The organism is Micromonospora sp. NPDC051925, from assembly GCF_044548625.1.
Taxonomy (GTDB): domain Bacteria; phylum Actinomycetota; class Actinomycetes; order Mycobacteriales; family Micromonosporaceae; genus Micromonospora.
The window spans coordinates 342,828-387,041 of sequence record NZ_JBIUCH010000003.1 but is presented as its reverse complement, the minus strand read 5'-3'; the positions used below and the strand labels follow the sequence as shown (position 1 = coordinate 387,041).

Below are 44,214 nucleotides of genomic sequence, written 5' to 3'. Positions count from 1 at the left end.
CAGGATCACCGCAGCGGCCCTCGTACTCCTGCACGTCGAGCACAACCGCACAACCTGATCACCCAACGCCACGACCCGTTACGCGGAAAGGCTCAGTCTCCCAGGGCCTGGGGTGTGCCGGCTGCGTGCCTGACAGTCGGGTCAACAGGGGTCAGCAACGGGGAGTCGCCTGCCCGGACTCTCACTCGCTTTCTCAACGACGAGCCTTATCACCAGCAGGTTCACGATGGTCTGCCTAGCGATCAAGACACTTCCCAAACTGAGAGTCCAGTGAGGCCCCAGGAGGCGGGAGGTCCGGTTGCTGTCGACAGCAGTGGTGACAGCAACCGGGCTGGGCGTCGGAGACCGGCAGCGGAGACGGGACCAGGCCAGGCCGTCACCAGGCCGTCGGAGGCCGATCATGAGCGACCAACGACGACCACTGGTGACGACGTTTGCCCAGTTGCAGGGCGTGTCTGGCCCGGCTACCAGGCTGGCCAGGGCTTGGCTACCTGTAGTTGGTGAACTGGAGGGCCACCCCGAAGTCCTCGCCCTTGAGCAGCGAGATGACGGCCTGGAGGTCGTCCTTCTTCTTGCCGGTCACCCGGAGCTGGTCGCCCTGGATCTGCGCCTGCACGCCCTTCGGGCCCTCCTCGCGGATCTTCTTGCTGATCGCCTTGGCCTTCTCCGACTCGATGCCCTGGATCACCTTGGCGTCGATCTTGAAGATCTTGCCCGAGGAGCGCGGGTCACCGGCGTCCAGCGACTTCAACGAGATGTTCCGCTTGACCAACTTCTCCTTGAACACGTCGAGCGCGGCGGCGACCCGCTCCTCGGTCTCCGCCTGGAGGCTGATCGCCTCCTCTCCCGACCAGGAGATCTCGGCGCCGGTGCCACGGAAGTCGAACCGCTGGGCAAGCTCCTTCTCCGTCTGGCGGAGGGCGTTGTCGACCTCCTGCCGGTCGACCTTGCTCACGATGTCGAACGACGGGTTCGCTGCCATGCTGATGCTCCTGCTGTCCGGCGGTCTGTCAGGGTCGTCGTGGTGCTGACCAGCCCCACGACCCTCTGACGGTACCCGGTTGCCACGCCCCGGGGGGTGACCGCTATCCTTGCTTCCGCCGCCGCGTTACGACGCGGTGGTACGCCCTGGCGGGTTGCCCGAGCGGCCAATGGGAGCGGACTGTAAATCCGTCGCGAAAGCTACAGAGGTTCGAATCCTCTACCCGCCACCAGGTGCACGTAGGAAGCCCCTGACCAGCGCGAACGCTGGTCAGGGGCTTCCTACGTGAGTCTCACTTTCGTCCCACTCCGACCGGTCGACCCGGCCACCTGCGTGGCATACGTGTCACCGTTCGATCATGTTCGCTGCGGGAGTGAAGCCCGATCCAGCGGGTGCCTGTCGGGCGGGAAACCGGGTGCACTCGGCCAGAGTGGCGTCGTCGTATGCCTTGGCGCGCGGCCACCTTTTGCCCTGCGGATCATTGGCCTCTGCCGCGCGGACCTGTCGGATGACCTCGGCTGGCCCTTCCCCAGCGATGAGGGCGAGAACTGCCGGCCAGTCCGCCAGGGCGAACTGGTCCACGATGCGGCTGGCCCCGTCACTGAGTAGAACGGCACCCCTGAGTCCCGAGACAGGCCAGCTCCCGGTCAGCGCTTCCGCCGCCGCCCCCGGGTCGTCGGCGGCGACCCAGAAACCGCCGGGCTGGTTGCGGTGGGTGCGGAGGGCTTCGACGTATTCGAGGAGCGCCTGGTCGTGTTCGACAGTTCCGTTCGGGGCGGCATCGATCGCGGCGCGGTAGCGGCTGCCGACGGCGTCCACCCGGCCATCGGTGATTACTTCGGGGGCGTCCCCGGCGTGGTCGAGGACCAGTACGGAGTCGGCGAGCGCGAGGTAATCGGCGCGGTCGCCGTCGACCCGGAAGATGGTGACGGTCGCTGACGGACTGCTCGGGTCACTGATGTCGCAGGTGTCCCGGTGCGCGTTGGCAACCTGTGCGATGGCCTGGCCGAGGATGGCGGTGAGGTCCCGCCCGTCGCCGGCCGCCAGTTGGGCGAGCAGCGCCCCGCCGAGCCTGCGGGTGTACCAGGCGACGCCGTGGAGACAGGTCGATGTGGTGCCGGACAGACCGGCACCGTCGAGCAGGACGACGGCATTCGGTACGGCACCGGTGAAGTCTTCGTTGGGCTGGTCGGGCTTGGCCGGGCTGGTTGCCATGACGACCTGCATCAGCGTCCTCTACACGGTTCAGGGGCGATGATCCGATCCGGCGGATGGTGTCGGTGGCCGGCTTCGACTCGGTGACCATCCGGGTGGCCCGGCTAATCCGAACCACCCGAGTACGAGGATTGCTGATCGATGTGACGTGTGGGTTATCCGATTTCGGCGGAACGTTTCCGGGTCAGGGTGACCCCGGCGAGGACCAGGGCGATGCCGGCCACGATCGCGGTCGTTACGGCCTCGCGGAGGATCACCCAGCCGAGGAGTGCGGCGACGACGGGCAGCAGATAGGTGACCACTGAAGCGGCGGTCGGTCCCTCGTCGTCGATGATGCGGTAGTTCAGGACATAGGCGGCCCCGGTGCCGAGCACCCCGAGCACGAGCAGGCTCACCACCGCATCAAGCCGCCACACCGGCGACTCCAGGCCGGCGAACGGCAGCGCCGGAACAAGCAGCACGGTAGCCGCGCCGAGTTGGGCCGCCGACAGCATGAGTGGCGGTATTCCGCGCCCGGTCAGGTACCGGCCCATGTAGACGTAGCCGAGCCCGTAACTGGCCGCAGCGGCGAGGCAGGCGAGTCCGCCCCAACTGGCGATCTCACTCGCGGACTCCCACGGCGAGAAGATGACCACGACACCGAGGAAACCGAGGGCGAACCCGGCGGCCTTCTTCATGGTGACGGCCCGATCGACGCCGACGAGGAATGCCAGGAGCAACGTCCAGAGCGGCGTGGTCGCGTTGAGCACCCCGGCCACGTTCGACCCGATCGTCTCCTCAGCGATGCCGAACAGCAGGTACGGCACGGCGTTGGCGACCAGGGCCGCCAGGAACAGGTGACCCCAGAGCCGTCCCTGTCTCGGAAAGCGGAGTCCCCGGGACAGGGCGATCGGGGTCAGGATCAGGAAGCCGAGCAGGAGCCGGGCGAACACGATCTGCACCGGGTTGAAGCCGCGCAACGCGAGCTTGATCCAGAGGAAGCCGGAGCCCCACAGCAGTGCGAGAGCTGCCACCCGGGCGACACCGGCCCGGCTGATGCGCGGGCGGTCAGTCTTCAACGGGCATCTCGTAGTCCAGGCCGTTCACGTCAGCGCGGATGGCGGTTTGCGTCATCTGGGTTTCCTCGGTCGGGATCGCGGACGTGTTGCTGTGTGCAGGGCCCAGGAGCGGTAGCCGTGCGATCGGAGACCACTCGTACATCTGGCGGTCTCGGTGCATGTCGATGACGTCGACGTGGGTGATCCGAACGGCGGCGGCCATCGGCTCGGTCACCGCGACGGCGCGGACGTAGGGCTCGGCTGGCCCTTCGGTCGTCAGGTAGGCGACGCTGACGTGTGGCCGGAACCGGTGGGAATCCTCGGGTACGTTCGCGTCCCCGAGAATCTGGCCGACAGCAGCCCGGGTGGTGGTGCGAAGCCGGTTCACGGCTTCTGCGGGCGTCGCCGGCATGACGATGGCCTCGTCCGCGACGACGACCTCACCGAACTGGACGTCGACCGGACTCAGGCGGGCGAGCCGGCCCCGGGCCTCGTCGATGATCGCGGCCAATGTGTCGTCGGCAACCTCGTCGGTGAAGCCGATGCCCTGCATGGTGAGGTGCAGCCACCTATCAGGGATGAGAGTCAGGGCAGGGGCCGTGCCCAGCGCCGACCGGTAGGAGTCAGCCAGCCGGTACAGCTCGGGCTGGTTCTCGAAGGTGACGTGGAAGGCGTAGAAGCGCCGGCCGACGCGCCACCCGGGTCGCCACCACCAGTGGTTACGGACCCGGTCGGCGTGCTGCCCGGGTGGAAGGTCGGCGAGCGACACGGCGTACTCCTGTCAGACGTCGGACGGCGCGTCCGGCGCAGTGGCCGTCGGCTCCACGGCGTACTCGTCGATAATCATGATTCGGTCGGCGGGCCAGATCGATTCGGATACTTCGAGGATGGTGTCGTCCTCGGCTCGGGCCGTGTGGATCACGTGCATGACCGGGGTGCCTGTGAAAAGCCCGAGGAGTGCCGATTCCTCGGCCGTGGGAAGGCGGGCGATCCACTGGTCCCGCGCCGTCGCGTAGCGCTTGCCGCTCAGGTCTTCGACGCAGAGGAACAGGCCCTTGGGTGTCACCGTGGGCTCCTCCAGGAAGGTGCCGGTGGCGATCTCGGCGGGGAGGTAGCTGGCACCGATCTCCTCGGGCTTGCCGGTCTCCCGATCGAAGAGGTGGCGGCGACGGACCACCACCTCCGTGTCGGGCTCGACGCCCATGACCTCGGCGATGTGCGCCGGGACCGGTACTCGCCCGGCGAAGACGATCTCGTGCCGGAGGTGCGAGGTCAGGAGTTGTCGGTCCTGACGGGCACGTCCGTAGCGGTCGCGGGATCGGCGGTGCAGTCGCCGGCTCTCGCGGACGAACGTGCCGACGCCGTGGCGGGACTCGATCAACCCTTCGGCGCGAAGGACGCCGATGGCGTTCCGGAGGGTTACCGGGCTGACCCGGAACCGTTCCGCGAGGGCTGTCTCGGCGGGAAGGCGGTTGTCCGGCTTGAACATGCCCTCGCGGACCTCCCGCCGCAGCTGAGCTGCGATCTGTAGGTACTTGGGTGCCCGAGCACCAAGATCCTCGGTCATGTCCGCCCTATCCGCGCGGGTCCTGTGGAGGTCTATCCCTGTGGAACACAGTAGCGTCCGGCTTTCCTGAATTGGTCCTATAGAGGTCTTGCTTGCCCGCTCGCAGTCTACCTATAGTCCTCTATATGACTTGCCGACTATGCGTAGTGCGCAGGAGTCGGTGACGAGTGGGACGAGGAAGGATGGGCGATGTCGATCCCCAACGTGATCAGGTTCCCGGTGTCGGCCAGGGCTGTCGGTGTCAGACGTGAGCCCCTTGCGCTGTGGCATGCGCCGCTGCTGACCCTGGCCCAGGCGTACCGGTGTGGCGGCGGGCGGTGGCCGCGATGACCCGTACCGGAAGATCGGTCGCCGGCACCACCCACCCGCGGTGGTGTACCCCCGAGCGCTGCGGCCACCTGGTTCCGCCGGTGCTGCCGCACATGGCCCGCCGCCACCGTGGCCCGATGCACCGGGTCGGCGAGACTCGGGCGAGTGGCCTCGTCATGACGTACCTGATCAGCGCGGCGACCCCGATGGCGCCGCTCGTCACCGTGCACGTGGCGGGCCGGGCCGGCAACGCCTGGGCCGAGTTGTCCCTGCCCCAGGCCGCCGCACTGGCCGAGCAGCTGCGCGAGCTCCTGACCCACGCGGCCGAGCAGAACGACGCGGACGAGGACCGCGCCGGGCAGGACGATGCGGGCCGGCTGGGGGATGGCGATGAGTGAGGGGGGTCGGCCGGTGGTCTGTCCGGTGTGGTGTCGGGGGTGTGGGCCGAACGATCCGATGCACAGGGGGTTCCTCGCCACCGTGGGGCGGGAGCAGACCGGCTGGGTGAACCTGCAACTGCTCGTCGACCGGTTCATCAGGCGCGAACCGTCGATCAAGCTGGACGCCACCCGGTACGGCGGCACCCAGGCGGTGCTGCTGTCGAGCGGGCAGGTCGACCGGCTCATCGAGGAGTTGACCCAGGCGCGTCGGCTCATGCGGGCACCGGTCGGCCCGTCGGGGCAGGCGGGGGAGCGGCGGTGAACGGCGGTGGCCCGCAGCGCCCCCGGGTCCGCCGCATCGGCGAGGATCGCGGGATGTCCGACGACCGTTTCCTGCGTATCCACAGCCCCGAGTTCCAGGCGATGGCGGCGAGGGTGCTGCGGGCCACCGAGCTGACCTCCCGGCTGAACGTTCTGCCGTTCGCCGAGGATGCCGGCCGGGCGGAGTTGTTCACACAGCTTCTCGGGCGACCGTTGCCGGCGCGGGTCACCATCTATCCGCCGTTCTACACCGACCACGGGCTCAATCTGGACATCGCAGAGCGGGTGTTCGTCAACCAGAACTGCACGTTCCTCGACTACGCCGGCATCCGGCTCGGCGAGGGCGTCATGGTCGGCCCGAAGGCCACCTTCATCACCCTCGGCCACCCGGTCGACCCCGTGCAACGGCGGGAGTGGCTGACCGGTGCGCCCATCGACGTGGCGGAGAACGTCTGGATCGGGGCCGGCGCGACCGTCCTCCCCGGCGTCCGCATCGGCCGCGACGCCGTGGTGGCGGCCGGCGCGGTGGTCGCCGACGACGTCCCGCCCGCCACCCTGGTCACCGGCCCCAAAGCCACCGTGCGCCGCCAGTGGTGACCCCCATCCGTCTCGCCGGTGGGGCGATGTAGCGGTATCGGGCTGGCCCCGATACCGCTACATCGCCCCACTCGAGTCGATCATCCGCCCCATCCCGGCACGTCGGGCCGGTCACGCGCCCAGCCGACGTCGGGCCGATCACCGGCCTCGGCCACGTCGGGTCGGTCAGCGCCCGTTCCGGCCCGGCCGCGTCGACTCCGGCGTGGCCTCGTGCCCAGGCATCCCGTGGGTACGCCGCCGCTGCTTCATCTCCGCCTCGTAGATGTGCCGCCGACCGCCGGCCAGCTTCTCCCGCGCGTCCCGCTCGATCTCCTGGAACGTGGCGTAGTAGCCGTCGTCGAACTCCTCCACGATCTGGAACGTCCACCGACCGGGGAGCAGGTTGCGCCCCAACAGCTCGTGCTCGACCCGGTCGGCCACCTCGTCGTGCCCGGCCTCGCGGAGCAGCGCCACCACCCGGTCGAGGGTGAGGTCCGCGCCGCCGACGAGCTGGTGCGCGGAGTACAGGTGTCCGCGTACCCGGTGGATCGTCTCCAATGCCTCGCTCAGCTTGCCCAGCGCCTCGACGGTCGCGTCGTCGACCCCCGCCGGGCGCGCGTGCTCCGCGTCCACCGACCCGTTCTGACCTGCCATAGCGGCCGACATACCCCCGAACCGGGTTGGCTATCCCACCCGCCCCTGGGCGGGTGGGGCGGTGGTTCAGCCGTCCTCCGTCGCGGTGTCGCCGATCAGGCGTCGAGCTTCGGCAATCACGTCCGCATCGACCTTCGCAGCCGCTTCCCTGGGATATGGGTGCCCGTCATGGACGACGGCCTCGACGCACTCGTACGCGTCGTCCAGGGCGATGAGTTCGGCCGCGAGGGGAGTGCCGTCCCGGGTGATGAACCCGTACGCCCAGGAGGTGAGGTCGCGGGAGGTGATCTGCCCGTCGAGTAGCCGGCGGGCCATGATGCGGACGGCTTCGTCCGCACCTTCCCGGCTTCCCTCCCGATAGAAGGTCAGGGAGAGTTCGGTAAGAGCATCGCGGAGCCAACGACGCAGCTCGTCACTCTCGCTGCCGGGAACAGGCGAGATGCCCGCCACGATCCGCAGGGTCGGACTGTCCACCCCTGCCACGAGGCAGTCGCAGGCGGCCCTGATCACCTTGGCCGCCGGAGCCGATCCGACGCTCCACAGGGCGGCGGTGTTCTGGAGACGGGCGAGCGGGCTCTCGCTGGGCATCGGAACATGGTCCACCGTCACATTGGGCGTTGTCTCCCAGATATCGGGTTCGTCGTCCGGAGCACACCGTTCCATCGAATGATGCAACCGTCGGATACGGCCGACCGGTTGACCGCCGCTGGACAGGAGGTTCGCCTGTCGGTCGGCTCGCCACCGTACGCGCGTTTTGTCGTTGATCTGGCGCGGAGTCCGTCGACTCCCGACAGGCCGCTTCCGTACCCGGCGAAATGAGCTATGGTGATCGATGTGACGGTTCCGGGAGCGGTCGTCGCGGCCTTTGACGTCGAAGGCTGTCCTGTTGTCCGGAGAGCCGCTCCGCGCCGTTAAGATCGGGTTTGCGTCGATAGTGACATTGAGCGATTCGTGGAGGCTGCTACCCCGTCCTGGTGCCGGTGATCTGGCACGGGGAGGTGACGGTGGTGGGCCGAACGGCGGAACCTACCCGCTGCTCGGACCAGCACCGCTCTCCCCGCTTTTCTGGGTACCCGAGGTGTGGCACGATCGTGGAACCTCCACCATCCCCCCGTGAACACTCTCTCGACAGGAGCAATCATGTCTGGTCGAAGGCTGGGCCGGCTGTTTGGCTCGCTCCTCGTGCTCGCCACCATCCTGGGTGGACTCGCCGTCACCGGCGTCCGCTCCGTCGACGGCGGAGCGCAGATGGCGGACGTCGTCTGGACCATGGGCAGCGCGCGCTAAGCCCCGGCGTCGTTCCCGCTCCCGGTGCCCTGGGGGCGACGTCTCTCAGGGAGAGGGTGGCGCATGGCCAGCCGAGATCAGCGGCGTAAGTCCACCGAACGCGCCTGGTTCATCACCGCACCCCTGGCCCTGTTGGCCATCGTCTTCAGCACCGCGATCGGCGTCCTCTCCCGCCCCTCCTTCGGGGAATGGGGCCTGGCGTTCCTGATTTTCGTGGCGATGACGGGGATCAGCATCCCGGTCCTGAACGTCATCGTCCGGCGGCAGTCGGTCGGGGTGACGTTGACCGAGGTGCCCCTCGTCGTCGCGCTCTTCTTTCTGCCACCGCTGACGGTGGTGCTGATCTACACGCTCTCCGTGCTGATCTGGAGCGCGTCGCACCGCTTCGCGCCGGCCAAGTTGTGGTTCAACGTGGCGAAGGCGGCGGCGGCCACCTCGCTGGCGGGGCTGCTCCTGCTGGCCCTGCCGCCGTTGGCGGGGGTCGGGCCGGGCACCTGGGGCAGCCTCTTCCTGGCGGTCAACACGATCACCCTGGTCAGTCTGCTCTCGGTGGCCGGGGTGCACGTGCTGTTGCAGGGTTGGCAGGCCGGCCGGGAGGCGCTGCGTACCGCGCCCTCGGTCTTCCTCACCACCTCCATCAACGCCTCGGTGGGCCTGCTCGTCCTGATCGCGTTGGAGACGACCTGGTGGTCGGTGTTGCTGCTGGCTGCGTTGTTCGCGGCGCTGTTCCAGGTCTACCGCTCGTACTCCCAGTTCTTCCGGCAGCACCGCACCCTGACCGGCATGTACGACCTGACCCGGCTGCTCACCACCAGCGCCGAGGGGGCGCTCGCCGACATCCTCCTCGACCGGGTGCGGGGCCTGATGCAGGCCGAGTACGCCACCCTCTGGCTGCCCGCCCAGCGGCGGCACCCGGAGGTGTTGCTGACCGCCCGGGTCGACACCCCCGGCCTGCTCGACTTCGCACCCACCCCGGCGGTCTTCCGGGAGCAGGCCCGCGAGCTGGGGAAGACGCTCTCGATCGGCCGGCTGCTCGGCGACGACACCGCGCTGCGCCGCGAGGTGGGCGCCAAGCAGGTCAAGGACGCCATCGTGGTGCCGTTGCGGTCCGGCCAGGCGGTGATCGGCACGCTGGAGGTCACCAACCGGCTCAGCGACATCGGCCACTTCACCACGAGTGACATCCCCGTCTTCGAGACCGTGGCCGCGCACGCCGCCGTCGCCCTGGAGAACTCCCGGCTGGTCGACCGGCTGCGGCACGACGCCTACCACGACGCGCTGACCAAGCTGCCCAACCGGCGTCGGATCACCGCCGCGCTGGCCGAGGCGGTGAAGATCCGGGCGCCCGGCGAGGTGGTCGCCGTGCTGCTCTTCGACGTGGACGGGTTGCGCCAGGTCAACGAGTCGTTGGGGCATGCGGCGGGGGACAAGGTCCTCGCCGAGGTGGCCGAGCGGCTGCGCGCCTGCGCCCCCTCGTCCGCCCTGGTGGGTCGGGCCGGTGGGGACGAGTTCCTGGTCACGCTGCGGCTGGAGAACGCGGAGGCGGCCCTGGAACTGGCCGCCCAACTGCGGGAGCAGATCCGCGACGAGATGGTCTTCGACGCGCTCACCCTCGACGTGGACACCGCGGTCGGGGTGACGGTGCATCCCGATCACGGCAGCGACGCCGCCGTACTGCTGCAGCGGGTCGACCTGGCGGCCACCGCGGCCAAGGCGGTGCCGGGCAGCGTCCAGCTGTTCAACCCGGCGTTGGAGTCGCGGTCGCTGCGCCGGCTCGGCCTCGCCGGCGACCTGCGCCGCGCCCTCGACGAGGGGGAGCTGGAGGTCTACTTCCAGCCGAAGGTGACCCTGCGGGACCGCCGGCTGCTCGGGGTGGAGTGCCTGGCCCGCTGGGAGCATCCCGCGCACGGCACGGTCTCCCCGGAGGACTTCGTCGCGGTGGCCGAGCACACCGGGCAGCTGGGCCGGCTCACCGAGTTCGTCCTCCGGGAGGGGCTGCGGCGCAGCCGGGACTGGAGCCACACCGGGCAGCCGCTGGCGGTGGCGGTCAACATCGCCGCCCGCTCGCTCACCGACCGGGACTTCCCGGACCGGGTGGGGGAGCTGCTGACCGAGTACGGCGTCCCGCCGCAGCTGCTGACCGTCGAGATCCCGGAGGCCGCGGTGCTGGACGGCACCGAGCGGCCGATCCCCACCCTGCGCCGGCTGCGGGACCTCGGTGTCCGGCTCGCGGTGGACGACTTCGGCACCGGCAACTCCTCGCTGGCCCAGCTGCGCCGGCTCCCGGTGCACGAGGTGAAGGTGGACCGGTCGTTCGTGCAGGGGATGGCCACCGACCCGGGCGACCTGGCGATCGTGAACGCGGTGGTGACGCTCTCCCAGCAGTTCGGCCTGGCGGTGGTGGCCGAGGGGGTGGAGAGCGAGCTGACCCTCGAGCTGCTCCAGGACATTGGCTGTGAGATCGGGCAGGGCTTCCTGTTCAGCCGGCCGCTGCCGTACGAGCGGCTGGAGGCCTGGTTCGGCGCCCAGGTGGACCAGGAAGTGACCGACCCGGGTGGGCTTCCCAGGCTCCGCGCCGTGCCCTGAGCTGGGCGTACGCGGCACACGGGGATCCCATTTCACCCCCGGCGTGGTGCCGTGTAATGTATCCCCTGCGCGACGCCCTCCGGGGTGATCGGGTAGGCCCCCTTAGCTCAGTCGGCAGAGCGTCTCCATGGTAAGGAGAAGGTCTACGGTTCGATTCCGTAAGGGGGCTCAGAGGGTCCGGCTGGACCCGCCTGCGGCGGTGTAGCTCAGATGGCAGAGCAAGCGGCTCATAATCGCTGTGTCGCCGGTTCAAGTCCGGCCACCGCTACTCTCGTCCTCCGGGCTCATCCCCGGCGGTCGGTGGGACGGGCGCCATTGGCGCCCACTTTGCATGTCCAGGCATTGTCCGCGTAGGCTGATGCGCTGTAGTTGATATCCGTAGCGAGGAAGGCACTCCGCCGTGGCGAAGGCGACCGATGTCCGGCCGAAGATCACTTTGGCGTGTGTGGAGTGCAAAGAGCGCAACTACATCACGCGTAAGAACCGTCGTAACGACCCGGACCGTATCGAGCTGAAGAAGTTCTGCCCCCGGGACGGCAAGCACACCGCCCACCGCGAGACCCGCTGACCCTCGGCCGGCAGCACGCCGGCCCGGTCCCGTAGCGACAACCCGAACGCCGATCCGCACGGATGGCGCGGCCTGAGAGCCGCCTGCCCGTACGGGTCGGCGTTCGGACGTTCCGTGTAGGTTCGGCGGCATGTCCCTGGACCCGTCCTTCGTCGGCCGGACGTATCCGCCGACGGCCCCCTATCAGGTGGGCCGAGAAAAGATCCGCGAGTTCGCCACCGCCATCGGCGCCACCGACCCGGCCCACCACGACCCGGCGGCCGGCCGTGCCCTCGGCCACCCGGACGTGGTGGCCCCGCCCACCTTTCCGGTCCTGATCACCATGGCCGCCACCCAGCAGATCGTCGACGATCCCGCGCTCGGGGTCGACTACAGCCGGGTGGTCCACGGCGACCAGCGCTTCGCGTACACCCGGCCGGTGGTGGCCGGGGACGAGTTGGTCTGTGTGAACACCATCGAGGAGATCAGCAACCGGGGTGGGCACGGTTTCCTCACCACCCGCACCGATGTGACCACCGTGGCCGGTGAGCCGGTGGTCGCCGTCTGGTCCAAGCTCGTCGTACGTGGGGAGTCCTGACGTGGAACTGCCGACCCGGACGTTCCGGGTGACCCGGGCGGACCTGGTCCGCTACGCGGGCGCCTCGGGCGACTTCAACCCGATCCACTGGAGCGACCGGACCGCCACGAAGGTGGGCCTGCCCGGGGTGATCGCCCACGGCATGTTCACCATGGCGCTGGTCGGTCGGGCGGTCGCCGAGTGGGCCGGCGCACCCGATGCGGTGGTCGACTTCGGGGTGCGGTTCACCCGGCCGGTGGTCGTCCCGGACGACGACGAGGGCACCGAGATCACCGTCGACGCGGTGGCCAAGGAGGTGACCGAGGCGGGGCTGACCAGGCTCGATGTGACTGCCCGGTGCGGTGGCGAGAAGGTTCTCTCGCAGGCTCGGGCGACCGTCCGGACGACCGGCTGACCGGTCGTCGGAACGTGCCGGGCAGGACCGGTTGGGAAAGTCGGGGCGCTACCCGTACACTGGTCCGCCGTGGGGCAAGTGACTCCTGCACGGCCGGTTGGGCCGGGTGGGGCGAGCGTTGCCGCACAGGGGTGTAGCTCAATTGGCAGAGCAGCGGTCTCCAAAACCGCAGGCTGCAGGTTCAAGTCCTGTCACCCCTGCGCCTCAGGCCTGACCGTTCCCGTGGGTCGCGCCGCCGAAGGGCGGCGTCCGGCCCGTGGTGGTGGCATCGGCGGGGTGGTTTCGAGGCAACTCGGAGCCCTTCGTCCGGTCCGCCGGCCGCGGCCCGTCGCGGGACGGTTGGTCCGGCCGGCGTGACCAGCGCGCCGCGTACGCCTCCCGGCGTACGAACCGACATCCCGCGACGGAGGGCGAAGTGGCCGAGAGCAAGCGGCGCGGCGAGGACGCCGGCGACGACGGTCTGCGCGACGAGCGTGACGAGGTCGTCGACGAGGTGACCGCCGACGGCGACGCCACCGACGACGACGCCACCGACGCGGACGAGCCGGTATCCCGGGGCGGTACCGCGACCCGTTCGCGGACCCGCGCAGGTGCGGCCGACAGCAAGCCGAAGACCCGGTCCGAGACCGACCGGGTGGGGCCGTTCGCCCGCATCGCGCGTTTCTTCCGCGAGGTGGTCGCCGAACTGCGTAAGGTCATCTGGCCGACCCGCAAGGAACTGCTGACCTACACGGCCGTGGTGGTCACCTTCGTCGCGGTGATGCTGACGATCGTGGGCCTTCTCGACTTCGCCTTCGCGAAGGGCGTGCTGTGGGTCTTCGGCAGCCCCAGCTGACCGGCCCGACTGAGCCGATAGTGACGGAAGTGAGCAAGCGTGCCTGAGTACGACGAGACCGCCGAGACCACGGACGACCAGTCCACGGTCGCGACGGCGGCGAGTGACGAGTCGGTCGAGGCCGCCAGCGAGCCGGAATTCCCGACCACGGAGCCTGAGCCGGACGAGGACTACGACCCGGTCGCCGAGCTGCGCCAGAAGCTGCGCTACGCGCCCGGCGACTGGTACGTGGTGCACTCGTACGCCGGCTACGAGAACAAGGTCAAGACCAACCTCGAGACCCGGATCATCTCCCTCGACATGGAGGAGTACATCTACCAGGTCGAGGTGCCGACCCGGGAAGAGGTCGAGGTCAAGAACGGCAAGCGTTCCCAGATCCAGGCCAAGGTCTTCCCCGGCTACATCCTGGTCCGGATGGAGCTGACCGCCGAGTCGTACTCCTGCGTGCGCAACACGCCGGGGGTCACCGGCTTCGTGGGGGCCACCGACCGGGCCGACCGGCCGGCGCCGCTGAGCCTCGACGAGGTGCTGAAGTGGCTGGCCCCGGCGGTGGAGACCGAGCAGAAGAAGGCCAAGCCCGAGATCAGGGTCCTCGACTTCGAGGTGGGCGACTCGGTCACCGTCACCGACGGCGCGTTCGCCTCGCTGCCGGCGACGATCAGCGAGATCAACGCCGATCAGCAGAAGCTCAAGGTGCTGGTGTCGATCTTCGGCCGGGAGACCCCGGTCGAGCTGAACTTCAACCAGGTCGCCAAGATCTGACGACGTTCCTCGTCGCCGGCGGTGGGCAGCGGCCCGCCGCCGGCGACGTCGTTCCACCCCGGCGCGGACCTCGGCGCAGAGGGTCGCCGGGCGCTGCGCTACTCTTGAACGTCGCCGCTGTCGCACCGCGCTGACCGTGCGCGCCCGTGGCCGGCACCTTTCCCAGTTCCAAGCCCCAGGAAGTGACATGCCTCCGAAGAAGAAGCTCGTCAAGACGTTCACGCTTCAGCTGAAGGCGGGCCAGGCGACTCCGGCTCCGCCGGTCGGCCCCGCGCTCGGCCAGCACGGCGTGAACATCATGGAGTTCTGCAAGTCCTACAACGCGCAGACCGAGTCCCAGCGGGGCGACATCGTCCCCGCCGAGATCAGCGTGTACGAGGACCGGTCCTTCACCTTCGTCCTGAAGACCCCGCCCGCCGCCCGGCTGCTGCTCAAGGCCGCCGGTGTGGAGAAGGGCTCCGGCGTGCCGCAGAGCCAGAAGGTCGGCTCGGTGAGCCAGGCCCAGGTGCGCGAGATCGCCGAGAAGAAGATGGCCGACCTCAACGCCAACGACGTCGACCAGGCTGCGAAGATCATCGCCGGCACCGCCCGGTCGATGGGCATCGTCGTCAACGACTGACCCCGGTCAGCCCTCAAGATCAGTTCGTGGGAGGGCACGCGTCGACCGCGGCCCGCCAGAGACCACAGGAGTAACCCGAGATGCAGCGCAGCAAGACCTACCGCAAGGCCGCCGAGGCCATCGACAAGTCGAAGCTCTACACCCCGGCCGAGGCGGTCAAACTCGCCAAGGAAACCACCAACGCCAAGTTCGACGCCACGGTCGAGGTCGCCATGCGCCTCGGCGTCGACCCCCGCAAGGCGGACCAGATGGTCCGCGGCGTGGTCAACCTGCCGCACGGCACCGGTAAGACCGCCCGCGTGATCGTCTTCGCCGCCGGCGCGAAGGCCGAGGAGGCCGTCGCCGCCGGTGCCGACGAGGTGGGCACGGACGAGCTGGTCGCCCGGATTCAGGGCGGCTGGCTGGACTTCGACGCGGCGATCGCCACGCCGGACCAGATGGCCAAGATCGGCCGGATCGCGCGGATCCTGGGCCCGCGCGGCCTGATGCCGAACCCGAAGACCGGCACGGTGACCATGGACGTCACCAAGGCCGTCTCGGACATCAAGGGCGGAAAGATCACCTTCCGGGTGGACAAGCACTCCAACCTGCACCTGATCATCGGCAAGGCCTCGTTCTCCGAGACCCAGCTGATCGACAACTACGCCGCGGTGCTGGACGAGGTGCTCCGCGTCAAGCCGTCCGCGGCCAAGGGCAAGTACCTCAAGAAGGTCACCCTGGCCACCACCATGGGTCCGGGCGTCCCGATCGACCCGAACGTGGTGAAGAACGTCCAGGAGACCGGCGCCGAGGGCTGAGCCCGGCTTCTCCCGCGAAGGGCCCCGCCACCGTGGCGGGGCCCTTCCGTGTGTCGAGGTGTGACAGGCTCGCCGCATGCGACTGGAGGACGTCCGGCTCCGGTACCACCGGGGCGGCCCCTGGGTGCTGCGCGGGGTCACGGCCCAGCTCGATCCGGGCGAGGTGGCCGTGGTGCTCGGCCGAAACGGGGCGGGCAAGTCGACCCTGCTGCAACTCTGCGCCGGGGCGCTGCGTCCGGTGCGGGGCCGGGTGGTCGACCGCCCCCGACACGTCGGCTGGGTGCCCGAACGATTCCCCGCCGACCAGCCGTTCACGGTGGCCCGTTACCTGACCGCCATGGGCCGGATCGCCGGCCTGGGCCGGGCCGAGGCCGACCGGGCCGTCATCCGCTGGACCGACCGCCTGGGCCTGACCCCGTTCCGTGCGGTCCGCCTGCCCGAGCTGTCCAAGGGCACCGCGCAGAAGGTCGGCCTGGCCCAGGCGATGCTGCGTATCCCGGGCCTGCTGGTCCTGGACGAGCCCTGGGAGGGGCTGGACGCCGCCGCCCGGGGCCTGGTCCCGGAGCTGATCGACGAGGTGCTGGCCGGTGGGGGAGCGGTCCTGGTCAGCGACCACCGGGGCGAGACGGTCCGGCTCCCGGGGGCCCGGCACTGGACGGTGACCGACGGCCTGGTCACCGAGGAGCAGACCACCGGACCATCGGCCGTCGCGGTGGTCGAGGTCGCGGTGCCGGCCGCGCGGCTGGCCGGCACCGTCGCCCGGTTGCGCGCCGACGGCCACCACATTCTGCGGGTACGCGAACCCACCGCCCCGCCCCCGGAGGCGGCTGCGCCGCCGGTCGCCGTCCCGCCCTCGCAGGCGACGGCACCACCGCTCGCCGACCCGCCTCCGGGCGGTGGGTCGGCGGGTGGCCCGGCGCTGGGCGGTCGGGCGGGGGAGGTGGCCCGGTGAGCGCGTTGGTCCGCATGCGGCTGGCGGGGTTCCTGCGTACCGGACGGGCGCTGGCGCCGCTCCTGGCCGGCCTGCTCGTCCTCGGCGTCCTCTACGGCGGCGGACGCGCCCAGCCGGCGGAGGCGTACGGCGTCAGCGCCGTGGTGCTCTTTCCGGTGCTGGCCTGGCAGGCCAAGATCATGCTGGACGTCGAGCCGGACGTGCAGCGCCGGCTGGCGCAGGTGCTCGTCGGTCCGGCCCGGGACCGGCTCGCCGGGCTGCTCGCGGCGCTGGTCGCCGGGGTGGGCACGGCGCTGGTGGCGCTGCTCTTCCCGTGGCTGGTCGGCGGGGTGGCCGAGCCGGGCCCGGGTGACCTGCCGTTGCTGGCGGGGCTCGCCCTCGGGCTCTGGGCGCACCTGCTCGCCCTGCTGCCCGCGACGGCGTTGGGCGCCCTGGCCAGCCGGGCCCTGACCCGCAGTGCCGGGTACGGCGTCTCGGTGCTGGCGGTGGGCGTGGTCGGCACCCTCGTGCTGGGCCTGCGTGGCTCGGTGTCGCCCTGGTTGGTGCCGCCGGTGCTGGCGACCGCGCGGGCGCTCACCGGCCCCCTCCCGGCCGGTACCGCCCTGCTCCTCTCCGGCTGGGCCTGCGCCTGGGCCGGGCTGGCGCTGGCCGGCTACGCCTGGCGGCGGCGGGTCCGCCCCTGACGATGCGGACGCAGCAGCAGGCCCCCGGCCAGGTGACCTGCTTCTGTCGGTCGGGCCCCGGGGTCGGTCGCGCCTCGGGGTCGGTCGGGGGCGATTTGGTGATGGCCGGACACGTCGCGTAACCTGGGCGGGTAGTTCCACCCAGAGACCGCTGGTCACCGTGCCCCGGCACGGTCGAAGGCTCCGCGACGACGGGCGACCCGCGCAGGGCGGTAAGCGTAATTCGGTTCCTCTCCGTGGTCCGTCGACCGCGGTGATCGGTCCGGCCCTCGCCCCGCGCGCCCTGCGCCGGGGCTTTTCGTTTGTCGTGACGCCTCCGGTGCCGTCGCAGAGCCTCGTGCTCCTCGACGGCGACCAGCTCCGAGTAACGAGAGAGGAGGGACATGGCGGACAAGCCGATCCGGGCCGACAAGGCCACGGCCGTCGCTGAGCTGACCGAGAGCTTCCGTACCTCGGGCGCTGCGGTGCTCACCGAGTACCGTGGTCTGACGGTTTCCCAGCTCACCCAGCTGCGGCGCTCGCTCGGCAAGGAGACCACCTACACGGTCGCGAAGAACACGCTGGCCAAGCGTGCCGCGACCGAGGCGGGCATCTCCGGCCTCGACGAGCTGTTCACCGGTCCTACCGCGCTGACTTTCGTTTCGGGCGACGTCGTCGAGGCGGCGAAGGGTCTTCGCGACTTCGCGAAGGCCAACCCGAAGCTCGTCATCAAGGGCGGTGTCTTCGAGGGCAAGGCCATTTCCGCGGCCGAGGTCACGAAGCTTGCCGACCTGGAGTCCCGTGAGGTGCTGCTGGCCAAGCTGGCCGGCGCGATGAAGGGCAACCTGAGCAAGGCCGCGGCCCTGTTCCAGGCTCCGCTCTCCAAGGCCGCCCGTGCGGCGGCTGCCCTGGCGGACAAGAAGCGCGAGCAGGAGGGCGCCGAGGCGGCCTGAGAGGCCTCCCGGCGCACCACGTTCTTAATTTTCATTGCGAGAAAGGACGCCAGACATGGCGAAGCTCAGCACCGACGAGCTGCTCGACGCGTTCAAGGAGATGACGCTGATCGAGCTCTCTGAGTTCGTGAAGCAGTTCGAGGAGACCTTCGAGGTCACCGCCGCCGCTCCGGTCGCGATTGCCGCCGCTGGTGGCGCCGGTGGTGCCGCCGCCGCTCCGGTCGAGGAGGAGAAGGACGAGTTCGACGTCATCCTCGAGGCCGACGGTGGCAAGAAGATCCAGGTCATCAAGGTCGTGCGTGAGCTGACCGGCCTGGGCCTCAAGGAGGCCAAGGACGCGGTCGAGGCCGCGCCGAAGGCGATCCTGGAGAAGGTCAACAAGGAGACCGCCGAGAAGGCCAAGGCCAAGCTCGAGGGCGAAGGCGCCAAGGTCACCCTCAAGTGACCTGAGGTCGGCCTCGGGTCGACTTCGCGTGGGTCCGGCTCGAGTGAGCCGTGGCACATCGCACCCATGGCGGGCGGTGATCCGGGAACGGATCACCGCCCGCTGTGCGTGGTCACTCCGGGTGTCAGTGGCGTGAGCAGGGAGTTCGCACCGGGTGTGCGGCGCGGTGGAGGCGTCCCGGGATAGTTCGTCGGTGGGAAACCGGGTGGGCAGCCGGGATGAGGCTCTTGACGTGGCCCCGGCCTGCCAGGCACGCTGACACCAGCAAGACCTTCCGCGCTTGCGACGGCCACCTCTTGGGTAGAGGCTGCGGCAGCATCAGCAGCTGCTCTACCCGAGCGGCCCGCCAGGAACGTCGCGTTCCGAGCGGCCCGGTCCGACCCCGATTCTCGGGGTTCCGAGGCACGTTCCGCGACGGCCTGCGGGATGGGCTGGACAGCGGTTAGCCTCTCGGCTACACTGCTAGTTTGCGCTGCCTTCCGACGTAACCCCTGCTCGGAAATGTCCGGTTACGGATATTTCTGGTGGGGTCATTGGAGTGCACGCATACCAGCCGTTCTGCAGCACCGGTCCTCGGAAGGACGCATCTTGGCAGCTTCCCGCCCTGCGAAGACCAGTCGTACGTCGAGCGCTTTCGCTCCCCGCCGAGTTTCTTTCGGCAGGATCACCGAACACCTCGAGGTCCCCAACCTCCTTGCCATTCAGAACGAGTCCTTCGACTGGCTCGTCGGCAACGAGGCTTGGCAGGGCCGGTCGGCGGACGACCCGCACGCACGCTCGGGTCTCGCGGAGATCCTCGACGAGATCAGTCCCATTGAGGACTTCTCCGGCACCATGTCGCTCTCCTTCTCGGCGCCGCGCTTCGACGAGGTCAAGGCCTCGATCGAGGAGTGCAAGGAGAAGGACCTGACCTACTGCGCGCCGCTGTTCGTGACCGCGGAGTTCACCAACAACACCACTGGCGAGATCAAGAGCCAGACGGTGTTCATGGGTGACTTCCCGATGATGACGCCGAAGGGCACCTTCATCATCAACGGCACCGAGCGCGTCGTGACCAGCCAGCTCGTCCGCTCGTCCGGCGTGTACTTCGACAAGCAGCCGGACAAGACCTCCGACCGCGACCTGTCCAGCGTCAAGGTGATCCCGAGCCGGGGTGCCTGGCTGGAGTTCGACATCGACAAGCGCGACACCGTCGGTGTCCGGATCGACCGCAAGCGCCGTCAGGCCGTCACGGTCGTACTCAAGGCCATCGGTTGGTCGGCTGAGCGGATCCGCGAGCGGTTCGGCTGGTCCGAACTGATGATGACCACGCTCGAGAAGGACCACATCGCCGGCCAGGACGAGGCCCTGCTCGACATCTACCGCAAGCTCCGCCCTGGCGAGCCGCCGACCCGCGAGAACGCCCAGACCCTGCTCGACAACCTCTTCTTCAACCCGAAGCGGTACGACGTCGCCAAGGTCGGTCGGTACAAGTTCAACAAGAAGCTCGGGCTGAACGTGCCGATCACCACCGGCACGCTCACCGAGGACGACATCGTCTCCACCGTCGAGTACCTCTGCCGGCTGCACGCCGGCGAGGACGGTTACGAGGCGGACGACATCGACCACTTCGGCAACCGTCGGATCCGTACCGTGGGTGAACTCATCCAGAACCAGGTCCGGGTCGGCCTGTCGCGGATGGAGCGGGTCGTCCGGGAGCGGATGACGACGCAGGACGTCGAGGCGATCACGCCGCAGACCCTGATCAACATCCGCCCGGTGGTGGCGGCGATCAAGGAGTTCTTCGGTACGTCGCAGCTGTCCCAGTTCATGGACCAGACCAACCCGCTGGCGGGGCTCACCCACCGGCGGCGGTTGAACGCGCTCGGTCCGGGTGGTCTGTCCCGGGAGCGGGCCGGCTTCGAGGTCCGGGACGTGCACCCGTCCCACTACGGCCGGATGTGCCCGATCGAGACGCCCGAAGGCCCGAACATCGGTCTGATCGGCAACCTCTCGACGTTCGCCCGGGTCAACCCGTTCGGCTTCATCGAGACGCCGTACCGCAAGGTCGTCGACGGTCGGGTCACCGACCAGGTCGACTACCTGACCGCGGATGACGAGGACCGGTTCGTCAAGGCCCAGGCCAACGCGCCGCTGAAGGCCGACGGCACCTTCGCCGAGGACCGGGTCCTGTGCCGCCGTAAGGGTGGTGAGACCGAGGACGTGATCCCGGCCGCCGTCGACTACATGGACATCTCGCCGCGGCAGATGGTCTCCGTCGGCACCGCGATGATCCCGTTCCTCGAGCACGACGACGCCAACCGCGCGCTCATGGGCGCCAACATGCAGCGTCAGGCGGTGCCCCTGGTCAAGGCCGAGGCCCCGCTGGTCGGCACGGGCATGGAGTACCGCGCGGCCGTGGACGCCGGCGACGTGGTCGTCGCCGAGGTCGGCGGTGTGATCGAGGACCTCTGCGCCGACTACATCACCATCCACCAGGACGACGGCCACCGCCGGACGTACCTGCTGCACAAGTTCCGCCGCTCCAACTCCGGCTCCTGCGTCAACCAGAAGCCGGTGGTCTTCGAGGGCGACCGCGTCGAGGCCGGCCAGGTCATCGCCGACGGTCCGTGCACCGACGAGGGCGAGATGGCGCTCGGGCGCAACCTGCTGGTGGCGTTCATGTGCTGGGAGGGTCACAACTACGAGGACGCGATCATCCTGTCGCAGCGCCTCGTGCAGCAGGACGTGCTCACCTCGATCCACATCGAGGAGCACGAGGTCGACGCCCGGGACACCAAGCTCGGCCCGGAGGAGATCACCCGCGACATCCCGAACGTCAGCGAGGAGATGCTCGCTGACCTCGACGAGCGCGGCATCATCCGGATCGGCGCCGAGGTCGTCCCCGGCGACATCCTGGTCGGCAAGGTCACGCCCAAGGGCGAGACCGAGCTGACCCCCGAGGAGCGGCTGCTTCGTGCGATCTTCGGTGAGAAGGCGCGCGAGGTCCGGGACACCTCGCTGAAGGTGCCGCACGGCGAGACCGGCACGGTCATCGGTGTGCGTACCTTCTCCCGCGAGGACGGCGACGAGCTGCCGCCGGGCGTCAACGAGCTGGTCCGGGTCTACGTCGCCCAGAAGCGGAAGATCCAGGACGGTGACAAGCTCGCCGGCCGGCACGGCAACAAGGGCGTCATCTCGAAGATCCTGCCGATCGAGGACATGCCGTTCCTGGAGGACGGCACCCCGGTCGACATCGTGCTGAACCCGCTGGGCGTGCCGTCCCGGATGAACATCGGGCAGGTGCTGGAGACCCACCTCGGTTGGGTGGCCAAGACCGGCTGGAAGGTCGAGGGCGAGGACGCCGACTGGAAGCGTCAGCTCCGGTCGATCGAGGCGCACGAGTCCGAGCCGGACACCAACGTGGCCACTCCGGTCTTCGACGGTGCCCGTGAGGAGGAGATCTCCGGTCTGCTCTCGTCGACCCTGCCCAACCGGGACGGCAACCAGCTGATCGGGTCCTCCGGCAAGGCGCGGCTGTTCGACGGTCGGTCCGGCGAGCCGCTGCCCGACCCGATCGCGGTCGGCTACATCTACATCCTCAAGCTCAACCACCTGGTCGACGACAAGATCCACGCCCGGTCGACCGGCCCGTACTCGATGATCACGCAGCAGCCGCTGGGTGGTAAGGCGCAGTTCGGTGGTCAGCGCTTCGGTGAGATGGAGTGCTGGGCGATGCAGGCGTACGGCGCTGCCTACGCCCTGCAGGAGCTGTTGACGATCAAGTCCGACGACGTCCTCGGCCGGGTCAAGGTCTACGAGGCGATCGTCAAGGGCGAGAACATTCCCGAGCCGGGCATCCCGGAGTCGTTCAAGGTGCTGCTCAAGGAGCTGCAGTCGCTGTGCCTCAACGTCGAGGTGCTCTCCAGCGACGGCGTGGCCCTGGAGATGCGCGAGACCGACGACGAGGTGTTCCGGGCCGCGGAGGAGCTGGGCATCGACCTGTCCCGGCGCGAGCCGAGCTCGGTCGAAGAGGTCTGAGGTGGTGTTCGGGGCAGGGTGGTGACCCGCTCCGGCGCGGGTACCAGGGCGCGATGCGAAGCAGGCGCGCTGGAACCCGCGAGGTCGGGCCTGATCCCGCTGCGGGTCACCCTGCCCCGAACCCCACCGGTTAGCTAGCAGTACAGACGACGACATAGGGGACATAGTGCTCGACGTCAACTTCTTCGACGAGCTGCGCATCGGCCTCGCGACCGCGGACGACATCCGTCAGTGGTCGCACGGTGAGGTCAAGAAGCCTGAGACGATCAACTACCGCACCCTCAAGCCGGAGAAGGACGGACTCTTCTGCGAGAAGATCTTCGGCCCTCAGCGGGACTGGGAGTGCTACTGCGGTAAGTACAAGCGGGTCCGGTTCAAGGGCATCATCTGTGAGCGCTGCGGCGTCGAGGTGACCCGGTCCAAGGTCCGTCGTGAGCGGATGGGGCACATCGAGCTGGCCGCTCCGGTGACCCACATCTGGTACTTCAAGGGCGTGCCGAGCCGGCTGGGCTACCTGCTGGACCTCGCCCCCAAGGACCTCGAAAAGATCATCTACTTCGCCTCGTACGTCGTGACGAGCGTGGACGCCGAGGCGCGTCACCGTGACCTCTCGACCATCGAGAACGAGATCCTCGCCGAGAAGCGGCAGTCCGAGAACAGCCGTGACTCGGAGATCGAGAAGCGGGCCGCCAAGCTCGAGGCCGACCTGGCCGAGCTGGAGGCCGAGGGTGCCAAGGCGGACGTCCGGCGCAAGGTCAAGGAGGGCGGAGAGCGCGAGATGCGCCAGATCCGCGACCGGGCCCAGCGCGAGATCGACCGCCTCGACGAGGTCCTCGACACCTTCCGCAAGCTCGACTCGAAGCAGTTGGTCACCGACGAGCTGCTCTACCGTGAGCTGCGCGACCGGTTCGGCGAGTACTTCACCGGCGGCATGGGCGCCGAGGCCATCAAGGCGCTGGTCCAGAACATGGACCTCGACGCCGAGGCCGAGAGCCTGCGCGAGACCATCCGCTCCGGCAAGGGTCAGCGGAAGATCCGGGCGCTCAAGCGGCTGAAGGTCGTCGCGGCGTTCCTGAACACCCGCAACTCGCCGCTCGGCATGGTGCTGGACTGCGTCCCGGTCATCCCGCCGGACCTGCGCCCGATGGTGCAGCTCGACGGTGGCCGTTTCGCGACCTCCGACCTGAACGACCTGTACCGCCGCGTGATCAACCGGAACAACCGCCTCAAGCGGCTGATCGACCTCGGTGCGCCCGAGATCATCGTCAACAACGAGAAGCGGATGCTCCAGGAGGCCGTCGACGCGCTGTTCGACAACGGCCGTCGTGGCCGGCCGGTCACCGGCCCGGGTAACCGCCCGCTCAAGTCGCTGTCCGACATGCTCAAGGGCAAGCAGGGCCGGTTCCGGCAGAACCTGCTCGGCAAGCGCGTCGACTACTCCGGCCGTTCGGTCATCGTGGTCGGCCCGAAGCTGAAGCTGCACCAGTGCGGCCTGCCCAAGCAGATGGCGCTGGAGCTGTTCAAGCCGTTCGTGATGAAGCGGCTGGTCGACCTCAACCACGCGCAGAACATCAAGTCCGCCAAGCGGATGGTCGAGCGGCAGCGGCCGGTCGTGTGGGACGTGCTGGAAGAGGTCATCGGCGAGCACCCGGTGCTGCTCAACCGGGCACCGACCCTGCACCGCCTGGGCATCCAGGCCTTCGAGCCGCAGCTGGTCGAGGGCAAGGCGATCCAGATCCACCCGCTGGTCTGCACCGCGTTCAACGCCGACTTCGACGGTGACCAGATGGCGGTGCACGTGCCGCTGTCCGCCGAGGCCCAGGCCGAGGCGCGGATCCTGATGCTGTCGTCGAACAACATCCTCAAGCCGGCCGACGGCAAGCCGGTCACCATGCCCACCCAGGACATGGTCATCGGTCTCTACCACCTGACCCACCTCATCCCTGGGGGCCAGGGCGAGGGCCGGGCGTTCAGCTCGGACGCCGAGGCGCGGATGGCCTTCGACGGGGGCGCGCTGCACCTGCAGACCCCGGTGAAGATCCGGCTGCGCAACGTGGTGGGCGTGGACAACGGCGCGGGCGCCGAGCCGTGGGTCGCGCCGGAGGGCTGGACCGAGGGCGACCCGGTGACCGTGGAGACCACGCTGGGCCGGGTCCTGTTCAACGAGACGCTGCCGCAGGGCTACCGCTTCGTGAACTACGAGATCCGCAAGGGTCAGCTCTCCGCGATCGTCAACGACCTCGCCGAGCGCTTCCCGAAGGTGGCCCTGGCGGCCACCCTGGACGGCCTCAAGGAGGCCGGCTTCCACTGGGCCACCTGGTCCGGCGTCACCATCGGTATGGAGGACGTCATCCCGCCGCCGCGCAAGCGGGAGATCCTGGAGCGGTACGAGAAGGAAGCCGACCGGATCGACAAGCAGTACCAGCGTGGTCTGATGACCGCCGAGGAGCGACGCGGCGAGCTGATCGAGATCTGGACCAAGGCGACCAACGAGGTCGCCAAGGAGATGGACACCGCGCTGCCGCAGGAGAACCCGCTGTGGAAGATGATCAACTCGGGTGCCCGCGGTAACCTGCTCCAGCTCCGGCAGATCGCGGCGATCCGTGGTCTGGTGGCCAACCCGAAGGGCGAGATCATCCCGCGGCCGATCAAGGCCTCGTACCGGGAGGGTCTGTCCGTGCTGGAGTACTTCATCTCCACGCACGGTGCCCGTAAGGGTCTGGCTGACACCGCGCTGCGGACCGCCGACTCGGGTTACCTGACCCGTCGTCTGGTGGACGTCTCGCAGGACGTCATCATCCGCGAAGAGGACTGCGGCACCGACCGGGCGATCCCGATGCAGATCGGCGAGCGCCTGGAGGGTGGCAAGCTGGTGGTGCACGAGCACGCCGAGACCAGCGTGCACGCCCGGACCCTGGCCGACGACATCAAGGGGCCGGACGGCACCGTGGTGGCACACCGGGGCCAGGACATCAACTCCATCGGGGTCGACAAGATCGTCGCCGCCGGGGTGGAGACGGTCCGGGTGCGCAGCGTGCTCACCTGCGAGTCGAAGCTGGGTGTCTGCGGTGCGTGCTACGGCCGCTCGCTGCCGACCGGCAAGACCGTGGACGTCGGCGAGGCGGTCGGCATCATCGCCGCCCAGTCGATCGGTGAGCCGGGCACCCAGCTGACGATGCGTACCTTCCACACCGGTGGTGTCGCGGGTGAGGACATCACCCAGGGTCTGCCCCGTGTCCAGGAGATCTTCGAGGCCCGGATCCCGAAGGGCAAGGCGCCCATCGCCGACACCCCGGGCCGGATCCGGATCGAGGACGGCGAGCGGTCCCGGAAGATCATCGTGGTGCCGGACGACGGCAGCGACGAGATCGTCTACGACAAGATCTCCAAGCGGGTCGGACTGCGGACCCACGACGGGGACCACGTCGAGGTCGGCGAGAAGCTCACCGAGGGCACCATCGACCCGCACGAGCTGCTGCGCATCCTCGGCCCGCGTGCGGTCCAGGTCCACCTGACCCAGGAGGTCCAGGAGGTCTACCGCTCGCAGGGTGTGCTCATCCACGACAAGCACATCGAGATCATCATCCGCCAGATGCTCAAGCGGGTGACGGTCATCGACTCCGGCTCGACCGAGTTCCTGCCGGGCGTGCTGGTCGACCGGGCGCTGTTCGAGTCGGAGAACCGCCGGCTCGTCGGCGAGGGTGGCGAGCCCGCCGCCGGTCGTCCGGTGCTGATGGGTATCACCAAGGCCTCGCTGGCCACCGACTCCTGGCTCTCGGCGGCCTCCTTCCAGGAGACCACCCGGGTGCTGACCGACGCGGCGATCAACTCGCGCAGCGACTCGCTGGTCGGCCTCAAGGAGAACGTGATCATCGGTAAGCTCATCCCGGCCGGTACCGGCATCAGCAAGTACCGCAACGTCCGGGTCGAGCCGACCGAGGAGGCGAAGGCCAAGGTCTACTCGATGACCGGCTACCCGGAGACCGACTACGGCTTCGGGCCGGCCAGCGGCCAGGCTGTTCCGCTGGACGACTTCGACTTCGGGTCGTACCGCTAGGCGACAACCGACGAAGGCCCCCGGCATCGCGCCGGGGGCCTTCGTCGTGTCCCGGGTCCGTCGGGATCTGCCGGGTTCGCCGGGGAGTGCTCGATACGGGGGTGGCCGGGCATGATGGTGGGCATGACGACCGCTCCGGGGCAGGCGCCGGTGACGTACCAACCGCCACGTCATCCGCTCGACCCCGACCCGGTGCGCGCCACCAAGGCGCGGGCCGTCTTCGCGCTCGGCCTGATCGGGGCGCTGACCGGGCTCTTCGTCGGCGGGGTGGTGCCCGCCACGATCGCCCTCCAGTTGGCCCGGCAGGCCCGCCGGGAGGCGTACGCCTCGGGTGGTTTCCTCACCGGGGCGGCCTGGCTGCGGCGGGGGGAGCGGTTGGCCTGGGTGGGGCTGGTGCTGGTCGCGGTCGCCGTGGTGACGCTGGTGGTGATCGGCGTGGTCCGGTTGGCCGAGTCCCCGTACGGGCAGGACTTCGCCCCGAACATGGACTGACCCCCGTCGGGGTGATGATCCGGCGGGGAGCACCCACGGTGCGCGGCGACGGTAGCCTGGCCGGTGTCCGTCGCGTGACGGTGGACCCAGCTCGCGACAGGAGGACCACGTGACGGAACCGGTGCCGCCGTCGGGAGGCGACCCGGGCGGGCCGCCCTCCGGCTCCCCGGAGCCCGGCCCGGCTGGTTGGGCCCGTCCCGATCAGGGGCCCGGTGATCCGGCCCGTCCCGATCCGTGGGCTGTGGGCCCCTGGGGGGCGCCGTCCGCCCCCGGGCCGGTCCATGGTGCCGGTGTCCCGCCGGAGGCCGCTCCCATCGGGTACGCCCCACCGCCGCCCCCCGGCGCGGCTGCCGTCGGCCCGTCCGGGGCCGGGTCGTTGCCCGGTTGGGGTGGGCCGGTCCTCGGATCGGGCGGCGCACACCCCGGGGGGCGCGCACCCGGGCCGCTGCCCCCGCCACCGCCGGACGCCCCCCGCGCCCCGAAGCGGGTCGACCCGGTCCCCGGCACGCCCTTCGGGGTGGTGCACCTGGACGTGCCGGCGGTCACCTCCGGTCCTGCGGTGGGGTCGCTGATCGCCGGGGTGGTGTCGATCCTGGTCTCGTTCCTGGTGATCTGCTTCGGCGTCGGGGGAGCGCAGCTCGGCGGGGCCTGGGCGGCCGGCGCGTTCACGGTGCCGGGCGTGCTGGCCGGCGGGGCGGCGATCGTCGCCGGGATGCTGGCCCGCCGGCAGATCCGGCGGGCCGCGCCGCCGCCGGCGGTGCGGTTCACCGGTCGGGGCCTGGCGACGGCCGGAATCAGCTGTGGTGGGGTGGGGCTGGTGCTCAGCCTGCTGGGGCTGGGGCTGGCGTTGCTGGTGCAGTTGGCGTGACCCCCGTCGGCCGGGGGTGACCGGCTGCCGCCCGCGGCAGCCGGTACACTGGAGGTCCTAGGGGCCCGTCACGGGCGAGCAGGCAGGGCACACGGCGCGACCGACGGGGATCTATGAGACCCGTCGGACCAGCCCGTTTTGACCTGCGAGGCTGTGGTAGGTACTCTTTCCCCTTGCGCCCGGGCATGCCTGGGCGACTCGTGCGTGCGCGGGATCCGGATTGATCCGGAGATCGAGCGGCCGTGCGACACAGTCCAAGACCCGGCGTGCGCACCATCTTGCGCCGGTGACAGAAGCCGGTGCGCGCGTGAGCGACCGCACCGGGACCGTGAATCGGGCGACACACCCGACCGCGGGTACCGGGGCCTCCGTGAGGCGGCACCGGTCGGAATGTAGGAGAGCCGACCATCAGGTCGGCTAACGAGCAGACGGCGCGGTCGCGTGAGCGGCCGAAGGGAGCGGAGAAACCCGGTGCCCACCATTCAGCAGCTGGTCCGAAAGGGCCGCCAGGCCAAGACGACCAAGACCAAGACCCCGGCGCTGAAGGGATCCCCTCAGCGGCGCGGTGTGTGCACCCGCGTGTACACCACCACCCCCAAGAAGCCGAACTCGGCGCTCCGCAAGGTCGCTCGTGTCAAGCTCAGCAGCCAGATCGAGGTGACCGCCTACATCCCGGGCGTGGGTCACAACCTGCAGGAGCACTCGATCGTGCTCGTTCGCGGCGGCCGGGTGAAGGACCTCCCCGGCGTGCGTTACAAGATCGTCCGCGGTTCGCTGGACACCCAGGGTGTCCGCAACCGCAAGCAGGCGCGCAGCCGTTACGGCGCGAAGAAGGAGAAGAGCTGACATGCCGCGTAAGGGACCCGCTCCGCGGAAGCCGCTGGTCGCTGACCCGGTGTACAACTCGCCTCTGGTCACCCAGTTGGTCAACAAGATCCTGATGCGCGGTAAGCGTCAGCTCGCCGAGCGCATCGTGTACGCGGCCCTGGAGGGCTGCCGCGAGAAGAGCGGCACCGACCCGGTCGTCACCCTCAAGCGGGCGATGGACAACGTCAAGCCGACCCTCGAGGTGCGCAGCCGCCGCGTCGGTGGCGCCACCTACCAGGTGCCGGTCGAGGTCCGTCCGGCCCGGGCCACCACTCTCGGTCTGCGCTGGCTGGTGACGTACTCCAAGGCCCGTCGTGAGAAGACCATGATCGAGCGGCTGATGAACGAGCTGCTGGACGCGAGCAACGGTCTGGGCGCCGCCGTCAAGCGGCGCGAGGACACCCACAAGATGGCGGAGTCCAACAAGGCCTTCGCGCACTACCGCTGGTAACAGCCTGGTTCCGCCGCCGGACCGGCGGCGGAACCGTCACCAGTCGAGTCGAGACGACGATAAGTAGGGATTGAAGTGGCCGCCGCAGACGCGCTCGCCAACGTACGCAACATCGGCATCATGGCGCACATCGATGCCGGTAAGACCACGACCACCGAGCGGATCCTGTTCTACACCGGTATCACCTACAAGATCGGTGAGGTCCACGAGGGCGCTGCCGTCATGGACTGGATGGAGCAGGAGCAGGAGCGTGGCATCACGATCACCTCCGCTGCTACCAAGTGTGAGTGGAAGGGCCACACGATCCAGATCATCGACACGCCCGGTCACGTCGACTTCACGGTCGAGGTCGAGCGGTCGCTGCGGGTGCTGGATGGTGCGGTCGCGGTCTACGACGGCGTCGCCGGCGTGGAGCCGCAGACGGAGAACGTCTGGCGGCAGGCCGACAAGTACCACGTCCCGCGGATGTGCTTCGTCAACAAGCTCGACCGCACGGGCGCGGACTTCTTCCGCTGTGTGCAGATGATGATCGACCGGCTCAACGCCACCCCGCTGGTGCTCCAGATTCCGATCGGGCTCGAGGGCGACCACATCGGTGTCGTCGACCTGATCGGCATGCGTGCCCTCACCTGGCGCGGGGAGACCCAGAAGGGTGAGGACTACGCGATCGAGGAGATCCCGGCCGAGCTGGCCGACTCCGCGGCCGAGTGGCGCGAGAAGCTGATGGAGACCCTGGCCGACGTCGACGACGCGGTGATGGAGAAGTACCTGGAGGGCGAGGAGATCTCCGTCGAGGAGATCAAGGCCGCCATCCGGCGGTCCACCATCGCCAGCAAGGCCAACCCGGTGCTGTGCGGCTCGGCGTTCAAGAACAAGGGCGTGCAGCCCATGCTCGACGCCGTGGTCGACTTCCTGCCGTCGCCGCTGGACGTCCCGGCGATCGAGGGTACGGCCACCGACGGTGAGACCCCGCTGGTGCGTAAGCCGTCCAAGTCGGAGCCCTTCTCCGGCCTGGCCTTCAAGATCCAGACGGACAAGCACCTCGGCAAGCTCACCTACGTCCGGGTCTACTCCGGTCTGCTCGAGTCCGGCTCCCAGGTGGTCAACTCCACCAAGGACCGCAAGGAGCGGATCGGCAAGATCTACCAGATGCACGCCAACAAGCGGGAAGAGCGTCCGACGGCGCAGGCCGGCGACATCATCGCGGTGCAGGGGCTCAAGCAGACCACCACCGGCGACACGCTCTCCGACCCGGCGAACCCGGTGATCCTGGAGTCGATGACCTTCCCGGAGCCGGTCATCTCGGTGGCGATCGAGCCGAAGACCAAGTCCGACCAGGAGAAGCTCGGCACCGCGATCCAGCGGCTGGCCGAGGAGGACCCGACCTTCCGGGTCCGGCTCGACGAGGAGACCGGTCAGACGGTCATCTCCGGCATGGGCGAGCTGCACCTGGACATCCTGGTCGACCGGATGCGGCGCGAGTTCAACGTCGAGGCCAACGTCGGCAAGCCGCAGGTGGCGTACCGGGAGACCATCCGCCGCAAGGTGGACAAGGTCGAGTACACCCACAAGAAGCAGACCGGTGGCTCCGGCCAGTACGCCCGCGTCATCGTGAGCATCGAGCCGCTGCCGCTGGACAACGAGTCGCCGACCTACGAGTTCGCCAACGCGGTCAGCGGTGGTCGTATCCCGCGGGAGTTCATCCCGTCGGTCGACGCCGGCGCGCAGGACGCCATGCAGTACGGCGTCCTGGCGGGCTTCCCGCTGGTCGGGGTCAAGCTGACGCTGCTCGACGGTCAGTACCACGACGTCGACTCGTCGGAAATGGCATTCAAGATCGCCGGCTCGATGGTGATGAAGGACGCGGCCCGCAAGGCCGACCCGGCATTGCTCGAGCCGATGATGGCCGTTGAGGTCACCACTCCTGAGGAGAACATGGGTGACGTCATCGGCGACCTCAACTCCCGCCGCGGCATCATCCAGGCGATGGAGGAGCGCAGCGGCGCCCGCATCGTGAGGGCTCTGGTGCCGTTGTCGGAGATGTTCGGCTACGTCGGCGACCTGCGGTCGAAGACCCAGGGCCGGGCTAGCTACAGCATGCAGTTCGACTCCTACGCCGAGGTGCCGCAGAGCGTGGCGAAGGAGATCATCGCCAAGGCGACGGGTGAGTGACGCTCACCTGCTGCCGATCCGGTGAGCCGGGGCCGGTCGCGGGAGGGAATCCCACCCGCGACCACCTCGGTCGGGTTGTATGAATCCGGGCCTGTAGGCTTCATCGCCGCAGAACCCACCAAGCTCTCCGGCCGCAGGCCGGAAAGGCTGTCGACAGAGTCCTAAGCGCCGTCCGGCGCGCCGGGGCGAACGAACCAAGAAGTCCACAGGAGGACACCAGTGGCGAAGGCTAAGTTCGAGCGGACTAAGCCGCACGTCAACATCGGCACCATTGGTCACATCGACCACGGTAAGACGACGCTGACGGCGGCCATCACGAAGGTCCTGCACGACCAGTACCCGGACCTCAACCCGTACACGCCGTTCGACGAGATCGACAAGGCGCCGGAGGAGAAGGCCCGCGGCATCACGATCTCGATCGCACACGTCGAGTACCAGACCGAGGCGCGGCACTACGCGCACGTCGACTGCCCCGGGCACGCCGACTACATCAAGAACATGATCACCGGTGCCGCCCAGATGGACGGCGCGATCCTGGTGGTCGCGGCGACCGACGGCCCGATGCCGCAGACCCGCGAGCACGTGCTGCTGGCCCGTCAGGTCGGCGTGCCGTACATCGTCGTGGCGCTCAACAAGAGCGACATGGTCGACGACGAGGAGCTCCTGGAGCTCGTCGAGCTCGAGGTTCGCGAGCTGCTGTCGGCGCAGGAGTACCCGGGTGACGACCTGCCGGTCGTGCGGGTCTCGGCGCTGCGGGCCCTCGAGGGTGACCCCGAGTGGACCGGTCGCCTGCTGGAGCTGATGAACGCGGTCGACACCGCGATCCCGCAGCCCGAGCGCGAGACCGAGAAGCCGTTCCTGATGCCGATCGAGGACGTCTTCACGATCACCGGTCGTGGCACGGTCGTCACCGGTCGCGCCGAGCGCGGCATCCTCAAGCCGAACGAGGAGGTGGAGATCGTCGGCATCCGCGAGAAGTCGCAGAAGACGGTCTGCACCGGCATCGAGATGTTCCGCAAGCTGCTCGACGAGGCCCGCGCGGGCGAGAACGTCGGTCTGCTGCTGCGTGGCATCAAGCGCGAGGACGTCGAGCGCGGCATGGTGGTCGTCAAGCCGGGCACCAGCACCCCGCACACGGAGTTCGAGGCGACGGTCTACATCCTCTCCAAGGAGGAGGGCGGCCGGCACACCCCGTTCTTCCAGAACTACCGTCCGCAGTTCTACTTCCGGACCACGGACGTCACCGGTGTCGTCACCCTCCCCGAGGGCACCGAGATGGTCATGCCGGGCGACAACACCACGATGGCCGTGAAGCTCATCCAGCCCATCGCGATGGAGGACAACCTCAAGTTCGCGATCCGCGAGGGTGGTCGTACGGTCGGCGCTGGTCGCGTCACCAAGATCATCAAGTGAGCTAGGTAACCCCGATTAGCGTTGCCGCCGGTCGTGCGGCATACTAGTCAGGTTGCGTAACGACGGTTAGTCGCCCGTGTCCGGCGAAAGTTGGACCTCCGGGATGGCCAACAGTCGCGCGTAGGGTGGTTGATCGCCCCTGGCGGTCAACCACCCTCGCACGGCGTCCAGATCGCTGTGATGCGATCGGCGCCTTGACCCACCGCGTGGTCAGAGAGTCGCTCCGGAGTCCCGGGGCGGAGCCTGGTCCGAGGGCGCGACACGCCCGACCGCGGGGGTCGGCGAAGTGGGCCTGTACCAGCCGGTACAGGCGCCCGCAACACAGCGGCATCGAGAGAAGGAACAGAAGCCACCATGGCGGGACAGAAGATCCGCATCCGGCTCAAGGCCTATGACCACGAGGTCGTCGACTCCTCGGCGCGGAAGATCGTCGAGACGGTGACGCGCACCGGGGCGCAGGTCGCGGGCCCGGTGCCGCTGCCCACGGAGATCAACCGTTTCTGCGTCATCCGCTCGCCGCACAAGTACAAGGACTCGCGCGAGCACTTCGAGATGCGCACGCACAAGCGGCTGATCGACATCATCGACCCGACCCCGAAGACGGTCGACTCGCTCATGCGCCTCGACCTGCCGGCTGGCGTCGACATCGAGATCAAGCTGTAGGGACCGGACAAATGGACAGGCAAGTCAAGGGGATCCTGGGCGCCAAGCTCGGTATGACCCAGGTCTGGGACAACAACAAGGTTGTGCCCGTGACCGTGGTTCAGGCCGGCCCGTGCGTCGTCAGCCAGGTTCGTAGCGCCGAGAAGGACGGTTACTCCGCAGTCCAGCTCGCCTACGGCACGATCGACCCGCGCAAGGCCAAGAAGCCGCTCAGCGGGCACTACGCCAAGGCGGACGTGGCGCCGCGCCGGCACATCGTCGAGCTGCGCACCGCGAACGCGGCGGACTACTCGCTGGGCCAGGAGGTCACGGTCGAGGAGTTCCCGGCCGGCGTGACCATCGACGTCACCGGCAAGACCAAGGGCAAGGGCTACGCCGGCCCGATGAAGCGGCACGGCTTCCACGGTCTGCGCGCCAGCCACGGTGTCGAGCGCAAGCACCGCTCGCCGGGCTCCATCGGCGCGTGCGCGACCCCGGGTCGCGTCTTCAAGGGCACCCGGATGGCGGGTCGGATGGGTGGCGTGCGCTACACCGTCCAGAACCTGACCGTCCAGGCGGTCGACACCGAGAACAACCTCCTGCTCGTCCGTGGTGCCATCCCCGGCCCCAAGGGCGCGCTGGTCCTGGTCCGCACCGCGGCCAAGACGAAGGCGAAGAAGGGCGGTGTGGCCAAGTGACCACCGTTGACGTCCGCAACGTCGAAGGCGCCACGAGCGGCTCCGTCGAGCTGCCGGCCGACATCTTCGACGTCCAGGCCAACATCGCGCTGATGCACCAGGTCGTGGTGGCTCAGCTCGCGGCGGCCCGGCAGGGCACCCACAAGGTCAAGACCCGCGGCGAGGTCGCCGGCGGCGGCAAGAAGCCGTACAAGCAGAAGGGCACCGGTCGGGCCCGGCAGGGCTCGATCCGCGCGCCGCAGTTCGCCGGCGGTGGCGTGGTGCACGGCCCGGTGCCGCGCGACTACAGCCAGCGGACCCCGAAGAAGATGAAGGCCGCCGCCCTGCGTGGCGCCCTCTCCGACCGGGCCCGCGCCGGCCAGGTGCACGTCGTCGAGGCGTTCGTCTCGGGCGAGAAGCCGTCGACCAAGGCGGCCCTGGCCACGCTGGCCAAGCTCACCGAGGCCCGCCGGGTCCTGGTCGTGCTGAGCGGCACCGACGAGCTGAACTGGGTGTCGCTGCGCAACGAGCCGCGGGTGCACCTGATCGAGTCCGGCCAACTCAACACGTACGACGTGCTGGTGGCCGACGACGTGGTCTTCACCAAGGAAGCCCTGGACGAGTTCCTGGGGCTGCCGACGGAGGTCGGCCCTGCGGCCGAGCCCGCCGAGACCACCGAGGAGGGTGGCAAGTGAGCACGATCGCCGACCCGCGGGACATTATCGTCGCGCCGGTCGTCTCGGAGAAGAGCTACAGCGAGCTGAACCGAAACTGGTACACCTTCCTGGTGCACCCGGACGCGAACAAGACCGAGATCAAGATCGCTATCCAGCAGATCTTCAACGTCCGCGTCCTGACGGTCAACACGCTCAACCGCCAGGGCAAGCGCAAGCGCACCAAGACCGGCTTCGGTCAGCGCAAGGCGACCAAGCGGGCGATCGTGAAGCTGGCTGACGGTGACCGTATCGAGGCCTTCGGCGGCCCGGTCAGCTGAGGGGTGTAGACAATGGCTATCCGTAAGTACAAGCCGACGACGCCGGGCCGACGCGGCTCCAGCGTCGCCGACTTCGCCGAGATCACCCGGTCCACGCCGGAGAAGTCGCTGCTGGCTCCGCTGCCGAAGAAGGGCGGACGCAACGCCCACGGCCGGATCACCACCCGGCACCACGGTGGCGGCCACAAGCGGCAGTACCGCCTGATCGACTTCAAGCGGGTCGACAAGGACGGCGTGCCGGCGAAGGTCGCGCACATCGAGTACGACCCGAACCGCACCGCGCGTATCGCGCTGCTGCACTACGCCGACGGCGAGAAGCGGTACATCCTCGCGCCGAAGGACATGAAGCAGGGTGACCGCGTCGAGTCCGGGCCGGGCGCCGACATCAAGCCGGGCAACAACCTGCCGTTGCGCAACATCCCGGTCGGTACCACCATCCACAACGTGGAGCTGCGTCCCGGCGGCGGCGCCAAGCTGGCCCGTTCGGCCGGCGTCGGCATCCAGCTGCTCGGCCGGGAGGGCGTCTACGCGACCCTCCGGATGCCGTCCGGTGAGATCCGGCGGGTCGACGTCCGCTGCCGCGCCAGCATCGGCGAGATCGGCAACGCCGACCAGTCGAACATCAACTGGGGCAAGGCCGGCCGGATGCGGTGGAAGGGCAAGCGCCCGACCGTCCGTGGTGTCGCGATGAACCCGGTCGACCACCCGCACGGTGGTGGTGAGGGTAAGACCTCCGGTGGTCGCCACCCGGTGAACCCGCAGGGTAAGCCCGAGGGCCGCACCCGTCGTAAGGGCCAGCCGAGCGACCGGCTGATCGTCCGCCGCCGCTACGCCACGCGTAAGCGCGGCTGAGGGAGATAGAGCATGCCTCGCAGCCTGAAGAAGGGCCCGTTCATCGACGACCACCTGCTCAAGAAGGTGGAGACGCAGAACGACAAGGGCTCGAAGAACGTCATCAAGACCTGGTCGCGGCGCTCGACGATCATCCCCGAGATGCTCGGGCACACGATCGCCGTGCACGACGGACGCAAGCACGTCCCGGTGTTCGTGACCGAGGCCATGGTCGGGCACAAGCTCGGCGAGTTCGCGCTGACCCGCACGTTCAAGGGTCACGAGAAGGACGACCGGAAGAGCCGCCGGCGCTGAGCCGCGGGCATACGGATAGAGGAACAAGGGGTTACAGCGATGCCAGGAAAGGGCGACGCTCCGGTGCTTCCGGGCGCGCGGGCGGTTGCGCGACACGTGCGCATCTCGCCGATGAAGGCGCGCCGGGTGGTCAACCTCGTCCGCGGCCTGCCCGCGAAGGAGGCGCTCACGGTGCTGCAGTTCGCGCCACAGGCGGCGAGCGAGCAGGTGTACAAGGTGCTCGCGAGCGCGATCGCCAACGCGGAGAACAACGAGCGGCTGGACCCCGATGCGCTGCTCGTCAGCGAGGCGTTCGTCGACGAGGGCCCGACCATGAAGCGGTTCCGGCCGCGGGCGCAGGGCCGGGCGTACCGGATCCGCAAGCGCACCTGCCACATCACCGTGGCGGTCGAGGCGGTCGCGCCGGCCGCGCCGAAGAAGGTCGCGGCGAAGAAGGCCGCACCGGCGCAGCAGGCCGAGGCCGCTGAGACGGAGAGCAAGACGGAGGGCGCCGAGTAATGGGTCAGAAGGTTCACCCCACTGGATTCCGGCTCGGCATCTCGACCGACTGGAAGTCCCGCTGGTTCGCGGACAAGCTCTACAAGGACTACATCGGCGAGGATGTCAAGATCCGCCGAATGATGTCCAAGGGCCTCGAGCGTGCCGGCATTTCCAAGGTCGACATCGAGCGCACCCGGGACCGGGTCCGCGTCGACATCCACACCGCCCGGCCGGGCATCGTCATCGGCCGTAAGGGTGCGGAGGCCGACCGGATCCGCGGCGAGCTGGAGAAGCTCACCGGCAAGCAGGTGCAGCTGAACATCATCGAGGTGAAGAACCCCGAGTCGGACGCGCAGCTGGTTGCCCAGGGCGTCGCCGAGCAGCTCTCGAGCCGGGTCAGCTTCCGTCGGGCCATGCGCAAGTCCATGCAGTCGGCGATGAAGAACCCCGTCTGCAAGGGCATCCGGGTCCAGGTCTCGGGTCGTCTCGGCGGTGCCGAGATGAGCCGCACGGAGTTCTACCGTGAGGGCCGGGTTCCGCTGCACACGCTGCGGGCCAACATCGAGTACGGCTTCTTCGAGGCCCGTACCACCTTCGGCCGGATCGGCGTGAAGGTCTGGATCTACAAGGGCGACGCCGTGCCGGGCCGGGAGGCTCCGGCCGAGGCCGGTCCGTCCCGCCCGCGTCGTGGTGAGCGTGGCGACCGGCCCGAGCGGCCGCGTCGTGGCCGGTCGGGTTCGTCTGGTACGACCGCCGGCGGTACCGAGGCCGGCCGGGCTGCCGCGACCACCATCGCGCAGCAGGCCGAGACGCCGAGCGGTGACCCGGTCGACAGCTCCGCTGTCGCCTCGGCCGTCACCCAGCCGGCAGAAACGCAGCAGGAGGGCTGACAGATGCTGATGCCGCGCAAGCCCCCGAAGGGCTTCCGCAAGCCGCACCACCCGGACCGCCACGGCGCGTCCAAGGGCGGTAACCGGGTGGTGTTCGGCGAGTTCGGGATCCAGGCTCTCGAGCCGGCGTACGTGACCAACCGGCAGATCGAGTCGGCACGTATCGCGATGACCCGGCACATCAAGCGTGGTGGCAAGGTCTGGATCACGGTCTTCCCGGACCAGGCCCTCACCAAGAAGCCGGCCGAGACCCGGATGGGTTCCGGTAAGGGTTCGCCCGAGTGGTGGGTCGCGAACGTCAAGCCGGGGCGGGTTCTCTTCGAGATGTCCTTCCCCAACGAGCAGATCGCGCGAGAGGCGATGCGTCGCGCGATCCACAAACTCCCGATGAAGTGCCGCATTGTTACGCGCGAAGTGGGTGAATCCTGATGGCAGCGGGCGTCAAGCCTTCCGAGCTGCGTGAACTCTCCGAGGAGGAGCTGGTCACGAAGCTGCGCGAGGCCAAGGCGGAGCTGTTCAACCTCCGCGTGCAGGCCGCGACCGGTCAGCTGGACAACAACCGGCGGTTGCAGGTCATCCGTCGGGAGATCGCCCGGATCTACACGATCATGCGTGAGCGCGAGCTGGGTCTCTCGGCCGCGCCGACTGAGGTGACTGCATCATGAGCGAGACCGAGAACACCACCGCCACCGTGCGGGCCCGCCGTAAGGTTCGTGAGGGCCTGGTGGTCAGCGACAAGATGGACAAGACCATCGTGGTCGAGGTCGAGGACCGGGTCAAGCACGCGTTGTACGGCAAGATCATGCGTCGTACCCGCAAGCTGAAGGTCCACGACGAGCAGAACGCCGCCGGCATCGGTGACCGGGTCTCGATCATGGAGACCCGACCGCTGTCCGCCACCAAGCGGTGGCGGATCGTGGAGATCCTCGAGAAGGCCAAGTAGCGAAGGCTCGAGCTCGGCCGGTTTCGGTCGGGCGCAGGTTCCGCCAGGCTCCGGCCGTCCGCGAGGACGGCCGGAGAACCGGCAGACATAGGAGATAGACGTGATTCAGCAGGAGTCGCGACTGCGCGTCGCCGACAACACGGGTGCCCGGGAGATCCTGTGCATCCGGGTTCTCGGTGGCTCCGGTCGGCGCTACGCGAGCATCGGCGACGTCATCGTGGCCACCGTCAAGGACGCGATCCCGGGTGCCGGTGTCAAGAAGGGCGACGTCGTCAAGGCGGTCGTCGTTCGCACCGCCAAGGAGCGGCGGCGGCCGGACGGTTCGTACATCCGCTTCGACGAGAACGCCGCCGTCATCATCAAGGACGGCGGGGACCCGCGCGGCACCCGTATCTTCGGCCCGGTGGGTCGGGAGCTGCGGGACAAGCGGTTCATGAAGATCATTTCCCTCGCGCCGGAGGTGTTGTGACCGTGAAGGTCAAGAAGGGCGACACGGTCATCGTCATCGCCGGCAAGGACAAGGGTGCCAAGGGTAAGGTCATCGCGTCCTACCCGCGGCAGGACAAGGTCCTCGTCGAAGGCGTGAACCGGGTCAAGAAGCACACCCGTATCAGCACCACCCAGCGTGGCGCCAAGACCGGTGGCATCGTCACCCAGGAGGCCCCGATCCACGTCTCGAACGTGCAGGTCCTGGACTCCGACGGGAACCCGACCCGGGTCGGTTACCGGTTCGACGACAACGGCCAGAAGGTCCGCATCGCGCGTAGCACCGGTAAGGACCTGTGATGACCACGGCTACCGAAACCAAGACCCTGCCGCGCCTCAAGGAGCGGTACCGCAACGAGATCGTGGCCAAGCTGCAGGAGCAGCACAGCTTCGGCAACCCCATGCAGGTGCCGCGGCTGGTCAAGATCGTCGTCAACATGGGTGTCGGCGAGGCCGCTCGCGACGCCAAGCTGATCGACGGCGCCGTCCGCGACCTGGCCACGATCACCGGCCAGAAGCCGCAGGTGCGGCGGGCCACCAAGTCGATCGCGCAGTTCAAGCTGCGTGAGGGCATGCCGATCGGCGCGAAGGTGACCCTGCGCGGCGACCGGATGTGGGAGTTCCTGGACCGGCTGCTGTCGATCGCGCTGCCGCGTATCCGTGACTTCCGCGGCCTGGACGGGCGCAAGCTGGACGGGCACGGCAACTACACGTTCGGCCTGACCGAGCAGTCGGTGTTCCACGAGATCGACCAGGACCGGATCGATCGCCAGCGGGGCATGGACATCACGGTGGTCACGACCGCCACGACCGACGACGAGGGCCGGGCGCTGCTCAAGCTCCTGGGCTTCCCGTTCAAGGAGAACTGAGATGGCCAAGAAGGCGCTGATCATCAAGGCGGCTGCGAAGCCGAAGTTCTCGGTTCGCGCGTACACCCGCTGCCAGCGGTGCGGGCGTCCGAAGGCGGTCTACCGCAAGTTCGGTCTCTGCCGGGTGTGCATCCGGGAGATGGCCCACCGCGGTGAGCTGCCCGGCGTGTCCAAGGCTTCCTGGTAATAGCCCGGCGCGCTTCGGCGTGTCAGCTGAACTGTCTCTTCGCCGTAGGCCCCGGGCCGTGCCCGGGGAACCCCGGCGAGAAAGGTTGACGAATTCATGACGATGACCGACCCGATCGCAGACATGCTCACGCGTCTGCGTAACGCCAACCAGGCGTACCACGACCGGGTGACGATGCCCTACTCGAAGATCAAGGCGAACATCGCCGAGGTCCTCAAGGCCGAGGGTTACATCGCCACCTGGTTGGTCGAGGAGCCCGAGGAGGGCGCCGTCGGCAAGCGACTGGTCGTCGAGTTGAAGTACGGCCAGAACCGGGAGCGGAGCCTGGCCGGCATCAAGCGCGTGTCCAAGCCCGGTCTCCGGGTGTACGCCAAGTCGGACGGGCTCCCGCGGGTGCTCGGCGGGCTGGGCGTGGCGATCATTTCGACGTCCCAGGGGCTGCTCACCGACCGGCAGGCCCGCAAGCGGAGCGTTGGCGGGGAAGTCCTCGCCTTCGTCTGGTAACGGGAGACAGGTAGAAATGTCGCGTATTGGACGTAAGTCGATCCCGGTGCCTTCCGGCGTCGACATCACGATCGAGGGTCAGACCGTCAAGGTCAAGGGCCCGAAGGGCGAGCTGTCGCACACGCTCGCCGAGCCGATCAGGGCAGAGCGGGGCGAGGACGGCCAGCTGCACGTCAACCGGCCGAACGACGAGCGCAAGGCCAAGGAGCTGCACGGCCTGAGCCGTACCCTGGTCGCCAACATGATCGTCGGGGTGACCGAGGGCTACCGCAAGAGCCTGGAGATCGCCGGCACCGGTTACCGGGTCACGGCCAAGGGCAAGGATCTCGAGTTCGCGCTCGGGTTCTCGCACCCGGTGCTGGTCCCCGCGCCGGACGGCATCACCTTCACGGTGGAGCGGCCGACCCTGTTCCACGTGGCCGGCATCGACAAGCAGCAGGTCGGTGAGGTCGCCGCCAACATCCGGAAGATCCGCCCGCCGGAGCCCTACAAGGGCAAGGGCGTCAAGTACCAGGGCGAGGTCATCCGCCGCAAGGCCGGAAAGGCAGGTAAGAAGTGAGCGCCACGTTGCTCAAGCGCCGCCGCGGCGTCGCCGCCAAGCGCGCCGTCGGCCGTGCGCGTCGACACTTCCGGGTCCGCAAGAACGTCAGCGGCACCGCCGAGCGTCCCCGCCTCGTGGTCACCCGGTCGCTGCGGCACATCGTCGCCCAGGTCGTCGACGACACCAAGGGTCACACCCTGGCGTCGGCCTCGACCCTGGACGCGTCGCTGCGCGGTGCGGAGGGCGACAAGAGCGCCCTGGCCGGCAAGGTCGGTAGCCTGCTCGCCGAGCGGGCCAAGGCCGCCGGTGTGTCCAAGGTCGTCTTCGACCGCGGTGGCAGCCGGTACGCGGGGCGGGTCGCCGCGCTTGCCGACGCCGCCCGCGAAGCCGGGCTCGAGTTCTAGAAACCCCGTCACGAGAGATAAGGAAGGCTGCTGATGCCAGGTCAACAGCGCCGTGGCGGCGGGTCCGGTGGCAACGAGGGTGGTCGCCGCGACAACCGCCGTGAGGGCGGCCGCGGAAACGCGCCCGTCGAGAAGACCCCGCACCTCGAGCGGGTCGTCGCGATCAACCGCGTCGCCAAGGTCGTGAAGGGTGGTCGTCGCTTCAGCTTCACCGCCCTGGTGATCGTGGGCGACGGCGACGGCACGGTCGGCGTGGGCTACGGAAAGGCCAAGGAGGTGCCTGCGGCGATCGCCAAGGGTGTCGAGGAGGCCAAGAAGCACTTCTTCAAGGTGCCGCGGATCGGTCAGTCGATCCCGCACCCGATCCAGGGTGAGGCCGCCGCCGGCGTCGTGCTGCTCAAGCCGGCGTCCGCCGGTACGGGCGTCATCGCCGGTGGCCCGGTGCGTGCCGTGCTGGAGTGCGCGGGCATCCACGACGTGCTCTCCAAGAGCCTCGGCTCGTCCAACCCGATCAACATCGTGCACGCCACGGTGGCGGCGCTGAAGGGGCTCGAGTCCCCGGAGGCCGTCGCGGCCCGTCGTGGCCTGCCGGTTGAGGACGTCGCGCCGGCCGCCATGCTGGCGTCGCGGGCGGGGGTGGCATCCTGATGGCACGCCTGAAGGTCACCCAGATCCGGTCCGGGATCGGGAAGAAGCAGAACCAGCGGCACTCGCTGCGTTCGCTCGGCCTGAAGCGGATCAATGACGTGGTGGTCAAGGAGGACCGTCCCGAGATTCGGGGCATGATCTTCACGGTCAGCCACCTCGTGAAGGTCGAGGAGGTCGAGTAATGACGATCAAGGTTCACCACCTGCGTCCCGCCCCGGGCGCCAAGACCGCGAAGACCCGGGTGGGTCGCGGTGAGGGCTCCAAGGGCAAGACCGCCGGTCGCGGTACCAAGGGCTCGAAGGCCCGCAAGAACATCTCGGCGGCGTTCGAGGGTGGGCAGATGCCCATCCACATGCGCCTGCCGAAGATGAAGGGCTTCAAGAACAAGTTCAAGGTCGTCTTCCAGGTGGTCAACCTGGACCGGCTCGCGGAACTGTTCCCCAACGGCGGCCAGGTCGGCCCGCTGGAGCTGGTCGAGGCCGGCGCGGTCCGCAAGGGCCACCCGGTCAAGATCCTCGGCACCGGCGACCTCGGCGGGGTGACCCTCCAGGTGTCGGCGCAGGCGTTCAGCGCGTCGGCCAAGGAGAAGATCACCGCCGCCGGTGGCTCCGTCACCGAGCTGTAGGTCAGGCAATCCATGGCGCCCGCTCAGTTCTCAGTGACTGGGCGGGCGTCGTGGTCTACCCGGAGAGTGTGCGCCGGGTAACATCGGATTTGGTTTATGTAGCCGGGCACACCTGCCCGGAGCGGGATTGGGCTGTTAGAGTCCCTTCCCAGCCATGGATATCGGGCACTCGCCCGGCACCCACCCCGACCCGCCAGGGACCACCACCGGGCGGCCCGCGCGCAGGAGGAAGAAGTTGCTGTCCGCCTTTCTCAGTGCGTTCCGTACGCCTGACCTGCGCAAGAAGCTGCTGTTCACAGTAAGCATCATCGCGGTCTACCGGCTCGGCGCCACTCTGCCCAGCCCCGGCGTCTCGTACGGCAACGTGCAGAAGTGTCTCGACAGTCTGCAGGGGCAGAACACGGGCGTGCTCAACCTGCTCGACCTGTTCTCCGGCGGCGCGCTGTTGCAGCTCTCGGTCTTCGCGCTGGGCATCATGCCCTACATCACCGCGTCGATCATCCTGCAGCTGCTGACGGTGGTCATCCCCCGGCTGGAGCAGCTCCGCAAGGAGGGCCAGGCCGGCCAGGCGAAGATCACCCAGTACACCCGCTACCTGACCCTCGGTCTGGGCATCCTCCAGTCGTCGGCGTTCGTGGCGCTGGCCCGTTCCGGCCAGCTCTTCCAGAACCGCTGCGACCAGTTCCCGATCGTGCCCAAGGGCACCGGCATCCCGGACTGGCTGACGCTCGGCATCCTGGTCATGACGATGACCGCCGGTACCGGCATGGTGATGTGGCTCGGCGAGCTGATCACCGACCGCGGCGTCGGCAACGGCATGTCCGTCCTGATCTTCACCTCGATCGCGGCCCGGCTCCCCAGCGAGGGCTGGAAGATCAAGACCAACGAGGGCTGGGGCAAGTTCGCCCTGGTGCTCGTGCTGGTCCTGCTGGTCATCACCGCGGTCTGCTTCATCGAGCAGGCACAGCGCCGGATCCCGGTGCAGTACGCCAAGCGGATGATCGGCCGGCGGATGTACGGCGGCACCTCCACCTACATCCCGCTGAAGGTGAACCAGGCCGGTGTCATCCCGGTCATCTTCGCCTCGTCGCTGCTCTACCTGCCGCAGCTGGCGCTCCAGTTCTTCGACCAGACCGACCCGGGCAAGACCCAGGCCTGGATCCAGAACAACATCGTGCAGGCCGACGCGCCGCTGCACATCGTGATCTACTTCCTGCTGATCATCTTCTTCACGTACTTCTACGTGTCGATCACGTTCAACCCGACCGAGGTCGCGGACAACATGAAGAAGTACGGCGGCTTCGTGCCGGGCATCCGCCCCGGCAAGCCGACCGCCGACTACCTCGACTTCATCCTCAGC

The 44,214-nt window shown here is 68.7% G+C and carries 53 protein-coding genes and 4 tRNA genes (1 of these 57 cut by a window edge); 50 read left to right on the top strand and 7 right to left on the bottom strand.

Features of this window, described 5'->3' with window-relative positions:
- Nucleotides 1-487 precede the first annotated feature (487 nt).
- A complete protein-coding gene (locus ACIG87_RS06440) occupies nucleotides 488-982 on the bottom strand; it encodes a YajQ family cyclic di-GMP-binding protein (protein WP_396848727.1) in 495 nt (164 codons plus the stop codon).
- Between the two features lie 148 nt (nucleotides 983-1,130).
- Here ACIG87_RS06440 and ACIG87_RS06435 point away from each other — a divergent pair.
- Nucleotides 1,131-1,214 (top strand) — tRNA-Tyr (locus tag ACIG87_RS06435).
- 113 nt (nucleotides 1,215-1,327) lie between these two features.
- On the opposite strand, the gene ACIG87_RS06430 is transcribed toward ACIG87_RS06435, so the two are convergent.
- The 4 genes from ACIG87_RS06430 to ACIG87_RS06415 form a co-directional block, all read right to left on the bottom strand.
- The gene (locus tag ACIG87_RS06430) at nucleotides 1,328-2,197 is read right to left on the bottom strand and encodes a hypothetical protein (RefSeq protein WP_396848725.1); all 870 of its coding nucleotides are present in this window, start codon (nucleotides 2,195-2,197) and stop codon (nucleotides 1,328-1,330) included.
- A 155-nt stretch (nucleotides 2,198-2,352) separates the two neighbouring features.
- Complete coding sequence (locus tag ACIG87_RS06425; RefSeq protein ID WP_396848724.1) at nucleotides 2,353-3,255, bottom strand: DMT family transporter; 903 nt, start codon at nucleotides 3,253-3,255, stop codon at nucleotides 2,353-2,355.
- On the bottom strand, nucleotides 3,245-4,003 hold the full coding sequence (locus tag ACIG87_RS06420; RefSeq protein WP_396848722.1) for a 2'-5' RNA ligase family protein: 759 nt from the start codon (nucleotides 4,001-4,003) through the stop codon (nucleotides 3,245-3,247). Before ACIG87_RS06420 ends, ACIG87_RS06425 begins: the two co-directional genes overlap by 11 nt.
- 12 nt (nucleotides 4,004-4,015) lie before the next feature.
- Entirely contained in the window at nucleotides 4,016-4,801 is a 786-nt protein-coding gene (locus tag ACIG87_RS06415) for a GntR family transcriptional regulator (RefSeq protein ID WP_396848720.1), read from the bottom strand.
- A 326-nt stretch (nucleotides 4,802-5,127) separates the two neighbouring features.
- Between ACIG87_RS06415 and ACIG87_RS06410 the strand changes: the two genes are divergently transcribed.
- From ACIG87_RS06410 to ACIG87_RS06400, 3 genes are read left to right on the top strand one after another with little or no spacing between them, the layout of a single operon-like run.
- Entirely contained in the window at nucleotides 5,128-5,508 is a 381-nt protein-coding gene (locus tag ACIG87_RS06410) for a hypothetical protein (RefSeq protein ID WP_396848719.1), read from the top strand.
- 58 nt (nucleotides 5,509-5,566) lie between these two features.
- Nucleotides 5,567-5,812: a precorrin-4 C11-methyltransferase gene (locus ACIG87_RS06405; protein WP_396848717.1), complete on the top strand. Its 246-nt coding sequence runs from the start codon at nucleotides 5,567-5,569 to the stop codon at nucleotides 5,810-5,812.
- Nucleotides 5,813-5,865: 53 nt separating this feature from the next.
- Entirely contained in the window at nucleotides 5,866-6,408 is a 543-nt protein-coding gene (locus tag ACIG87_RS06400) for a DapH/DapD/GlmU-related protein (protein ID WP_396848716.1), read from the top strand.
- A 165-nt stretch (nucleotides 6,409-6,573) separates the two neighbouring features.
- On the opposite strand, the gene ACIG87_RS06395 is transcribed toward ACIG87_RS06400, so the two are convergent.
- Both ACIG87_RS06395 and ACIG87_RS06390 read right to left on the bottom strand, forming a co-directional pair.
- Nucleotides 6,574-7,053, bottom strand: a complete 480-nt coding sequence (locus tag ACIG87_RS06395; RefSeq protein ID WP_396848714.1) for a hypothetical protein — start codon at nucleotides 7,051-7,053, stop codon at nucleotides 6,574-6,576.
- Between the two features lie 54 nt (nucleotides 7,054-7,107).
- Nucleotides 7,108-7,629 carry a hypothetical protein gene (locus ACIG87_RS06390; RefSeq protein WP_396848712.1) on the bottom strand — a complete coding sequence of 174 codons (522 nt, stop codon included), beginning with the start codon at nucleotides 7,627-7,629 and terminating at the stop codon, nucleotides 7,108-7,110.
- A gap of 552 nt (nucleotides 7,630-8,181) precedes the next feature.
- Between ACIG87_RS06390 and ACIG87_RS06385 the strand changes: the two genes are divergently transcribed.
- The 46 genes from ACIG87_RS06385 to secY all read left to right on the top strand — a co-directional run.
- The gene (locus ACIG87_RS06385) at nucleotides 8,182-8,328 is read left to right on the top strand and encodes a hypothetical protein (protein WP_396848711.1); all 147 of its coding nucleotides are present in this window, start codon (nucleotides 8,182-8,184) and stop codon (nucleotides 8,326-8,328) included.
- Nucleotides 8,329-8,391: 63 nt separating this feature from the next.
- Nucleotides 8,392-10,914 carry a putative bifunctional diguanylate cyclase/phosphodiesterase gene (locus tag ACIG87_RS06380; RefSeq protein ID WP_396848709.1) on the top strand — a complete coding sequence of 841 codons (2,523 nt, stop codon included), beginning with the start codon at nucleotides 8,392-8,394 and terminating at the stop codon, nucleotides 10,912-10,914.
- 96 nt (nucleotides 10,915-11,010) lie between these two features.
- Nucleotides 11,011-11,083 (top strand) — tRNA-Thr (locus tag ACIG87_RS06375).
- Between the two features lie 26 nt (nucleotides 11,084-11,109).
- Nucleotides 11,110-11,182 (top strand) — tRNA-Met (locus tag ACIG87_RS06370).
- Between the two features lie 132 nt (nucleotides 11,183-11,314).
- Nucleotides 11,315-11,482 (top strand): 50S ribosomal protein L33, encoded by a 168-nt coding sequence (gene rpmG, locus ACIG87_RS06365; RefSeq protein WP_091242082.1) that lies wholly within the window; start codon nucleotides 11,315-11,317, stop codon nucleotides 11,480-11,482.
- 130 nt (nucleotides 11,483-11,612) lie between these two features.
- Nucleotides 11,613-12,059, top strand: a complete 447-nt coding sequence (locus ACIG87_RS06360; RefSeq protein ID WP_396848707.1) for a MaoC family dehydratase N-terminal domain-containing protein — start codon at nucleotides 11,613-11,615, stop codon at nucleotides 12,057-12,059.
- Between the two features lies 1 nt (nucleotide 12,060).
- On the top strand, nucleotides 12,061-12,453 hold the full coding sequence (locus ACIG87_RS06355) for a MaoC family dehydratase (RefSeq protein WP_396848705.1): 393 nt from the start codon (nucleotides 12,061-12,063) through the stop codon (nucleotides 12,451-12,453).
- A gap of 127 nt (nucleotides 12,454-12,580) precedes the next feature.
- Nucleotides 12,581-12,653: transfer RNA gene (locus ACIG87_RS06350), tRNA-Trp, on the top strand.
- Nucleotides 12,654-12,868: 215 nt separating this feature from the next.
- Nucleotides 12,869-13,288 (top strand): preprotein translocase subunit SecE, encoded by a 420-nt coding sequence (gene secE, locus ACIG87_RS06345; RefSeq protein WP_396848703.1) that lies wholly within the window; start codon nucleotides 12,869-12,871, stop codon nucleotides 13,286-13,288.
- Between the two features lie 39 nt (nucleotides 13,289-13,327).
- Entirely contained in the window at nucleotides 13,328-14,050 is a 723-nt protein-coding gene (gene nusG, locus ACIG87_RS06340) for a transcription termination/antitermination protein NusG (protein ID WP_396848702.1), read from the top strand.
- Between the two features lie 187 nt (nucleotides 14,051-14,237).
- Nucleotides 14,238-14,669, top strand: a complete 432-nt coding sequence (rplK, locus tag ACIG87_RS06335; protein ID WP_396848700.1) for a 50S ribosomal protein L11 — start codon at nucleotides 14,238-14,240, stop codon at nucleotides 14,667-14,669.
- An 80-nt stretch (nucleotides 14,670-14,749) separates the two neighbouring features.
- Nucleotides 14,750-15,466, top strand: a complete 717-nt coding sequence (gene rplA / locus ACIG87_RS06330; protein ID WP_396848698.1) for a 50S ribosomal protein L1 — start codon at nucleotides 14,750-14,752, stop codon at nucleotides 15,464-15,466.
- A gap of 76 nt (nucleotides 15,467-15,542) precedes the next feature.
- The gene (locus ACIG87_RS06325; protein ID WP_396848696.1) at nucleotides 15,543-16,418 is read left to right on the top strand and encodes an ATP-binding cassette domain-containing protein; all 876 of its coding nucleotides are present in this window, start codon (nucleotides 15,543-15,545) and stop codon (nucleotides 16,416-16,418) included.
- Entirely contained in the window at nucleotides 16,415-17,101 is a 687-nt protein-coding gene (locus tag ACIG87_RS06320) for a hypothetical protein (protein WP_396848695.1), read from the top strand. Before ACIG87_RS06325 ends, ACIG87_RS06320 begins: the two co-directional genes overlap by 4 nt.
- 383 nt (nucleotides 17,102-17,484) lie before the next feature.
- On the top strand, nucleotides 17,485-18,033 hold the full coding sequence (gene rplJ, locus ACIG87_RS06315) for a 50S ribosomal protein L10 (RefSeq protein ID WP_088644793.1): 549 nt from the start codon (nucleotides 17,485-17,487) through the stop codon (nucleotides 18,031-18,033).
- A 55-nt stretch (nucleotides 18,034-18,088) separates the two neighbouring features.
- Entirely contained in the window at nucleotides 18,089-18,478 is a 390-nt protein-coding gene (gene rplL / locus ACIG87_RS06310; RefSeq protein WP_396848693.1) for a 50S ribosomal protein L7/L12, read from the top strand.
- Between the two features lie 588 nt (nucleotides 18,479-19,066).
- Nucleotides 19,067-22,498, top strand: coding sequence for a DNA-directed RNA polymerase subunit beta (locus ACIG87_RS06305; RefSeq protein ID WP_396848691.1), 3,432 nt, complete (start codon nucleotides 19,067-19,069; stop codon nucleotides 22,496-22,498).
- A 166-nt stretch (nucleotides 22,499-22,664) separates the two neighbouring features.
- Nucleotides 22,665-26,555 carry a DNA-directed RNA polymerase subunit beta' gene (locus ACIG87_RS06300; protein WP_396848689.1) on the top strand — a complete coding sequence of 1,297 codons (3,891 nt, stop codon included), beginning with the start codon at nucleotides 22,665-22,667 and terminating at the stop codon, nucleotides 26,553-26,555.
- 123 nt (nucleotides 26,556-26,678) lie between these two features.
- A complete protein-coding gene (locus tag ACIG87_RS06295) occupies nucleotides 26,679-27,047 on the top strand; it encodes a hypothetical protein (RefSeq protein ID WP_396848688.1) in 369 nt (122 codons plus the stop codon).
- A gap of 445 nt (nucleotides 27,048-27,492) precedes the next feature.
- Complete coding sequence (locus tag ACIG87_RS06290; protein WP_396848752.1) at nucleotides 27,493-27,915, top strand: hypothetical protein; 423 nt, start codon at nucleotides 27,493-27,495, stop codon at nucleotides 27,913-27,915.
- A gap of 471 nt (nucleotides 27,916-28,386) precedes the next feature.
- Nucleotides 28,387-28,761 (top strand): 30S ribosomal protein S12, encoded by a 375-nt coding sequence (gene rpsL / locus ACIG87_RS06285; RefSeq protein WP_007465318.1) that lies wholly within the window; start codon nucleotides 28,387-28,389, stop codon nucleotides 28,759-28,761.
- 1 nt (nucleotide 28,762) lies between these two features.
- Nucleotides 28,763-29,233 carry a 30S ribosomal protein S7 gene (gene rpsG, locus ACIG87_RS06280; protein ID WP_091242043.1) on the top strand — a complete coding sequence of 157 codons (471 nt, stop codon included), beginning with the start codon at nucleotides 28,763-28,765 and terminating at the stop codon, nucleotides 29,231-29,233.
- Nucleotides 29,234-29,308: 75 nt separating this feature from the next.
- Nucleotides 29,309-31,405, top strand: coding sequence for an elongation factor G (gene fusA / locus ACIG87_RS06275; RefSeq protein WP_396848686.1), 2,097 nt, complete (start codon nucleotides 29,309-29,311; stop codon nucleotides 31,403-31,405).
- Between the two features lie 219 nt (nucleotides 31,406-31,624).
- On the top strand, nucleotides 31,625-32,818 hold the full coding sequence (gene tuf / locus ACIG87_RS06270; protein ID WP_067301408.1) for an elongation factor Tu: 1,194 nt from the start codon (nucleotides 31,625-31,627) through the stop codon (nucleotides 32,816-32,818).
- A gap of 354 nt (nucleotides 32,819-33,172) precedes the next feature.
- Nucleotides 33,173-33,481 carry a 30S ribosomal protein S10 gene (gene rpsJ, locus ACIG87_RS06265; protein ID WP_007073037.1) on the top strand — a complete coding sequence of 103 codons (309 nt, stop codon included), beginning with the start codon at nucleotides 33,173-33,175 and terminating at the stop codon, nucleotides 33,479-33,481.
- 11 nt (nucleotides 33,482-33,492) lie between these two features.
- Nucleotides 33,493-34,158, top strand: a complete 666-nt coding sequence (gene rplC / locus ACIG87_RS06260; protein WP_328342830.1) for a 50S ribosomal protein L3 — start codon at nucleotides 33,493-33,495, stop codon at nucleotides 34,156-34,158.
- Entirely contained in the window at nucleotides 34,155-34,832 is a 678-nt protein-coding gene (gene rplD, locus ACIG87_RS06255) for a 50S ribosomal protein L4 (protein WP_396848684.1), read from the top strand. Before rplC ends, rplD begins: the two co-directional genes overlap by 4 nt.
- Nucleotides 34,829-35,131: a 50S ribosomal protein L23 gene (rplW, locus tag ACIG87_RS06250; RefSeq protein WP_007465304.1), complete on the top strand. Its 303-nt coding sequence runs from the start codon at nucleotides 34,829-34,831 to the stop codon at nucleotides 35,129-35,131. Before rplD ends, rplW begins: the two co-directional genes overlap by 4 nt.
- A 12-nt stretch (nucleotides 35,132-35,143) precedes the next feature.
- Nucleotides 35,144-35,983 carry a 50S ribosomal protein L2 gene (gene rplB, locus ACIG87_RS06245; protein WP_091242024.1) on the top strand — a complete coding sequence of 280 codons (840 nt, stop codon included), beginning with the start codon at nucleotides 35,144-35,146 and terminating at the stop codon, nucleotides 35,981-35,983.
- A 12-nt stretch (nucleotides 35,984-35,995) separates the two neighbouring features.
- Nucleotides 35,996-36,277, top strand: coding sequence for a 30S ribosomal protein S19 (rpsS, locus tag ACIG87_RS06240; RefSeq protein WP_088647003.1), 282 nt, complete (start codon nucleotides 35,996-35,998; stop codon nucleotides 36,275-36,277).
- A 39-nt stretch (nucleotides 36,278-36,316) separates the two neighbouring features.
- Nucleotides 36,317-36,775 (top strand): 50S ribosomal protein L22, encoded by a 459-nt coding sequence (rplV, locus tag ACIG87_RS06235; RefSeq protein ID WP_396848682.1) that lies wholly within the window; start codon nucleotides 36,317-36,319, stop codon nucleotides 36,773-36,775.
- On the top strand, nucleotides 36,775-37,647 hold the full coding sequence (rpsC, locus tag ACIG87_RS06230) for a 30S ribosomal protein S3 (RefSeq protein ID WP_396848680.1): 873 nt from the start codon (nucleotides 36,775-36,777) through the stop codon (nucleotides 37,645-37,647). Before rplV ends, rpsC begins: the two co-directional genes overlap by 1 nt.
- A 3-nt stretch (nucleotides 37,648-37,650) precedes the next feature.
- On the top strand, nucleotides 37,651-38,076 hold the full coding sequence (gene rplP / locus ACIG87_RS06225; RefSeq protein WP_088647000.1) for a 50S ribosomal protein L16: 426 nt from the start codon (nucleotides 37,651-37,653) through the stop codon (nucleotides 38,074-38,076).
- The gene (rpmC, locus tag ACIG87_RS06220) at nucleotides 38,076-38,312 is read left to right on the top strand and encodes a 50S ribosomal protein L29 (protein ID WP_013288628.1); all 237 of its coding nucleotides are present in this window, start codon (nucleotides 38,076-38,078) and stop codon (nucleotides 38,310-38,312) included. Before rplP ends, rpmC begins: the two co-directional genes overlap by 1 nt.
- Nucleotides 38,309-38,590, top strand: coding sequence for a 30S ribosomal protein S17 (gene rpsQ, locus ACIG87_RS06215; RefSeq protein ID WP_396848677.1), 282 nt, complete (start codon nucleotides 38,309-38,311; stop codon nucleotides 38,588-38,590). The genes rpmC and rpsQ overlap by 4 nt, the downstream gene beginning before the upstream one ends.
- Before the next feature lie 100 nt (nucleotides 38,591-38,690).
- Nucleotides 38,691-39,059 (top strand): 50S ribosomal protein L14, encoded by a 369-nt coding sequence (rplN, locus tag ACIG87_RS06210; protein ID WP_007465279.1) that lies wholly within the window; start codon nucleotides 38,691-38,693, stop codon nucleotides 39,057-39,059.
- Nucleotides 39,056-39,376: a 50S ribosomal protein L24 gene (rplX, locus tag ACIG87_RS06205; RefSeq protein ID WP_357778838.1), complete on the top strand. Its 321-nt coding sequence runs from the start codon at nucleotides 39,056-39,058 to the stop codon at nucleotides 39,374-39,376. Before rplN ends, rplX begins: the two co-directional genes overlap by 4 nt.
- The gene (gene rplE / locus ACIG87_RS06200) at nucleotides 39,376-39,945 is read left to right on the top strand and encodes a 50S ribosomal protein L5 (RefSeq protein ID WP_091242008.1); all 570 of its coding nucleotides are present in this window, start codon (nucleotides 39,376-39,378) and stop codon (nucleotides 39,943-39,945) included. The genes rplX and rplE overlap by 1 nt, the downstream gene beginning before the upstream one ends.
- Before the next feature lies 1 nt (nucleotide 39,946).
- On the top strand, nucleotides 39,947-40,132 hold the full coding sequence (locus ACIG87_RS06195; RefSeq protein ID WP_007465272.1) for a type Z 30S ribosomal protein S14: 186 nt from the start codon (nucleotides 39,947-39,949) through the stop codon (nucleotides 40,130-40,132).
- A gap of 96 nt (nucleotides 40,133-40,228) precedes the next feature.
- Nucleotides 40,229-40,636, top strand: a complete 408-nt coding sequence (gene rpsH, locus ACIG87_RS06190) for a 30S ribosomal protein S8 (protein WP_067301438.1) — start codon at nucleotides 40,229-40,231, stop codon at nucleotides 40,634-40,636.
- Between the two features lie 16 nt (nucleotides 40,637-40,652).
- Nucleotides 40,653-41,195, top strand: coding sequence for a 50S ribosomal protein L6 (rplF, locus tag ACIG87_RS06185; protein ID WP_067301442.1), 543 nt, complete (start codon nucleotides 40,653-40,655; stop codon nucleotides 41,193-41,195).
- Nucleotides 41,192-41,581, top strand: coding sequence for a 50S ribosomal protein L18 (gene rplR, locus ACIG87_RS06180; RefSeq protein ID WP_067301445.1), 390 nt, complete (start codon nucleotides 41,192-41,194; stop codon nucleotides 41,579-41,581). The genes rplF and rplR overlap by 4 nt, the downstream gene beginning before the upstream one ends.
- A 33-nt stretch (nucleotides 41,582-41,614) precedes the next feature.
- Entirely contained in the window at nucleotides 41,615-42,229 is a 615-nt protein-coding gene (gene rpsE, locus ACIG87_RS06175; protein WP_088646996.1) for a 30S ribosomal protein S5, read from the top strand.
- Nucleotides 42,229-42,411 (top strand): 50S ribosomal protein L30, encoded by a 183-nt coding sequence (gene rpmD / locus ACIG87_RS06170; RefSeq protein ID WP_396848674.1) that lies wholly within the window; start codon nucleotides 42,229-42,231, stop codon nucleotides 42,409-42,411. The genes rpsE and rpmD overlap by 1 nt, the downstream gene beginning before the upstream one ends.
- Nucleotides 42,411-42,854 carry a 50S ribosomal protein L15 gene (rplO, locus tag ACIG87_RS06165; RefSeq protein WP_088646994.1) on the top strand — a complete coding sequence of 148 codons (444 nt, stop codon included), beginning with the start codon at nucleotides 42,411-42,413 and terminating at the stop codon, nucleotides 42,852-42,854. Before rpmD ends, rplO begins: the two co-directional genes overlap by 1 nt.
- A 235-nt stretch (nucleotides 42,855-43,089) precedes the next feature.
- Nucleotides 43,090-44,214, top strand: the 5' portion of a protein-coding gene (gene secY, locus ACIG87_RS06160) for a preprotein translocase subunit SecY (RefSeq protein WP_396848672.1). It continues 204 nt past the right edge of the window; only the first 1,125 of its 1,329 coding nucleotides appear in the window; its start codon is at nucleotides 43,090-43,092; its stop codon lies off the right edge, out of view.

Coding starts and splice junctions, on each gene's coding strand:
- ACIG87_RS06440 (WP_396848727.1), bottom strand. CDS start 982: ATGGCAGCGAACCCGTCGTTCGACATCGTGAGCAAGGTCGACCGGCAG.
- ACIG87_RS06430 (WP_396848725.1), bottom strand. CDS start 2,197: ATGGCAACCAGCCCGGCCAAGCCCGACCAGCCCAACGAAGACTTCACC.
- ACIG87_RS06415 (WP_396848720.1), bottom strand. CDS start 4,801: ATGACCGAGGATCTTGGTGCTCGGGCACCCAAGTACCTACAGATCGCA.
- ACIG87_RS06410 (WP_396848719.1), top strand. CDS start 5,128: ATGACCCGTACCGGAAGATCGGTCGCCGGCACCACCCACCCGCGGTGG.
- ACIG87_RS06405 (WP_396848717.1), top strand. CDS start 5,567: ATGCACAGGGGGTTCCTCGCCACCGTGGGGCGGGAGCAGACCGGCTGG.
- ACIG87_RS06400 (WP_396848716.1), top strand. CDS start 5,866: ATGTCCGACGACCGTTTCCTGCGTATCCACAGCCCCGAGTTCCAGGCG.
- ACIG87_RS06395 (WP_396848714.1), bottom strand. CDS start 7,053: ATGTCGGCCGCTATGGCAGGTCAGAACGGGTCGGTGGACGCGGAGCAC.
- ACIG87_RS06390 (WP_396848712.1), bottom strand. CDS start 7,629: ATGCCCAGCGAGAGCCCGCTCGCCCGTCTCCAGAACACCGCCGCCCTG.
- ACIG87_RS06385 (WP_396848711.1), top strand. CDS start 8,182: ATGTCTGGTCGAAGGCTGGGCCGGCTGTTTGGCTCGCTCCTCGTGCTC.
- ACIG87_RS06380 (WP_396848709.1), top strand. CDS start 8,392: ATGGCCAGCCGAGATCAGCGGCGTAAGTCCACCGAACGCGCCTGGTTC.
- ACIG87_RS06360 (WP_396848707.1), top strand. CDS start 11,613: ATGTCCCTGGACCCGTCCTTCGTCGGCCGGACGTATCCGCCGACGGCC.
- rplK (WP_396848700.1), top strand. CDS start 14,238: ATGCCTCCGAAGAAGAAGCTCGTCAAGACGTTCACGCTTCAGCTGAAG.
- rplA (WP_396848698.1), top strand. CDS start 14,750: ATGCAGCGCAGCAAGACCTACCGCAAGGCCGCCGAGGCCATCGACAAG.
- ACIG87_RS06325 (WP_396848696.1), top strand. CDS start 15,543: ATGCGACTGGAGGACGTCCGGCTCCGGTACCACCGGGGCGGCCCCTGG.
- rplJ (WP_088644793.1), top strand. CDS start 17,485: ATGGCGGACAAGCCGATCCGGGCCGACAAGGCCACGGCCGTCGCTGAG.
- rplL (WP_396848693.1), top strand. CDS start 18,089: ATGGCGAAGCTCAGCACCGACGAGCTGCTCGACGCGTTCAAGGAGATG.
- ACIG87_RS06295 (WP_396848688.1), top strand. CDS start 26,679: ATGACGACCGCTCCGGGGCAGGCGCCGGTGACGTACCAACCGCCACGT.
- rpsG (WP_091242043.1), top strand. CDS start 28,763: ATGCCGCGTAAGGGACCCGCTCCGCGGAAGCCGCTGGTCGCTGACCCG.
- rpsJ (WP_007073037.1), top strand. CDS start 33,173: ATGGCGGGACAGAAGATCCGCATCCGGCTCAAGGCCTATGACCACGAG.
- rplC (WP_328342830.1), top strand. CDS start 33,493: ATGGACAGGCAAGTCAAGGGGATCCTGGGCGCCAAGCTCGGTATGACC.
- rplB (WP_091242024.1), top strand. CDS start 35,144: ATGGCTATCCGTAAGTACAAGCCGACGACGCCGGGCCGACGCGGCTCC.
- rpsS (WP_088647003.1), top strand. CDS start 35,996: ATGCCTCGCAGCCTGAAGAAGGGCCCGTTCATCGACGACCACCTGCTC.
- rplV (WP_396848682.1), top strand. CDS start 36,317: ATGCCAGGAAAGGGCGACGCTCCGGTGCTTCCGGGCGCGCGGGCGGTT.
- rpsC (WP_396848680.1), top strand. CDS start 36,775: ATGGGTCAGAAGGTTCACCCCACTGGATTCCGGCTCGGCATCTCGACC.
- rplP (WP_088647000.1), top strand. CDS start 37,651: ATGCTGATGCCGCGCAAGCCCCCGAAGGGCTTCCGCAAGCCGCACCAC.
- rpmC (WP_013288628.1), top strand. CDS start 38,076: ATGGCAGCGGGCGTCAAGCCTTCCGAGCTGCGTGAACTCTCCGAGGAG.
- rpsQ (WP_396848677.1), top strand. CDS start 38,309: ATGAGCGAGACCGAGAACACCACCGCCACCGTGCGGGCCCGCCGTAAG.
- rplE (WP_091242008.1), top strand. CDS start 39,376: ATGACCACGGCTACCGAAACCAAGACCCTGCCGCGCCTCAAGGAGCGG.
- ACIG87_RS06195 (WP_007465272.1), top strand. CDS start 39,947: ATGGCCAAGAAGGCGCTGATCATCAAGGCGGCTGCGAAGCCGAAGTTC.
- rpsH (WP_067301438.1), top strand. CDS start 40,229: ATGACGATGACCGACCCGATCGCAGACATGCTCACGCGTCTGCGTAAC.
- rplF (WP_067301442.1), top strand. CDS start 40,653: ATGTCGCGTATTGGACGTAAGTCGATCCCGGTGCCTTCCGGCGTCGAC.
- rpsE (WP_088646996.1), top strand. CDS start 41,615: ATGCCAGGTCAACAGCGCCGTGGCGGCGGGTCCGGTGGCAACGAGGGT.
- rpmD (WP_396848674.1), top strand. CDS start 42,229: ATGGCACGCCTGAAGGTCACCCAGATCCGGTCCGGGATCGGGAAGAAG.
- rplO (WP_088646994.1), top strand. CDS start 42,411: ATGACGATCAAGGTTCACCACCTGCGTCCCGCCCCGGGCGCCAAGACC.